Here is a 57,671-nt window from a genome sequence, read left to right as displayed (position 1 = left end):
CTGTCGAATAGAATCGGCAGTTCGTCTTTGAGTGCGCTGCGGATGTCGCGCAGCGCACTCAGGCTGTCGATGCAGCCGTCCAGCACCCGGCCGCCGTGGTTGGACACCACCAGGCCGTCAAATCCCAGTTTTTGTGCGTGCAAGGCATCGTCACGATGCAATATGCCTTTGATTAACAGCGGTTTATTCAACGTATCGCGCAGCCAGGCCATATCTTCCCAGGTGGGTGCTTGGCGCATCCAGCCGTCAAACACCTCGCTTTGGTGAGGGTGTTTTGCTGCAGGAGCGGCAGGCACCTCCAGATTCACCGCGTAAATTTCCGGCGGCAGTTCAAAATGCGCCTGTTTGACGGGGGCGTCCACGGTGATCATAAAGGTGTGGTAGCCTGCCGCCAAAGCGCGGTCGATGAGTCGCGAGGTGCGTTCGCGACTGCCTTGCCAGTAGATTTGAAACCACGGCGGTGTGTCGGAAGCGGCGGCAATTTGTTCCAGTGTCTGGCTGGCCAGGCTGCTCACCACCAGCGTCGAGCCCTGCGCGCTGGCCGCGGCGGCGGAAGCCTGCTCGCCGTGGGCGTGAAACAACATCTGATAGGCGATGGGAGCGAGCAGAATCGGGTGTTCAAAACACTGGCCAAACAGTTCACAACGGGTATGGCCACCGCCGACATTCACCAGGGGTCTGGGCACCAGGCGCTGTTCGGCAAAAGCCTGCAGATTGGCCTGATGGGTGCGTCCCAAACCGGCGCAATCTTGCAGATAATCCCACGCCTGCGGATGACGGATATGCGCTTGTGCCTCGGCTTCAAAGCGTTTTAGGCTGGGCAGATCAAAGGATGCGGTCATCAGGTTTCCGCCCACATACGCAGCAGGTTATGGTAAGTGCTGGTGAGGTTGACGATTTCGGCGGTCTCATTGTATTGTTCGCGCAGCGCCATAATGTTGAGATCCAGATCGTAAAGCAGACGGCGGCGTTCGTCTTCGCGGATCATGCTCTGCGTCCAGAAAAACGAAGCGGTGCGGGCGCCTTTGGTCACCGGTTCAACGCGATGCACACTGGACGACGGATAGAGAATCATGTCGCCCGCCGGCAGTTTGACGCGTTTTTCGCCAAAGGTGTCTTCCACGACCAGTTCGCCGCCGTCGTATTCGTGCGGGTGCGAAAAGAACAGGGTGCAGGAGACGTCGGCACGCACGCGGAATTGGCCGTTGGCAGCGGTGCGAATGGCGTTATCGACATGGTTGCCGAAGGTGTTCATCTCGCCGGTGTAGCAGTTGAAATAGGGCGGCAGAATTTTTTTGGGCAGGGCGGCGCTGAAAAACAACGGGTGGCGGTTGAGCGCACCGAGCACGATTTGCTGTAACTGCTGTGTGATGTCGCCGTTTTCGGGAAGCTGAAAGTTGCGTTTGACCTGGGCGGCCTGTGCGCCGGCGGTTTCACGCCCGTCAATCCAGCCGGCTTCGGCCAGCAGGCGGCGGCAGGTATTGAGTTCGTCGGCTGTTAGCACCTCGGGAATATGTAACATCATAGGACTGTTCTCCTTTTGGCTGGGTTCTGTTGCGGGTGATGGCAACAGTGGCAAGGCACAACGCGCCTGATTGCAAAGGTAGACGCGCTGTGCCTTACCACCGTCTTGCGGAAAGGGTTCCGCAAGCGATGATAAGTCGATTAGACAAACTTAAAACTTATACTCGCCGGTTAGCATATAGGCCTGATCCGAACCGGGCACTACAAAACCGCCGTTGTCGTAAACCGATTCATACCAGTCGGTATTGAAAAGGTTCACTACATTCAAACGCAGGGTGTAATCCTTCTGTTCGTAAGCCACCATCGCGTCCCAACGCACATAGGACGGGGCCGTATTGGGGTCGAATGCGTCCGTGCCGCCGCTGGTCGGGCTGTAGGCGTAGCGGTCGCCTTTGCCATCCAGGCCACCGCCGATTTTCCAGCCGCCCGGCAACTTGTAGGTTGTCCACAGGTTGTAGGTATATTCCGGCGTATTGCGGGCGCGTTGTCCTTCAAAGTTAGGGTTGGGTGCGACAATCGTTCCTGATCGATTCGCTTGTGGCGGGGCGACTTCCAGAATTTTGGCATCCATCAGCGCGGCGCCGGCAAACACTTCCCAGTTAGGCGTAACGCGACCGGCCAGTTCCACTTCCAGACCGTCGGTGCGGCGTTTTTTGGTCAGTACCGAGGCGGTCGCTTCCAAATCGGTATTGCGTTCCCACTGTTTATCGGCACGGTAAAGCGCGGTGCGCAGGGTCAAATCGCCGTCCAGCAGGAACCATTTGGCCCCCAGTTCCATGACCTGACTGCGCTCCGGCGGGAATTCACCGCCGTCCAGCTGGTAGAGATCGGCCGTCGGGCTAAAGGAGTCGCTGTAGCTCAGATAGTAGTGCGAGGCTTCGTCCGGCTGCCAGGAAAGGGCCGAGCGGTAACTCTGTTCGCCAAAGTCCAGTTTTGGCGAGTTGGTGCTGGAGTATTTGGCGTTCAACTGATCGTGGCGTACGCCCAGCAGCAGTTTCCAGTCGGGGATGAACTCAAACTGATCCTGCACAAAAATCGAGTAGGAATCGCCTTTGTAGGTGGTTGGCGTGCCGGTGGTGACGCCCGGACTGTAAGTCTTGGGATCGCCGCTGGCCGACAGATTCAACAGGCTGGCACGTTTGCTGTCTTCGTGCAGGTATTCGATGCCGGCCATCATTTCGTGCGGAACGCCGCCGATCATGCGTTTATGGGTAATATCGGACTGCAGGGCCAGATTGTGTACATCCAGATGACGGGTGGCAAAACTATCGCTGGTCAAATCAGAAGCACTGGGTTTGGCGGCCGCATAGTCGCGCAGATAGTGGGCGTTGCGAATCACGGTGCGCAAATCGGTGTTTTTGTCGATTTTGTAGTTATGCGTCAGGGTGGTGATATCGGTTTCGCTCTTGTCGAAACTGCGCGGACTGCCGTAGAAGTGGTCGATCATCTCATCCTGCGGTTTTTTATCGGCGAAGCGGATGCCGTAATCGGGGTTGTCGTCGGTCACCGTGTGGATATGGCTGATAACGACTTCGTTGTCGGTATTCAAACCAAAGCCCAGGCTCGCCGAGATGCCGCCGCGTTCGATGTCGGCTTCCGCGCCGTTTTCAGGGTTGCTGCGGAAGCTGCCCTGGCTGCGTTTCATGAGATTGACGCGCGCCGCCGTGGTGTCGCCGAGTTTTTTGTTGAAATCGCCGGTGATTTCGCTGTAGTCGTGACTGCCGGTACTCAGACTGATTTTATTGGCATCTTGCAGTTTCGGTGTTTTGCTGACCTGATTGATGACGCCGCCGGCCTGACCGCGGCCAAACAGCATGGAGCCGGAACCGCGCAGTACGTCGACCTGCTCCAGGTTGAAGGTTTCGCGGTTGTATTGGGCGGTGTCGCGTACGCCGTCCAGATACATGTCGCCAAAGGTATAGAAGCCGCGCAGCATCATGTTGTCGCCGGCACGGCCGCCCTCGGCGGCGTTAAATGTGAGGCCGGAAACATTGCGCAGCGCCTCTTTGAGCGAGGAGACCTGTTGGTCTTCCATCAGCTGCTGGGTGACGGTGGTGAGGGCTTGCGGAACGTCATGCGGATCCTGCTGCATTTTACCCACGCGGGTGGTGGTGCCCTGATAGCCGTTGTTTTCGCTGATATCGGCTTTTTCCGCCGCATCGCGCACCTCGACGGTGCTCAAGGTTGGTGCCGGATCGGCCGCCACTGCCAACGGGCTGATAAGCCCCATGCCGCAGACCATCGCGCCCAAAGTAGAGATGGGGGTAGCGATGGCTTTCTTTTTGAGGGGGTGATCGTTTTTAGGCTGTGCCATAGGATTTTCCTTTTCTTTTTCTTGTTGAGAAAAACCTGGCTGGCTGGGCAGTCGCTTGGCTGGCTGGGTTGGTGGATGTTCACTTACGTGTTTTAGGAGTTGAATTTCATTGCAATGACTCGGTTTTTGCGCTGTTGGCAGCCGGTGCTGTTCCAGCCGCGCCGGCCGGTTGGGTAATAAACCCGACCTTGTTTAAACCGGCTGCGCGCAACATCGACAATACCTCGGTCAGGCGCTGATAGGGCAGCGTTTTGTCGGCCTCGATACGGATGGCCGGCGGTGAAGTCGCCAAAGCCGCTTCGCTCATGATCTGTTTGGCCTGCTCGTCATCGCTGATGGCGATATCGTTCCAGTGCAGTTCGCCGCCCGCCGCGATTGAGAGGGTCACGGCTTGCGGATCGTCTTGCAGTGCCTGCGCATTGGCTTTAGGCAAGTCCACCTTCAAGGCCTGCGTCATCAAAGGTGCGGTGACAATGAAGATAATCAGCAAGACCAGCATCACGTCCACCAGCGGCGTGGTGTTGATGTCGGCCATCGGGCGTTGCGAGCCGCCGTCCAATCCGCCAAACGCCATCTTAGTGCTGCTCCTGTTGAGTGGACTGCTTGGCCATGAAGTACAGATGCAAATCGTGGGCAAAGCCGTCCAGTTCGGCCGAAACCAAGCGCAGCTGACGGTTAAAGGCGTTGTAGGCGAGTACCGCGGGAATGGCGACAAACAGGCCCAGTGCGGTCATAATCAGCGCTTCACCGACCGGGCCGGAAACCTGGTCCAGTCCCAACTGACCGCTGGAACCGATATTCATCAGCGCATGGTAGATGCCCCAAACGGTGCCGAACAGGCCGACAAACGGCGCGGTGGAACCGATAGACGCCAACAGCGTCTGGCCGTTTTCCAGTCGGCTGTTGGCGTGGTTCAGGGCGCCGCGCAGGGCTTGTACCATGACTTCACTGGATGGCAGGGCATCGGCCAACAAGGCGGGGTGCTGTTTGTTCAGCCAGACGCGGCCTTTGTCGCCGGCCTCTGCCAAGGCGTGATAGGCCGGTAATTTTTGGAGTCGATCAATGCCCGACTGCCAGTTGGCGGCATGCCAAAATTGTTCGGTTATGCCCGGTGTCAGCAGACGGTAACGCGAAAATTGCCAGAATTTGAACAAAATCACGCTCCAGCTCAATAGCGACATGAGCAGCAGTATCCAAAATACCGAATGGGTCACGGCGTCCCCGGCCTGCCAAAAACTTTCAAACTGTGACTGCATGGTTGTTTCTCCGAATATTAAGATTGCAAAACAAATTTGACCGGTACCAGCACCGAACTTTCGATGGTGACCGAACCTTGTTTGGCCGGTCTGAACTGCCAGTGTTTAACGGCCTCCAGTGCGGCCTGGTCCAGGCGCGCGTAGCCGGAGGTGGTATGCAGTTCCACCTGTCTGGCCTGACCTGCGGCGCCGACCAGCACTTTCAAGACCACGGTGCCTTCTTCACCCGCCCGCTTTGACAGGCGTGGATAATGCGGCAGCGGATTATTCAGGTAATCGGCCGTGGCTTCAATCAAGGGCTCCTCCGGCGGAGCGGAGACCGGCAATGCCTCCGGCGTCATTTCTTTAAGCGGGCTGTCTACCGGCGGCAAATCGGTGTCGTTGGGCTGTAACGGCTCAGACGCTTCAACCGGTTCTTCTACGACTTTCTCCAGCGGTTTTTCAACCGGCTTTTTCGGTTTCGGCTTGGGTTGCGGCTTGGGTTGTGGCTCTTGGGTTTTTTCCGGTTTCTTTGGCTCTTCAATTTCCGGTTTTTTAATGGTCTCTTCCGCCAGAGGGTCGTTTTCAATGACCTCTTCGACCGGTTGAACCGTCTGTGGCAGCGGTTGCGGCATCGCCGCCGGCGGGGAGACCTGCGTCAATTCCACCCACGTGACCTGCTCCGTCTGTTCCTGCGCATGCAGTTCGGGCGTGGCGATTTGCCAGAACCAGGCGATCAAAAGCGCGTGCAACAGCAGTGCGCCGAGAAACGAGGTGAATGTAGCCGTGCGTTTAAAGTTGAACATAGGTCTGTATCGGTTAATGACTCGTCTTGTTTTTCTGTGAGGCGTAGGGCCGACGTTTAAAAATGGCCGCTTTTTAAAACAGTTTGCAAATCTTAATGTAAAGCGTTCTTATTATCAATGCTGTGAGTAATAAAATAATAAATAAAAATTATTCGTATTAGTATTTGAAAACGGGCCTCGGCTTATCTATCATAATGAGAATTATTTTTAATAAAGTGGCAAGGCCGTTGTCACAACCGTCAAGAGAAAGGTTGGTTTGAATATGGCAGAAAATAAAGAGAAGGCGGCGCTGCGACCCGCAGAAGAGGTCTCCCGCGCGAGGTCTGGTGCACAGGAGACGAGGATTTTAGAGAGCGAGCAGCTGTTGCAGGACGATTCACAGGTGTTGATCAAGCATGGTGAAACGCTCTACCGCCTGCAGCGTACCAAAGAGAATAAATTGATTCTGACTAAATAAATGTTTGGGACGGAATGCTTGGGACGGAATGCTTGGAGCGTGCCGCATGGCCCGCGGCAAAGCAATGAAACTAATGCTTTTGTAAATGATAACAATTCTTTTTTGTATTGATATTCGGGTTGTTTGAGTGTAGGATGAGGCCACTTGAATATTGAAATTAACAGGGAGTGCGACCGTGCTGGCAGTGAAAGATCTCACTATTGCATTGGGTGAACGTCAAGTGTTACGCAATTTTGTCATGGACATGCCGCAAGGCGAGATAGTCGCGATTCTGGGGCAGAGCGGCAGCGGCAAGACGACCATGCTGCGCGCGATTGCCGGCTTGCAGTGTGCGCAGGCCGGTGAAGTGCATCTCAACCGCACCTGTGTGTTGTGCGGCGACAAGTGTCTGGTGCCGCCGCAAAAGCGCGGCATCGGCATGGTTTTTCAGGATTACGCGCTGTTTCCGCATATGACGGTAGAGCAGAACATTCTGTTTGGCATCGCCTCCTGGAGCAAGAAAGAACGCCAGCAACGGTTGCAGGAGTTGATGGCGCTGGTGCGTTTGCCGGTTGAGATGGTGAAGCGTTATCCGCACGAGTTGTCCGGCGGCCAGCAGCAGCGCGTCGCCTTGGCGCGTGCCTTGGCGCCGCGTCCCGGACTGGTGTTGCTGGATGAACCCTTTTCGAGCCTGGATAGCCAGACCCGCTATCCGTTGGTGGATGAGGTCAAGCGTGTCCTCAAGGCCGAAGGGGTGTCGGCGATTTTGGTGACGCACGATTTGGCGGAGGCACAGCGCCTGGCCGATCGCATTGGCGAGCTAAAAGAAGGGCTGGTCGAGACCTGGCAGACAGTGCATTAAACCTTGGTAAGCATGAGGAGAGAGACAAAAAATGACGTTCAAAAAAACTCAACAGGCCGGGTATGCGGCGACCATTGTGGCAGCGGCTTTGTCGTTCATGGCACCAATCTTTGCCTATGCGCAGGAAGTGGTGGTGTACAGTTCGCGCACCGAGCATCTCATTAAGCCGGTATTTGAGGCGTTTACTCAGGATACCGGTATTAAGGTTTCCTATTTGACCGGCAAGGATAATGCGCTGATCGAGCGTGTTAAGGCCGAGGGGGAGCGGACGCCGGCGGATGTGCTGATGACGGTGGATGCGGGGAATCTTTGGTATGCCGCGTCGCAAGGGTTGTTTCAGCCGATGAACGCGCCGCAGGTGGAAAAAGCCGTGCCCGCGCATTTGCGCGATCCCAAGGGGCTGTGGAGCGGTTTGTCGATCCGTGCGCGTACCATCGTCTATAGCACCGAGCGCGTCCGCCCGGAGGAGCTGTCTACTTACGAAGCTCTGGCGGAGCCGCAGTGGAAGGATCGTTTGTGCTTGAGAACCTCCAAAAAGGTTTACAACAAATCGCTGGTAGCGGCTTTGCTGGCGCACAACGGCGAAGCGGCCACCGCCAAAATGCTGGCAGGCTGGGTGGATAATCTGGCGGCTGCGCCCATGGCGAAGGATTCGCAGGTAATGGAAGCGATTCTGGCGGGGCAGTGCGATGTCGGGATTGTAAACACTTACTATTTCGGCCGTTTGCAGCAGGAAAAGCCGGATGCGCCCTTGAAACTCTTCTGGGCCAATCAAAATACCACCGGCGCGCATGTCAATGTTTCCGGAGCGGGGGTGCTGAAGCACGCCAAGCATGTTGAGGCCGCCAACCGTCTGCTGGACTGGCTCGCCAGTGACCGTGCCCAGGAGCTGTTTGCCGCGCTGAATAAGGAGTTCTCGGTCAATCCGCAGGTGCCGGTCGACGCGATTGTTTATTCGTGGGGCGATTTTAAACAGGATCAGCTCGGTCTGGAAAGAATCGGCGCCTTGCAGAACGAGGCGGTGACGCTGATGCAGCGCGCCAACTACCGTTAAGCGTCTGCCCGATTTGTTCGCGTAATGAATAGAGGATTGGCTCTTCTGATTGCTGTCGCCGCCATTTTGGCGGCGCCTGTTTTTATCGTTGCCTTGTCGTGGCTGGCTCCGCAGTCGGATCTATGGGCGCACTTTGCCGATACGCTGCTGGCGCCGATGCTGCTCAATACGTTGGTGTTACTGCTGGGCGTGACGATTGGCGCCGGCCTGCTCGGCACCGCGCTGGCGTGGCTGGTGACGCTGTGCGACTATCCCGGAAGGCGCTGGTTCGAGTGGCTGTTTTTCCTGCCGTTTGTGTTGCCCGCTTATGTCGTGGCATTTGTCTATTTGGGGCTGTTTGATTTTGCCGGCCCGGTGCAGTCCTTTCTCCATGCGCAGTTTGCGTTTGAGCGCATTGATATCCGTTCCGGCCATCTTGCCGTCATCGTCGTCTTCACGGCGGTGTTTTATCCCTATGTCTATATGCTTGCCAAAGTCGGCTTCCAGTCGCAGCGTCATAGCCTGTTGGAAGCGGCGCAAACCTTGGGGGCGAGTAATGCCGGAATTTTCTGGCGGGTCAGTCTGCCGTTGGCGCGGCCGGCGATTGTCGCCGGTATTACGCTGGTGCTGATGGAGACGTTGGCGGATTTCGGCGTGGTGTCGATGTTTAACTACGACACTTTCACCACGGTGATTTACTCGGCATGGGAGGATTACCGCAGTGTCGAGATGGCGGCGCAGGTCGCCAGTCTGCTGGTGCTGCTGAGTGTGTTGCTGATCGTGGTGGAGCGTTACAACCGCGGCCGCGCGCGTTTTTATACCGATCAGTCTTTGATGACACCGCCTTTTAAACTGAAAGGCGGCAAGGCTTGGGCGGCAACGGGGTTCAGCGGGCTGGTGGTGGCGCTGACCTTTGTCTTGCCGGTCGGGCAGTTGCTGGTCTGGGCATGGCAGATGTTCGAGCAGGAATGGGATGCGCATTACTGGACGCTGATGGCCAATTCCCTGATGTTGGGGATTACCGCAGGAATGCTGGCGGTGGGGGTGGCGTTACTGTTGCTGACCTTGAAATACCGTCAGGGGCGGCGCCATGCGGCCAGCAGTTTTTGGGTGGGTCTGTCGAGCATGGGTTATGCCTTGCCCGGTTCGGTGATGGCGATCGGTTTGCTGTTTGTGTTCTGGGTGCTGGATAAGACGTTGCTGGATTGGTTGCAGAACAGCTTTGGAATTGAGCGCGTGCTGCTGGTTTCCGGCGGTTTGGGGGTGCTGCTCTACGCCTATTTGAGCCGTTTCATTGCGGTGGCAATCGGCCCGATGGAAGGGGCGTTTGAGAGCATCCGTCCGAGCTATGTCGAAGCCGCGCAAACCATGGGAGCGGGACGTTTCACGGTATTCAGACGGGTCTATCTGCCGCTGGTGATGCCCGGTATTGCGGTGGCGTTTCTGCTGGTGTCGGTGGATGTGATGAAAGAGCTGCCGGCCACCTATCTGCTGCGTCCTTACGGTTGGGATACGCTGGCCATCAAGGTCTATGAATTGGGAGCGGAAGGCCTGTATGAACGCGCTTCACTTCCCGCGCTGGGTCTGATTCTGATCAGCCTGGTGGTTTTATGGGGCGTGAAGCGCCTGGAACGCAAACGTTAGATGCGTTACCGGATAGCCTAATTTCCCTGATTGAATTTGAGGGTGGCGATCACTTCGTCGTATTGTTCGGCCGTCAGCAGACTTTTCAGGCCGAACGCGCATTCCACCGTTAATGTCATGCGCTGTTTGTCGAGCTCGCCGAGTTCGTTCACCAGCTGTAATGCGCGGCTTTTGTCGCCGTCCACATCCAGTGTGATCTCTTTCAGTTCGCTTTTAATCTCGTGGTATTGCGCGTTGATGTATTCGACCTTGGCGAAATTGTCGCGCGAGATGGCGCGAACCTTATCGAGCTGGGCGGGCGTCAGATGAAGGCGGTCGAGGTTGTCCATCACAATCGGCATGAGCGCCGTAATGGGCGAAGAGGGTTTGAAATCGTCCGCTTGAACCGCCGGGGTGAGTGCCATGATGCCGATGAAAAGCCATTTTTTTAACATGGTTTGGATTCCTTTTACCGCTTGTTTGCAAACAGGTGGATAACATAGCACGAAACCCGGTTATTGCAAATCCACCTTGTAATTTGCCGTTAATTGGTCTATTTTTGCCAGCCTTTTTATGGAATGCCCAAGACCTGTGATGACCCGGCCTGTTGAGAATTTAAATGCGTCAGATTTGCGCCAAGCCGCTTTGGGCGTATTGCAGCGCGTGTACGGTTACGATGCGTTTAGGCCGTTGCAGGCGGCGATTATCGAGGATGTGGCGGCCGGACGCGACTGTTTTGTGCTGATGCCGACCGGCGGCGGCAAGTCGTTGTGTTATCAGATTCCGGCGTTGATGCGTGCGGGCACGGCGATTGTGGTGTCGCCGCTGATTGCGCTGATGCAGGATCAGGTCTCGGCGTTGCAGGCCAACGGCGTGTCGGCCGCTTATTATAATTCGGCGATGGATCGCGAGCAGTCGGTTGAGGTGTTGGCCAAACTGCACCGCGGCGAGTTGGATCTGCTGTATGTGTCGCCCGAACGGTTGCTGAACGCCAACTTTATGCAACGTTTGCAAAGCCTGCCGATTGCCCTGTTTGCGATTGACGAGGCGCACTGTATTTCGCAGTGGGGTCATGATTTCCGTCCGGAATACAGTCAGATTGGCCAGTTGCGCCAGCATTTTCCGCAGGTGCCGTTTATTGCACTGACGGCGACCGCCGACCGGGTGACGCGCGAGGATATTCTGCAGCGTCTGGGCTTGCAACAGGCGCGGGTGCATATCAGCAGTTTCGACCGCCCCAATATCCGCTATACGGTGCTGGAAAAACGCCAGCCGATGAAGCAGCTGCTGCAGTTTCTGGAGGCGCGCGGACTCGGACAGACGGCGGAATGCGGGGTGGTCTACGCCTTGAGCCGCAAACGCGTCGAGGAGGTGGCCGAGGCGTTGAAGGCCGAAGGCTACCGCGCCGCCGCCTACCATGCCGGCTTGCCCGCACAGATTCGCGATGCGGTGCATCAGCGTTTTCTGCGCGATGAGATCGATATAGTAGTGGCCACGGTGGCGTTCGGCATGGGCATCGACAAGCCCAATGTGCGTTTTGTGGTGCATTACGATCTGCCCAAAAACATCGAAGGCTATTATCAGGAAACCGGCCGCGCCGGGCGCGATGGGCTGGAAAGCGAGGCGTTGCTGCTGTTTTCGATGCAGGATGTGGCCACCGCGCAGTATTTTGTCGAGCAGATCGGCAATGAGGAGCAGCGCCGCATCGAGCAGTTCAAACTCTCCAGCATGGTGGCCTTTGCCGAATCGCAGACCTGCCGGCGCAATGTATTGCTGAACTATTTTGCCGAACCGAGCCAGAAGCCTTGCGGCAATTGCGATGTCTGCCTGAATCCGCCGCAGCTGTTTGACGGCAAGGTGGCGGCGCAGAAGGTGTTGTCGTGCGTTTACCGTTTGAATCAGGGATTCGGCGCGCGTCATGTGGTGGAGGTGCTGCGCGGCCAGAACACCGAGCGCATCCGCGATCTCAAGCATGATCAGTTGAGCACCTACGGCATCGGCAAGGAGTTCAGCGGCGAGGCATGGCTGAGCATTATCCGCCAGCTGGTGCATCTGGGGTATCTGTATCAGGATATCCAGCACTATTCGGTGCTGCGTCTCACGCCGTCGGCCAAAGCGGTTTTAAGAGGCGAGGTGGACTTACAGTTGGCGTTGCCGAAAAAGGCGGCGCCAAAAGTGGGCAGGCCGGGTGGTGCGCGCGCCGATCTGGCACCGGAGGAGCTGGCGCTGTTTGAGCAGCTGCGTGCGCTACGCCGCGAGATTGCCCAAAGCGAGGATATTCCGGCCTATCAGGTATTCAACGATGCGGTGTTGCGCGAGATGGCGCAACACAAACCGCAAACCGACGGCGAATTGCTGGCGATCAACGGCGTAGGGCAGAGCAAGCTGGCACGCTTTGGTTTTGAGTTTTTGAATCTGTTGCGAAAAGCGGATTTTGATTAATCGTTGCGATTAAAACTTAGCACATCACGACAAAGATTTAATTGGTTAAACTCAAATGTGCATCTGCTGCAGCCACATCAAGTAAACCCTGCCCATACTTTTCAGGCGAGTAATCAGAAATATCCTTGCTGGCCGTATTCAACATAGCCTTCACGATTTCATGGGTTTCGATATCAGGATGCTTCGCTTTTAGCAACGCAATCGCCCCTGTGACTACAGGCGCGGCAAATGAAGTACCGTTGTCATAAGAGTAGCTATCCAAGCCGTATGAATCCGCAGAATTAAAATCCCCCGGAGCCACAATGAAACGAGCCTGTGCCTCTGGGGAAGACCCCGGATAGTTTGAGTACCACGCAAGACGGCCCGAACTATTTAAAGACCCTACATACAAAATCCCATCCGTAATACCCCGCTCTTCGGCTTCAATGATGCCATCGTGATTGTCATCGCTTGTCGGGTCAAACAGGTGATGAACCACTGTGGCCTTATATTCATAATCCGAGGTCGCCATCTTATCTTGCCAAGGCAAAACCGAATCCTGGGTCAAGCTTTCAGCATAGTTACCCGCGGCCACAACAAACACGGTTTCACCGTTGTTCATAGCTTCCAACAACGCATTGTATTCAGTGTTTACATCATAGGTTCCCCAAGAATCTTGAGGTCTTGCCTTGTTGTAAAACTCATCTACCCAACTACCGTCTTCCCATTTAGCTAAATCAAACGATACATCAATACCTGTTTGATAGACGCCAAACGGCGTGGAGAAGCTGTAATTAACGGCAACAAGAGGCTGTGTGGACGCTTCTTTCATTTTAAGAGCGTGATATGTCGAGTCGTCAATACACCAAGGGTAGTAATTAACCTGCTTGAAACAGCGGCTCTCACCCTCGATAAAACCATATTCATCCGTTGTAAACGAGTTCGTGTAGTTGGTTGTATTGAAAGAATCCCACAAGTAATTATGCATAGAGGTTTGCAACCCAGCTTGTGGCGCCATACCCATGCCGCCGCCGGCCGCGATAGAGGCTACGCGGGTGCCATGTTCAGCCCACTCCCAAGGATCACCATCGCCATAGCTAGGATATTCGCCCGCCACAATCGCGTCATGCAAAGCGTATTCATCGTAATTCTGACGATTCAAACGCCCCGCGTCGAACTCTTGATGATCGGCCAAAAAACCAGAGTCATAGATACCAACCGCTACGCTTGAGGTATCGACCGATTGAATAAGTTCCGCTGAATTGGTTGAGCTCTTGAAATTGGAATAGTCAACTTGTGGAATTGGAGGAATATAAACATAATCATAATCGCCACTTGAGTTATCCACCGCACCCGAGTCGGAACCGCCCCCTCCGCCACCACAGGCTGTTAACAAAAAGGTAATGAAAACTAAATATGAGTACTTGAAAAACATAAAAGCCCTTTGATAAAAAATATATTTGTTATTCATTATTCTGAAATTAATCTTTATGAATAATGAGTAAGACTTATTTTATAAGCATATTTTTAGTAATAGAAGGTGTTGATAAGGGGATTTAATGCTTTTTAGTGGGATGTTATTTAAAGCTTCCCGGCGGCTTTGAGGGCCTTGATGGAATAGAGGTCGTAACGGGTGTTGGGGCTTTCGACCTGCGCATTGGGTTGGATGGCCTGCGGATGCTCGAGGGTCGGTGCCTTGGCGGGGCGCTTGACGACGACGCGCTGTGATGCGGTTTGCAGGGCGGCGGCGAGCAGGCGGCTGCTGTCCATGTCGGGGCCGAGCAATTGCTGCAACGCCTTCATCTCTTTTTTGACTGAAGCGCTTTTTTTCTTTTCCGGATACATCGGGTCGAGATAGATGACGTCGGCTGGCGGTTGCTGTTGCAAAAGATAGTCGGCGGCATCGGCATTGACTAAGTGCAGACGCTGGATTGTGGCGGCCAGTTCGGGGTCGCAATCGGCGTGCTGCACAGCGTGGTGCGCACGATTCAAAGCGTCTTGCAGCAGCGCGGCGACAATTGGCGAGCGTTCGATCATCAGCACCTCGCAACCCAGGCTGGCAAATACAAAGGCGTCATTGCCCATGCCGGCGGTGGTGTCGATCACCCGTGGCGTGTCATCGCCCTGAAACAGGCTGCCGAAGCCGACGGCGCGTGCCAGCGGCTGGCCTTTGCCGCCGCCGAACTGGCGGCGATGCTGTTTTTTGCCGCCGATAAAATCAACAAACACCGGCCCGCTGTGGGCGCTGAACAGTCCGAGTTGGGCGGGATCGTTTTCATCCTGGTTTTTTTCGTGGAACCAGGCCAGTACCCACTGTTCCTGCCATTCGGCTGCCTGCCACTGTTTTGCGGTGGGCAATGCATCCAGCAGCGGCAAGCCGAGTTGTTGGCCCAGTGCCAGGGCTTTGTGCGGGTAAAGTTGTTGGCAGACGCTGATCATAAAACCGGAACGCTTACAGACAGGTGGATAAGTTGGCGCTATTATAACGGTTTGGTTTGCGTCGGGTTTGAAAAAGGCCGACGACCCGGCCTGTTGGGTTTTTTCAGGCGAATTTAAAGCGGTTTTGGGTGGATGACGTTGGCAATGACTAAGCGGTTTGTGCAATTCAGGCGTGTTTGCAGACAGGGGCTATTGGTTGGCGCGTTGCTTGGCGTTGTGACGACTCTCCCGGTTGCGCCGGCACAGGCGGCGTCGGAGGCTGCCGTTTGGCAGGCGTTGCCGGAATTATCGCAGATGCAGCAGGCCGGTTTGCTGGTGCTGGACAGTCACAAGACGCCGCTGGTCAGCAAAGCGGCCGGTGAAGCCTTTGTGCCGGCCTCAACCACCAAATTGGTGACGGCGTTTATCGCCTTGTCGCACTGGGGCGCGGAGCACCGCTTTAAAACCGATTTCTTTTTGCAGACCCATCAGGATAAGCGCTATTTACGGGTGAAAGGCTACGGCGATCCGTTTTTGACGTCCGAAGAGTTGCAGCGCGTGGCCGCCAATTTGCAGACGCGTTTTCAACAGGCCGGGGTGGGGCGGTTGGATGGCATTGTCTTGGATGTGAGTTATTTCGATAGCGATCTGACGCTGCCCGGCAGCGGCAGCAGCGATAATCCGTATGATGCGGTGCCCTCGGCGCTGGCGGCGAATTTCAATACGCTCTATCTCGCCAAAATCGGCGGCAAAGTGGTGTCGGCCGAACCGCAAACGCCGCTGACGCCGTTGGCGCAAGCCTTGGGGCGGGATTTAAAGCCGGGCAAGCAGCGCATCAATAACGGTACGGATGCCCAGGTCGGGCAGCGCTATTTTGCTGAGCTGCTGGCGGCGTTTCTGCGGCAGCAGGGGACAGTCATGGGTGACGAGGTGCGCTGGGCAAAAGTGGCGAATGATGCCCAACCGTTCTACCGCCATTGGAATGCGATGACGTTGGCGGAGGTGGTCAAGCCGATGATGAAGTATTCCACCAACTTTATTGCCAATCAGCTGGCGTTGAAATTGAGCGCTGAACTCTACGGCGCGCCGGCCAGTGCCGACAAGGTCAGACGCCTGTTTGCCGAACAGCTGGCCGCTCACTTTGACTGGCAGGGAGCCTATATCGAAGAGGGGGCGGGGTTGTCGCGCAATAACCGTTTGAGTCCGCAGCAATTGGTGGCGTTGCTGGAGGCGTTTCGCCCCTGGAAGGCGTTGTTGCCGGAAGTTGAGCAGGGAGTGTTTGCCAAGTCCGGCTCACTGATCGGCGTCAGCGCACTGGCCGGTTATATCCAACAGCAGCAGGACTGGTTGCCGTTTGTGTTGATGATTAACGAGCAGGTGCCCTATTACCTCTATCGCAATGAGGTCGCCAAGGTGCTGGCACGCGAGTTGCGTGCCGAAAAACCGCGCGGTCCGGTCATGCAGGCCGCGCCCTAGGTTGTTTATACTTTGATATTGATGTTCTGACCGAGCGCTCCGACAGGCGCCGGCGGCGGTGTCGGCAAAGAGGCGATTAACTGCAAAGCGCCCTGTGATTGGGTGTCGATCGCCTTTTTGAGCATGCTGACCTGCACTTCGCCCTGCGAGTAGACTTGCTGCTGTGCCAATGCGGCCGAAACGGCGCCGTTTGCTGAAATTTCCATGGAAGATTCCTTTTAAAAATGCCCAGGATGAGAAACCCGGCCTGTTCAAAAGGTATCGGCGGATTTAGAGAAAACTTTAGCGCGGCATGTTTAGGTGGTATTTTGTGGCGATTTGCAGTATGCTTCGCCCCGCAAAAGTGGATTGGACAGTCGCGCGGAATCGGGTTTCGGCTTGGTTTCTCGAGGAAAGTCCGGGCACCATAGAGCGGGATGCCAGTTAACGGCTGGGCGGTGAGAGCCGACGGAAAGTGCAGCAGAAAATATACCGCCGATGGCCCTTCGGGGATCAGGTAAGGTTGAAATGGTGCGGTAAGAGCGCACCGCGCTTCTGGCAACAGAAGTGGCAGTGAAAACCCCATCCGGTGCAAGACCAAATAGGAAAACGGGTCGTCGGCTTGCCGGCGCGCCGCGTGGCTCGCGCGGGTTTTCGGGTAGGTTGCTCGAGGAAAGCAGTGATGCTTTCCCTAGATGAATGATTGTCGCTCTTCGGAGTACAGAACCCGGCTTATAGATTCGCTTTTGCCTCTTTTTATCTCCCTTCTTTTCGCGTTTTAAAGCGCGCGTTTTCTTCCTTCTTTGAACCTGTGTATGTCCATCCGGCTTGTCGCATTTTGTGTGTGGCGAAAACAGAGTTTCGTCTTATTAAATAAAAAAATCGAAATTTTTAGGGAAAAAACTCCACCGGATTTTTTCTGCCTGAATTTGGCCGTTATTTTGTCGTTACCAAATCCTTATGTTGTGTGTGTGGTTTATATTGACACTATATGTTGTAGACAAGTCCCCGCTAACAGGTGTGTGATTGCGCTTCATTGCGTATTCAGTATATTGTGATGCTTAGTTAAAAAACAGCTTTTTGTTATTGACATAACCCTATGAAATAAAAGTTTTATTAGGTGTTTCTAATGTGTTTGTTGCGGGGTAATTGAGGTTTCTAAGTTGTTGTCCTGTAATGAAATTTTTGTCTTAAACGCCAGGTTGCGGGGTTGACAGTGGGTATTAAGAGCAATATAGTGGCGACAAGTGGGGAAAGGTGGCGAAAAGTGGATTTTTAAATGTTGTTCTTTCGTGGAATCAATTCGATTAACTTGGACGTTAAGGGGCGTTTGGCGATCCCTAAGCGTTATCGTGAGTCGATTGCCGATGCGAGTGACAACCAGTTGGTCGCCACCATTGATTTGCACAGCCCGTGTTTGCTGATCTACACCCTCGATGAATGGGAAGTGATCGAACGCAATTTGATGTCTTTGCCGAACGTCGACCCGCAAGCGCGTTTGTATCAGCGCCTGTTGCTGGGTCACGCCAGCGAGATGGAGATGGACTCGCAAGGCCGTGTGTTGTTGCCGAGTTTGCTGCGGGATCACGCCAAGCTGGACAAAAACGCCATTCTGCTCGGTCAGGGCAATAAATTTGAATTGTGGTCGCAAGAGGCGTGGGATGCGCAGCGGCCTGATATGTTGGATTCGGCTGCGTCGAATCAAATTTCCGAATCTTTAGCGAGTTTGACGCTGTAATGCCCGAAACCATCCTAAATCCGAATGAAGACAGTCAGCAGGTGCATTTTTCGGTATTGCTGAACGAGTCGCTTGAAGGTCTTCATATCCGCCCGGATGGTGTCTATATCGACGGCACCTTCGGGCGTGGCGGGCATAGTCGCGCTATCTTGCAACAGCTTGGCGAAAAGGGTCGGCTGCTGGCAATCGATCAGGATCCGCAGGCGATCGAGTATGCCAACATACATATTCAGGACGCACGCTTTGAAATTCAGCACGGCAGTTTTGAACAGGTGGCGGAGTTTTGCGCCGCACGTGGCCTGACCGGCAAGGTTGACGGATTGCTGTTGGATTTGGGGGTGTCGTCGCCGCAGTTGGACGATGCCGAGCGCGGTTTCAGTTTTATGCGTGAAGGGCCGTTGGACATGCGCATGAATCCGCAAGCCGGTCTGAGCGCACGTGAGTGGCTGCAGCAGGTGGAAGAGGCGACGCTGGTCAAGGTGCTGAAGCAGTATGGCGAAGAGCGTTTTGCCGGGCGCATCGCCCGCGCCATCAAGGAAGCCAGTGTCCAGGACGCGTTGAAAACTACCTTGGATTTGGCGGAGCTGGTCAGACGCGTCTCGCCGAAAACCGAAAAGAACAAGCATCCGGCAACCCGCACCTTTCAGGCGATTCGTATCGCGGTGAATCGTGAATTGGATGTGTTGAAAAATGTATTGGAAGCGGCGCTGGAGGTGCTGGCGCCGGGCGGACGTCTGGTGGTCATCAGTTTCCACTCGCTGGAAGACCGCATTGTGAAGCAGTTTATGCGTGACCAATCCACGATGAAAGACTTGTTTCCCGATTCGCCGGTGCAGATCGAGGTGATTGAGCCGGTGCTGAAGCGCGTCGGCAAGCCGGTGTTTCCAAGTGAAGAAGAGTGCCGTCTCAATAGCCGTTCGCGCAGCGCGGTGTTGCGGATTGCCGAGCGTTTGTAAGAGTTTTTGAAGAGGGTTTTGCACGAGTGTGTTCATCTCGTTCAAAGCGCTCCTAAAGTGTAAAGTTTGTTTGGAATGGGTTCGGGCAGGCATTACACGGTTTTTTTAAATGTCATGCTGATTAAGGGGAATCGTCGTCATGAAATTTGTAGGGAAAGAAACGACACCAGTGCGTACGCCTGGTATGCCGGTTATCAAGGTCATCGGTCTCGGCGGTGGCGGCGGTAACGCGGTGGATTATATGGTGCGCTCCAATGTAGAGGGCGTGCAATTCATGTGCGCCAATACGGATGCGCAGGCCTTGGCAAATTCGAGAGTGCCGGTCTGTATCCAGTTGGGTTCAGGTGGTTTGGGTGCGGGTGCCGATCCGGACCGCGGTGCGCAAGCCGCCAAAGAAGATATCGATAAGGTCAAAGAGCAGCTACGCGATGCGGATATGGTCTTTATCACCGCCGGTATGGGCGGCGGTACCGGTACCGGTTCGGCGCCGGTGGTGGCGCAGGCGGCACGCGAAATGGGTATTTTGACGGTTGGTGTCGTCAGCCGCCCATTCAGCTTCGAGCGCCGCAACAAGGTAGCGGATGCCGGTATCGATGCATTGGCTGAACATGTGGATTCCCTGATCACCGTGCCTAACGACAAATTGTTGAAAGTGTTGGGTCGCGACTTCGTGCTAGCCAAGGCATTCGACTATGCCAACGAAGTGCTGCACGGTGCGGTACAGGGGATTTCCGAGTTGGTGACGCGTCCGGGTATGATCAACGTCGACTTTGAAGACTTGCGTACCGTGATGACGGAACGCGGTATGGCGATGATGGGGGTGGGTCATGCCACTGGTGAAGACCGTGCGGTCAAAGCCGCCGAGAAGGCGATTGCCAACCCGTTGCTTGAAGACATTTGTGTATCCGGTGCCAGAGGTCTGCTGGTCAATATCACCAGTGGTCTGGATTTCACTCTGGGTGAGTTCAACGAAGTGGGTGACGTGATCGACAAGGTCGCCGCAGCGGACGCCAAGGTGATTATCGGGACGTCGATTGATGAATCGATGCAGGATGAAATCCGTGTTACCGTGGTGGCTACCGGCCTGGCGGAAGCGGGGGCGGTTGCAAAAAAGCCGGAGATGGTGAAGCCTAACCTGACAGCGGTACAGGCCAATAAGGAACCGGTTGAAACCAGCGCAACCGTTGAAGCTTCACAGCCTGTTCAGGCGGCACCGCAACCGGTTCAGCAGCCGTTGCAGCCTGCGATGAAGGTGGAAACCGTCAAGGAGACGCCTAAGGTTGAAGTGGAGCGTCCGAAGATGGTGGCTAACGGTGGTTTGACAGGTAGTTTGCCGAACTCGAACTATCTGGACATTCCCGCCTTCTTGCGCCGTCAGGCTGACTAAGCAAGCCGATCGGTCGATTGAGTGATGAGGAGTGGTTGATCCGGTTTTCATAAACTCAATGGACTGAAAGGTTTGACATAGGTATGACGCCAACATGTTGAAAAGATTCCCCAAACCCACACACTTAACTCCGTTTAAGTGGCGTGGGTTTTTTATTTTCAGCTTGGGGGTGACGGTGTTGATCTGCTTGGTTGCGATTATCCAGATACAGCACCAGATACGGCATACCGAAACCGAATATTACCGCGCGCTGCAGAAAAATATTCAGGCGCGTGAAGAGTGGGGGCGCCTGATGCTGGAGAAGATGCATCTGAGTTCGCCTGCCCGAGTGGAGCGCATTGCCCAGTCCAGACTGCATATGACGCTGGATAAATCGCAATCGCGCCACAATTTACAAACCCTGTATCTGCAAGTAGCACCGCATGAGTCTGAAGTTTCGCCGCGATAAAGTGGTCTTTTTCCTGATCGCACTCGGATTTATCGCGGTGCTCGGCCGTGCTTTCTATGTACAGGTGTTGCGTGCCGACTTTTTACAGGAAGAGGGCACCAAACGTCAGGTGCGTACCCTGGAGATTCCGGCGCCGCGCGGCACGGTTTACGACCGCAATGGTGACGTGCTGGCGTTGAGCACGCCGATGGCGTCGGTCTGGGTCGACGCCAAACAGGTGATGGGCTTTCAGAGAGATTACCGTCAGTTTCTGAGTCTGCTCGGCTTGAGTGAGACGCAGCTGCTGCAGCTGGCCAAACGTCAGCAGCATAAGCGCCTGAGTTTTATCCGTCAGGAAACCGACGCCAAAATCATCGAAGCGATCGAACAGCTGGAGTTGCCGGGCATCTATCTGAAAAAGGTCGGGATGACCTTTGCGCCGCAAGGTCGCGACCAGACGCAGATAGTCGTGCATAAAGACCAGCCTTCCATCTGGATCGATCCGGAGCAGATGCAGGGCTTTCAGAATCTGTATGTCAAGTTGGGCAAGGCGTTGCGTCTGACGCCGGCAGAGATTGAGCAGAAGCTCAAGACCTTTTCCAAACGGCGTTTTGTTTACCTGAAGCGTTCGATTGAACCCTATGTGGCCGAACAGGTGGAAAAACTCGATCTTTACGGCGTGTATGTGCAGGACGAGTACAAGCGTTACTATCCGGCCGGCGAGATCAGCGCGCATCTGGTGGGCTTCACCAATATCGACGACAAAGGGCAGGAAGGCTTGGAGCTGGCGTATAACGACTGGCTCAAAGGCGTGCCGGGCAGAAAGCAGGTGATTAAGGACCGGGCAGGCCGGGTCATCGATTTTGTCAAGGATGTCAAACCCGCCAGGCCGGGTAAGGACATTACCCTGAGCATCGACAAGCAGATCCAGTTTTTTGCCTATCGCGCACTCAAGGCGGTGATGATCGAGCATCAGGCCAAATCGGCCAGTGCGGTGGTGCTGGATGCCAAAAAGGGCGAGGTGCTGGCGATGGTCAGTCTGCCGGGCTACAACCCCAATGACCGCGCCAAACTGAGCGGTGAGGGGATTAAAAACCGGGTGGTGACCGACCTGCTGGAGCCGGGTTCGACGGTCAAACCGTTTGTGATCGCCAAAGCACTGGATTTGGGTGTGCTCAAGCCGGATGAAGAAATTGACACACGCCCCGGCGCGATCCGTATCGACGGTTACCGCATTACCGATACGCATGACAACGGCTGGCTGACGCCCGAGGGCATTATCCAGAAATCGAGCAACGTCGGCCAGTCCAAGGTGGCGCTGCGCCTCAAGGCGGAACAGCAGTGGGGTTTGTGGAAGACGATCGGTTTCGGGCGTGACAGCGGACTCTACCTGCCGGGCGAGGCGAGCGGTTATGTGAAGCAGGTGGAGCAGTGGACGCCGCTCTACCAGGTGTCGTCTTCCTTCGGTTACGGTTTCAACATCAATCTGCTGAATCTGGCACACGCCTATCTGATGCTGGCCAATCAGGGGAATATCATGCCCTTGAGCCTCTTCAAGCAAACCGAACCGCCGGCGCTGGAGCGGGTGGTCGGTGAGAAAGCCGCCCAAGAGGTGCTGCTGATGATGGAAAAAGTGGTGGCCCGTGGCGGTACCGCGCCGAAAGCGCAGATTGCCGGCTACCGTGTGGCGGGCAAGACCGGTACGGTGCATAAAACCAAAAACGGCGGTTACGAGCAGAATACCTATATGTCGTTGTTTGCCGGCATCGTGCCGGTATCCAATCCGGATATGGTGATGGTGGTGGCGGTGGACGAGCCGAGCCGCGGGATTTATTACGGCGGCGCGGTAGCCGCGCCGGTGTTCAAAGAGGTCATGGAGCATGCCTTGCGTTTGCGCAACGTGCCGCATGACCAGCCGCTCGATGAAGTGGTTTCGACCTATGTACACTGAACTGTCGATAAGAGGTGGCCAAAGATGAAGACGCTGGCGGAACTGTTTGCCCATCTGCAACCGGCGGGTGAATTGGATGAGGGGCTCGCCGCGCAGCGCGTGGGGGATTTGCACCTCGACTCCCGCGCCTTGCAGGAAAACGACGTCTTTATTGCGATTCAGGGCGGCCAGAAGCACGGTTTGGATTTTTTAGCGCAAGCCGGCCGGCAGGGAGCCTCCGTGATTTTGACGGATCGGCCGCTCACAGAAACTGAACAGGCCGGGTATGCGACGCTGCCGTCAGCGCCGCTTGTCTGGGTGGTGACGGATTTACAGACACGCCTCGCCGCGCTGGCCAACTGGTTTTATGATGCGCCGAGCCGCCGCCTGAAGGTGGTCGGCATTACCGGCACCAACGGCAAAACCTCCACCGCGCACTATCTGGCGCAGAGTCTGGCGGTGCTCGGACAGACGCCCGCCCTGATCGGCACGCTCGGCCACGGCTTGATGCGCGCCAGTGGCGAAACCCGCCTGAGCGACACGCAAAACACCACGCCGGATGTGGTCAGCGTGCAGCGCTTACTGCATGATTTTGCAAAGGCCGGTGCCAACTGGGTGGTGATGGAGGTTTCGTCCCACGCCTTGCGTCTGGGACGGGTAGCGGGCGTGGCGTTTGAATGTGTTGCGCTGACACAGGTGACGCGCGACCATCTCGATTTTCATGCCGACGAAGCCGACTACCGCGATGCCAAGCGCAGCTTGTTCAGCGATTATGAAAGCCGCTTTAGGGTGTTGAATGCCTGCGACAGTCTGGGCCAGCAGTTGCTGGCAAACTGTCCGCAGGCTCTTGCCTACAGCGTGCAGCCGTGTCATGAGGCTTGCGGCTGCGGCAGAGGGGTGAATCTTTGCTGTCAGAGCGCCACGCTGGATGTAACCGGCATGCACTTGGCGCTGCAGTTTGCCGAAGCGCCCTGCGAGGTCCGCTTGAATCTGATGGGCCGTTTCAATCTCGAAAACGTCCTCTGTGCATTGGGTATCCTGATGGCGTGCCGTTTTGACTGGGCGGCGGCCTGCGCGGTCTTGCCGGCGTTGAAGGCAGTCAAGGGGCGGATGCACAAGGTGGCCGAGCGCCCCACCGTGCTGGTGGACTTTGCCCATACGCCGGACGCTTTGCAAAATGTGTTGCAGGCGGTAAAAGCGCATTTTCCGGCGGAATCCTCCGGGCGGTTGTGGGTGGTGTTCGGTTGCGGCGGCGACCGCGATCGCGGCAAGCGCCCGTTGATGGCCGCGGTTGCCGAGGCTCTAGCGGATAAGGTGGTGCTGACCAGCGATAATCCGCGCCATGAGTCGCCACAGCAGATTTTTAATGACACGCTGGCCGGTTTTGCCGATGTCGACCAAGTCATCGTGATCGAGGATCGCCATGCGGCGATTGAGTATGCGCTGCAACATGCCGTCGTTGACGATGTGGTGGTGATTGCGGGCAAAGGGCATGAAGCCTATCAGGAGATTGCCGGCGTGCGCCATTCTTTCAGCGACCAGCAGGTCGTCGAGGCGTGGTTTGCAGCGCGCTCTTGAGCGGGACGAGGGTATGAACAAGATGCAGGACGGTCTGACGCCGCAACAGCAGGTTAATAGAATGGAACAGCAACTCAAGGTGCAGGAAAGTATTCAGGATGCGGCTTTCAGCTGGGAGCTGACGCAGCTGCAGGAGAGCGTGCAGGGCGAGTGGCTTGGCCCTTGCAGCGAAATCCCCGTGCGTTTTGGTGGTGTGAGTACCGACAGCCGCAACATCAAGCCGGGTGATCTGTATGCCGCCATCAAGGGCGAGCGCTTTGACGGCCACGCGTTTATTGAGGATGCCGTCAAGCAGGGCGCGGCGGCGGTACTGGTTTCTGAGGTGGTCGACTGTGCCGTACCGGCGATTCTGGTCGAGGATACCCGTTTGGCGTTGGGGCAGTTTGCCCGTTGGCACCGGCGTCAGATGCCGGTGAAGAAGCTTATCGCCGTAACCGGCAGCAACGGCAAAACCACCACCAAGGCGATGCTGTTGAATCTGTTCTCCAATGTCGGCAAGACTTTGGCGACCGAAGGCAATCTGAATAACGATTTCGGCGTGCCGCGGACGCTGCTGAATTTGCGTCCGGAACATGAGTTTGCGATTATCGAGATGGGCGCGAACCATCGCAAAGAGATTGAGTATTTGACCTTGTTGGCCGAGCCGGATATCGCGTTGCTCAACAACGCGTCGGGCGCCCATCTGGAGGGGTTCGGTTCGCTGCAGGGCGTGATCGAGACCAAGGGCGAGATTTTTCTGGGTTTGAACCGCCTGCATGGCAACGGCTTTGCGATTTTGAATACCGATTCGCCCGGTTTTGATTACTGGCAGGCTGAAATCGCCCGTTTGGGGGTGGAGAATAGCCTGTGTTTTGGCGAGGCGGAAAGCGCCGATGTGCGTTTACTGAGTTATGCCGCCGACAGCGAAACGAGTCGTTTTGAATTGTCAGTGAAAGGGCAGTTGCAAACGGTTACAATGCCGCTTTTGGGTAAGCATAATGCGCTTAATGCCGCCGCCTGTGTCGCAGTCTGTATGGCGGCCGGACTGGAATGGCCGCAGATACTACCCGGCCTGTTGAGTTTTGGCGGGGTTGCCGGAAGACTGCAAAAAACGCGTCTGCCCAAGGGCTGGTTGATTGACGACAGCTATAATGCCAATCCGGCGTCGGTCAAGGCGGGGATTGACACCTTGGTGAGTTTGCCGGGGCGCTGCGTTTTATGTCTGGGCGCGATGGGCGAACTGGGTGCCGGCAGTGAGGCTGCGCACCGGGAAGTTGCCGCCTATGCGCGTGAAAAAGGCGTGGATTATCTGCTAGTGTACGGTGAGGCGGCCTCGGCCATGCCGCAGGCATTTGGCGAGCAGGCGGCTTTTTATGCGTCGCACGAGTTGATGGCGGCGCGTGTATTGCAGCTGCTCGCGGAAGGCCAGGTCGATAACGTTCTGGTGAAAGGCTCCCGCAGCGCGCGTATGGAAAAGGTGGTGGAGCCGATTAAAGCGGCACATGCTATTTGACTTGAGAGCGCGCTATAAGAAATACAGAACATTGAATATATAAAACAGATAAAACAGATAAAACAGATAAAACAGATAAAAACCATAAAAAACTATATAGAAATATAGAGCAGAGGACAGCATGCTTATCTATTTAACCGAATACTTGCAACAGTACATTTCCGGTTTCGGGGTGTTCAAGTACATCACCATGCGGGTGATTATGAGTGTGCTTACCGCGCTGATCATCTCCTTTTTGGTGGGGCCGACTATGATCCGCTGGCTGACGCGCCTCAAGGTGGGGCAGAGCATCCGTCTGGACGGCCCGCAAACCCATCTGGTCAAATCGGGCACGCCGACCATGGGCGGCACCATGATTCTGTTTTCGATCGCGGTGTCGGTGTTTTTGTGGGGCGACCTGACCAACCACTATCTGCTGGTGGTCACCTTGTCGATGCTGGCATTCGGCGTGGTGGGCTTTGTGGATGACTACAAAAAGGTGGTTTACAAAGACCCCAACGGCATGCGTGCGCGCACCAAATACCTGTGGCAGTCGATCATCGGCCTGGTGACCGCCTACACGCTGTATGCGCTGGCGAATGTGCCGGCGGAGACGCAGTTGTTGATCCCGTATATGAAAGACACCGTGCTTGAACTGGGTGCCTGGACGATTGTGCTGAGCTATCTGGTGATTGTGGGCACCTCCAATGCGGTGAATCTGACCGACGGTCTGGACGGTCTGGCGATTATGCCGACGGTGATGATCTCCGGCGCTCTGGGGGTGTTTGCCTATCTGTCCGGCCACGTCTATTTTGCCGATTATCTGAATATCCCCTACATTCCCGGCGTGGGTGAGATGACCATTCTCGCCGCCGCACTGGTGGGCGCCGGTTTGGGGTTTCTGTGGTTCAATGCCCATCCCGCCCAGGTGTTTATGGGTGATGTCGGTTCGCTGGCGATCGGTGCGGCCTTGGGCGGCATGGCGGTGGCGGTCAAGCAGGAACTGGTGCTGTTTATTATGGGCGGGATTTTTGTGGCCGAAACCCTTTCGGTGATTCTGCAGGTCGGCTCCTACAAGTTGCGCAAGAAGCGTATTTTCCTGATGGCGCCTTTGCATCACCATTTCGAACAGAAGGGTTGGCATGAGTCGCAGGTGATTGTGCGTTTCTGGGTGATTACGATTATTCTGGTATTGATTGGTCTGGCGAGTTTGAAACTGCGCTAGAGCAGGTTGGATTGGCCCATAGTTAGGATGGTAGCGTGTATTTAGTAGCAGGTTTAGGAATTACCGGTCAATCGGTGTTACGTTATTTTGAAGCGCAGGGTGAGCATTGTTTTGCTTACGATACTCGCGAGGAGCTGGATGTGTCGGCCTTGGCACAGCGGTTTCCGGGGGTGGAGTTCGCCACCGGCCATCTGCCGACGGCGTGGATCGCTCAGTTTGAAACCATTGTGCTGAGTCCGGGGATCGCCCAGTCGGAGCCTTGGGTGATGAACCTGCGCAAACTCGGCAAACAGGTGATCGGTGATATCGAACTGTTTGCCCGTGCGGTGGGCGTGCCGGTGATTGGCATTACCGGTTCCAACGGCAAGAGCACGGTGACCACCCTGACCGGGCTTGCGCTGCAGACGGCGGGCTACAAGGCGGCCATGGGCGGCAACCTGGGGCAGCCGGCGCTTGACCTGCTGTTGGACGAAACCGATTACGACGTCTATGTGCTGGAGCTTTCCAGTTTTCAGCTGGAAACGACCTATTCGCTGCAGACCATCTCTTCGACGGTACTGAATGTGTCGGAAGACCATATGGACCGTTACGAGGATTTGGAGGACTATATCCAAGCCAAAACCAAAGTGTTCGAGCAGACAGACCTGGCGGTGTTGCCGGAAGATTTCAGCGAACACGGCATGATCCACCACTGTCCGGTGGTGCGTTTCGGACTGTCGGAAAGCTTTGAACGCGGCCCTGACGATTACGGGGTGATGGAACAGGAGGGGCAGCTTTGGCTGGCGCGCGGGCAGCAGGCGTTGGTCACGGTGAGTGACATGGTATTGCAGGGCAAGCACCATCGTTTGAATGCCTTGGCGATGATGGCGCTATGCCAGCCGTTTAATATTGCGCCCGAGATTTTCCAGAAAGTATTGAGCGAATTCAAAGGCTTGCCGCACCGCACCCAGCTGGTCGTCAACTACAAGGATGTGGAGTGGATCAACGATTCCAAGGGCACCAATGTGGGCGCGACCTTGACGGCGATTGAAAGTATGGGGCAGCAGGCCAGACATCGTAACGCTCAACTTATTCTTTTGGCAGGCGGGGTGGGCAAGGATGCCGACTTCAGTCCGTTGCAGCCGGCGGTACACGAGTATTGCCGGCAAACCATCGTCTTCGGTCGTGACCGCGAGCAGATCGCGGCGGCCTTGCCACACGAAGCGGTGGCCAGGGTGGACACCCTGGCGCAGGCGATTACGCTTGCGGCACAAACGGCGCAGGCCGGGGATTGTGTACTGTTTTCACCGGCCTGTGCGAGTTTTGACCAGTTTGACAACTATGCGCACCGCGGCAAGGTGTTCGAGCAACTGGTGGGTGAGATGGTGGCCGCCGAGGAGGCGCGCTGATCATGTTGGCGCGTTGGCGTCAGCAGAGCCAGCAATGGCCGATTGATTTCTGGCTGGTGGGGCTGATCAGCCTGTTGCTGGTGATCGGCTTGATGATGGTGGCGTCCAGCTCCATCGCCATCAGCGAAAAACGTTTTGGCGACAGCACGCACTATTTTATGCGCCAGCTCTTTTCGGTAGGACTCGGGTTTGCCGCCGCCTATATCCTCTTTCAAATCCCGCTCTCCTTCTGGGAAAAGCATCGCGGCAAACTCTTCCTGTTTGCGCTGTTTCTGTTGGTGCTGGTGTTGATCGTCGGCCGAGAAATCAACGGCAGTAAACGCTGGTTGCCGCTGCTGGTAATGAATTTCCAACCCTCCGAATTTATGAAACTGGTCATCGTCGTCTTTATGGCGGGTTACCTGAACCGCCACGCGAATGCCGTCAAGGAGAGTTTCGAGGCGGTTATCCGTCTGGCGTTGCCGTTCGGGGTCATGGCGATTCTGCTGCTGATGGAGCCGGACTACGGCTCCACTTTTGTGATTGCGGTGATGATTACCGGCATGCTGCTGATTGCCGGCGCGCCCTGGCGCTATTTTGTGCTGACGGTGCTGCCGATGGCGAGCCTGCTGGCGATTCTGGTGGTCATATCGCCCTATCGGATGGCGCGCGTCAGCAGTTTCCTGGACCCGTGGCAGGACCCGTTCGGCAGCGGTTATCAGCTGACGCAGGCGCTGATTGCGCTCGGCTCGGGCGAGTGGTTTGGCGCCGGCATTGGCGGCAGCGTGCAGAAACTGCTCTATCTGCCCGATGCGCATACCGACTTCCTGTTTTCCATCTACGGTGAAGAGTTCGGCTTTATCGGCGTGCTTTTCCTTGTTCTGTTGTATCTGGCCATTCTGTATCGCCTGTTCCGCATCGGCCGCAAGGCACTCGACAAGGAGTATTTCTTTGGCGGTATGATCGCCTACGGCATCGGCATCTGGATTATCTTGCAGGCCATGATCAATATGGGTGTGAATCTCGGTGCTTTCCCGACCAAAGGGCTGACCTTGCCGTTGATGAGTTACGGCGGTAGTAGCGTGCTGCTGTTGCTTTCGGCCTTGGCGCTGGTCTTTCGCGTGGATTACGAAACGCGCCGCGGATTGCCGCCGAAAACTGAACAGGCCGGGTCTGAAACAGGAGAAACAGCGTGAGCCAGAAGACTACGCAACTGAAAGTCATGATCATGGCCGGCGGTACCGGCGGTCATGTGTTTCCGGGGATTGCCATTGCCGAGGCGTTATATCAACAGCAGGTGAACGTGGTTTGGCTGGGCACGCAGGGCGGCATGGAGAAAGAGTGGGTGGAAAAGGCAGGCTTGCCGTTTCATGCCATCTCCATCAAGGGATTGCGCGGCAACGGCCTGTTGGGTTGGCTCAAGGCGCCTGTCAATGTCACGCGCGCCTGGTGGCAGGCCAGAAAAATCATGCGTGCCGAGCGCCCCGATCTGGTGTTGGGCATGGGCGGATTCGTGTGCGGGCCGGGCGGCTTGGCGGCTAAAACGCTGGGGATTCCATTGGTCATTCACGAACAGAACGCCATTCCGGGGTTGACTAACAAGTTGTTGGCGCCCTTGGCGCGCGAAGTGATTTGCGCCTTTCCGCAAACGGTTTTGCAGGGGAACAATGTGGTTACCTTAGGCAATCCGGTGCGCGCAGGACTGGAGGATGTTGCGCTGTTGCAGCCACAAACGGGTTGCCATGTGTTGGTGCTGGGCGGCAGCCGCGGGGCCTTGGCGTTGAATGAAACCGTGCCCAAGGCGTTGGCTTTGTTGCCGCCGGAACAGCGTCCGAGCGTGACCCATCAGACCGGCGTCAAAACCCTGCAGCAGGCGCAGCAGGCGTATGCGCAGGCCGGTGTTGCCGCCGAGGTGGTGGCGTTTATCGACGATATGCGCAGTGCTTATGAAAAGGCGGATATGGTTGTCAGCCGTGCCGGTGCGCTGACCGTCAGCGAACTGATGGCGACGGCGCGTCCGGCGATTATGGTGCCTTATCCACAGGCGGTGGACGATCACCAGACGGCCAATGCCCAGGCGTTGGTAACGCTGGGCGGCGGCGAGGTCATTCAGCAATCCGACTTGACGCCGCAGAGGTTGGCGGCAGCGTTAGGTGGCTGGTGCGCCGACCCGCAGCGCAGGGTGGCGGCTTCACATCGCATTCGGCAGGGCGCGCCCAAGGACGTGACCGGCGAGATCGCCGCGCGGCTGCTGGCGCTAATGCCTTCTAAGCAGTGTGAGCAGTGAGGTAAGGTCCGTATGATGGCAAGATTTCCCGAGTTGAAAGGCAGACGCATTCTGATTACCGGCGCCTCCAGTGGCATCGGTGCAGGCATGGCCAAGGTGCTGGCGCGTGAAGGTTGCCGCTTGGTGCTGCATTACAACCGCAATGCAAACGGCATTGAAAATACGTTGCAGCAGGTCACGCAGCTGGGTGCGCAGGCGCAGGTATTGCGTTGCGACTTCAGTCGGCTGGAAAATCTGCCCGATTTTTTTGAACAGGCCGGGTCATGCTTTGATGGGCTGGACGGTTTGGTCAATAACGCGGGGATCGTCACCAAGTCCACCTCGCTTAAGGACCCGTTAGGGGACAAATTTGCCGCTACCTTGGCGGTGAATCTGCAGGCGCCCTATCTGTTGAGCGCCGCGTTTGCCAAGGCTTGTATCGAGGCGAAACAGGGCGGTGTCATCGTCAATAACACCAGTATCCACGGTCAGGCGACGTGCGAATGGTTTTCGGCGTATGCCGCTTCCAAGGCCGGACTGGACGCCATCACCAAGGTGCAGGCGGTGGAATGGGGGCAGTACGGCATCCGTGTCAACGGATTGGCACCCGGTGTGGTGCCGGTGGAGCGCACTTTGGCGATTTTGTCGCAACCGCAGATCGAAGCCCAGTGGTGCGAGCGTATGCCGCTGGGGCGTTACGGCAAGACCGAGGAGATGGGCGAAGCCACGGCTTATCTGCTGTCCGACGCCGCTGCCTGGATGACGGGCTCGATTCTGACGATTGACGGCGGACTGATCGCGCGCGGCAATTATCCGCAACGCTAGTGCCTTCATTTGCAGGCTTCTGTGGTGTTTGGCAGTAACTCTTTATTATTCATTATAATTTCCTGGTTAAAAGTCGGTATTGGCATTTACCTTGCTTGATGGAAGTGCAGTAAAATTCTTTGTCAAAAAAATGTGAAGTGAACGAATATGCACGCATTTCTACAAAAACTCACGATTAAACAAAAAATGCGCTTTGGTTTTGGCGTCATTTGGACCGTTCTGGCGATCATTACGTTGCAGGCGGTGATTAATCTATACCTGGTGCGCCAGAGCGTTTCCGAGGTGGTGAACGAAAGGCAGCCGGTCGCCATTGAAGCGTCTGACCTGGCGTTGGATCTGGAAAAGAGCATGAATGCTCTGAGTCTGTATATGTCCACCAACGACAAGACGCTGTTGGAAACCTACCAGAAAGGCTATGCCAGTTTGGTCGAGCGTGTGAACAGAAACATTGCCGCCATTCAAACCAATGGCCAGGGCGAAACTGAAAAACAGCTGCTGCTGGAGCAGTATGCCGCCGTACAGGAAAATCTTGCCATGTTGCCGAATCTGGTGGAGCAGTTGGAAGATTTGCAGTCCAACCGCAGCAAAAAGTTCCCGGCGTTCGAGTACATGAATGAGAACATGCTGTCGCTGGCCAACGAGATGCAGAATCAGATCAATCTGATGCTGGCGTCCGAGCTGGAGGCGATTGAGCCGTCTCGCAAACCGTTATTGATGGATTTGCTGAGCCTGCAGAAGAACTGGTTGACCATGGTGTCGAATCTGCGCGGTTATGTGGCTTTCAGAACCGATGTGATGTATGAGTTGACCGAGTCCTATCTGGATTCAAGCGAGCAGTTGCTGACCCGCATGGCGACACAAAAAGCGATTGAGCTGACGCTGGAAGAGGAAGAAGGTCTGGCGAAGGCAATGGCCGTTTACCAAACTTATCGCGAGCATTTCATGCAGTTGAGAGGGATTCATCAGGGCGAGAAATGGCGCATGGACACCTGGCTGATGAAGCACGAAATTGAACCTCTGTTCATGGCGCTGGACAGCGAGTTGGTGGGCATCTCCAAGGCGGCGACGTCAGAAATGGTGGCGGTCAGCGAGTCGGTCATGGACACCAGCATCTACAATATTATCTGGGTGCTGTCGGTGTCGATTATCGGGCAGATTATGGGGATGCTGGTGTCGCGCAGAGTCACGCAGTCGGTGGTCGAGCCGGTACAGTATGCCTCCGGCGCCATGAAAGCGATCGCCGAGGAAGATGGCGATCTGACCCAGCGCCTGGATATTAAGGGCAAAGATGAATTGGCGGACTTGTCGCGCTACTTCAACCAGTTTATCGAGAAAATTCAGTTGATGCTCAAAGAGGTTTCGTTGACGGTTGACGAATTGGAGGTCTCTTCCAAAGGTCTGCTGGAAATCACCCACGAAACCAAAGCGGGTACCCAGCAGCAGCTGACCTCGTCGCGTGAACTGTCGAATGCGATGGTGGATATGACCACCAAAGCGAAGAGTGTCGAAGATCACTCGCACAACACCTCGCGTGCAACACAGGAAGCTGCCTCTAAAGTCAAAGAGGGCGGCGATCTGGTCAAAGGCACCGCCAGCGAGATTAAGGAGCTGTCGGACGGCATGCACGCCATGACCAAAGCGGTGTCGCAATTGCGTGAAGACAGCGAGCAGATCGGTACGGTGGTCAATGTAATCCGCGAGATCGCCGAGCAGACCAACCTGCTGTCGTTGAACGCAGCCATCGAGGCGGCGCGTGCCGGCGAGCACGGACGCGGTTTTGCGGTGGTGGCCGACGAGGTGCGCAGTCTGGCACAGCGCACGCAGGAATCGACCTTGCAGATCGAACGCATTATCGACAAGATCCGCAAGGCGACCCTTTCGACCGTGGATATGGTGCAGAAGAGCCTGGAAGCGACCGAATCGAGCTGTAATGCGGTCTATACCTCGGAGCGCGCCTTGAATCCGGTGATGATTCTGATGGATGACATCAATAAGATGAGCGAACAGATGTTCAGTGCGGCCCACTCGCAAAGTCAGCTGGCACAGGAAATCAACCGCAATATCAACGAGATCTATTCGGTGACCGAACGCTCGGCAGCCGGCACGGAAAATACCGAAAAGGCCGGCCACAAGATGCAGAACCTCGCCAACAAGCTCGAAAGACTGCTGCATCAGTTCAAAATCTAGGCGTAAAAACCGCCTCAAAAAAACTCAACAGGCCGGGTATTCCCCGGCTTTTTTGTGGGCGCGTTCCAAGATTGCACGCTTACTGAGGGCAGGCTGCAGTTTTTTTTGTTATTATGCTAGCTCCTTTTTATTTAACAGAAATAGCAAGAGCGTATGTGGCACTATCCTGAGCTTGATCCGATTGCATTAGACTTGGGTTTCTTCCAGATTCACTGGTACGGTCTGATGTACCTGATTGCCTTTGTCCTCGGTTGGGGATATACCGTCTGGCGCGCCAGAAAGATGGCGGATTGGAATAGCGAGATGGTTGGCGACCTGCTGTTCTATATCGCCATGGGGGTGATTCTCGGCGGGCGCATCGGCTATATTCTCTTCTACGACCTGGCTTATTACCTGCAACACCCTTTGGCCGTTTTCCAGGTGTGGCAGGGCGGCATGTCTTTCCACGGCGGGCTGTTGGGCGTGACGCTGGCCATGTGGCTGTATGCCCGCAAGGCCGGATTCTCGATTTTTCAAGTGGCCGATCTGGTCGCGCCGAGTGTGCCTATCGGCCTGTTGACGGGACGCATCGGCAACTTCATTAATGGTGAGCTCTGGGGTAAGGTGACCGATTCGCCGCTGGGCATGGCGGTCTATGATCCGGCGTTGCAGCAGGTGGTGCATAAATATCCGACGCAGTTGTTGGAGGCTTTGCTGGAAGGCGTGGTGCTGTTCGTCTTGTTGGCGTGGTATGCGCGTAAACCGCGTCCGGCCGGCAGTGTCGCCGGCTTGTTCCTGCTGGGGTATGGCGCCTTCCGTTTCTTTGTGGAGTTCTATCGCATGCCGGATGTGCAGTTAGGCTATCTGGCCTGGGGCTGGCTGACCATGGGACAGGTCTTGTCGATGCCGATGGTTGCGATGGGGTTAGGACTGATGCTCTGGGCCTACAAACGTGCCGATTCACCTAAAAGCGCTTAAGTTTATCGATCAGGAAACCTATGAAACAGTATTTAGACCTTCTTCAGCACATTATTGACCACGGCACCGATAAGGGCGATCGCACCGGAACCGGCACACGTTCGGTATTCGGTTATCAGATGCGTTTCGATCTGCAGCAGGGTTTTCCGCTGCTGACCACCAAAAAACTGCATCTGCGCTCCATTATTCACGAGTTGCTGTGGTTTTTAACCGGCGATACCAATATCCGCTATCTGAAAGAGAACGGCGTGCGCATCTGGGACGAATGGGCCGATGAAAACGGCGATCTTGGGCCTTTGTACGGCAAGCAGTGGGTCGCGTGGCAGACCCCGGGCGGGGAAACCATCAATCAGATTGCCGAGGTTATCGACACCTTGAAGCACAATCCGAACAGCCGACGCATGATTGTGTCGGCGTGGAATCCGGCCGATCTGCCGGACGAAACCGTCAGTCCGCAGCAGAATGTCGCCAACGGCAAAATGGCCTTGGCGGCGTGTCACGCCTTTTTCCAGTTTTATGTGGCCAACGGGCGGGTTTCCTGCCAGCTCTACCAGCGCAGTGCCGATACCTTCCTGGGCGTGCCCTTCAATATCGCCAGCTATGCGTTGCTGCTGCATATGGTGGCTCAGCAAACCGGTTATGAGGTGGGGGAGTTTGTTTGGACCGGCGGCGATGTCCATCTCTACAACAACACCATGGAGCAGGCCAAAATCCAGTTGCAGCGCGAGCCTTATCCGTTGCCGAAGCTGGTGATTCACCGCCAGCCGGAGAGTATTTTCGATTACCGCTTCGAGGACTTTGAAATCACCGACTATCAATCGCATCCGCATATCAAGGCGGAGGTATCGGTGTGAAAATAGCCATGATCGCCGCCATGACAAAAGATCGCGTGATCGGCCGGGATAACGATATGCCGTGGCATCTGCCGGACGATTTACGCCATTTCAAGGCAAAGACCCTCGGCAAGCCGGTGATTATGGGGCGCAAAACCTTTGAATCGATTGGTTCGCGTCCGCTGCCCAACCGCCAGAATATCGTCATCAGCCGCAATCCCGCGCTGCAACTGGATGGCGTCATGGTTTTCGATACGGTCGACAAAGCGCTTGCGGCAGTCCAGTCGGCGGACGAGGTGATTATTATGGGCGGCGGCCAGCTTTATGAGCAAATGTTGCCGCGCGCCGAGCGTTTATACCTGACCTTAATCGATGCGCAAATAGAGGGGGATACGTATTTCCCGGATTGGACGCGGTATCAATGGGTTAAATCCGAATCGGAATTCCATCCAAGCGATGCGCATCATGCTTTTGCGTTTGAGTTTATAACGCTGGATAAAGTCTGACTAAAAATATTTGATTATCCGGCCTCTCTTTTTCTATAGAATCACTCTTTGTTCAGGTATTTTCGGGGCGGATGCTATCTTTGTCCCGAAGCCCTTAATCCATAAAAATATAAAATATAAAAGATAAAAATACAGAGAGAGTGAGTTTTTCATGACGATTAAAGTTCGTATGATTATCGGCATTGCCGGTGCTATTTTTTTCCTATTGGCCAGTAATCTGGTTACCCAATTCCTCATCAACGAAAGCAGTCGCACCATGGACCAGATTATCAAGGTCAATGGGGTCAAAGTGACTTTATTGAACGAACTCAAGAATGCGACCGAGGCGCGTGCCATCTTGCAGCGCGATTATGTGCTGTTGAGCGAACCTGAACAACGTGAGCAAATTAAACAGGCCTTGCAGGCTTCGCGGGATAAGATTTCGGAGGTGTTCAACGGCTTGAGAGAGATTTCGCTGGATGCCAAGGAAACGGAATTCAGAGAGCAGCTGATGAGCAATGTCGCTAGCGCCAATACCTCTTATTCGAGCTTCATGTTGGCGATGGATGAGGACTTTACCGAAGAAGCGATTGTAATTCTGACGACCGAGTTCAAGGAGAAATATGAGGCTTTCCTGAAAATCGTCGAGGCTTTCCGTCAGTATGAGCTTGAGCAGAACGATTTGGCGGTTAAGAGGTTGTATGAGGGGCAGGAGCAGGGTGAAGTATTGATCTGGTCGTGGTTGGCCATCAGTGTGGTGCTTTTCAGCCTGATCGGCTGGGTGGTGGCCAAAAGTTTCCTCAAGCCGATTCACGCAATGTGTGAGACGATGCAGAAAATCACCGAAACCGGTGATTTGAGTCACCGTATTCCGATGATGGGTAAAGACGAGCTGGCAAAAGTCTCCGAGCAGGTCAATTTCCTGTTTGATCGCATGGAACGGATTGTAACGGATGTGGTTGCGGTTATGCAGGAGGCGGCACAGGGGCGTTTCAGCAAACGGGTTGAAGAGGGTCAGCGCGGACAATTTCTGGCACTTAAAAGCGGGGTCAATGAGTCGCTGGATCAGATTGAAGGGGTGGTTGGACTGTTGCAGCAAACCTCGCAGAATTTCAGTAATTGTCAGCTGCAGACCGCGCAAAATGACAATCTGGTGTTAAGAGGCGCATTCGCAGAGGTGATCCAGAATTTAGACCAGTCTGCTGAATTTATGCGCTCCATCGTCGATTCCATCGGCAAGACATTGATTGCCCTGTCTCATGGCAATTTCTCGGTACGTTCCACCGCTGAAGTCAACGGCGATTTTAAACCGCTTAATGTGAGTCTTAACAGAACGCTCGAGGATCTGGAGCGCTTTGTGGATGAAGTGGCGTTTGTGCAGGCCAAGATCAGCGAAGGCGATCTGACCCATCACGTGGAAGGGGTTTATAAAGGCAAAATGGCGGCTTTGAAGGATTCATTGAACAGTTCCGTTGCCAATATGGCGGTTATGGTCGGCAAGGTAGGGGCGATTGCCGGCTGCGTGGCCGATGGTTCCGATGATCTGGCCAAGGGTAATGAAACCATCTCCCAGAGTATTCAGAAGCAGGCCGCGGCACTGGAAGAGACCTCTTCAAGCATGGAAGAGATGACCTCAACCGTTCGTCACAATGCAGAAAATGCCCAGCAAGCCAACCACATGGTATCAAGCGCGCAATCGCAGTTGCAGGACGGTTTAAGAACCATGGACGATGCCTTGGATTCGATGCACAAGATGGTCGATGCGAGCCGCAAGATCAACGACATCATTTCCCTGATTGATGGCATTGCTTTCCAGACCAACCTTCTGGCGCTGAATGCGGCGGTTGAAGCGGCCAGAGCCGGTGAGCATGGACGAGGCTTTGCCGTGGTGGCGGGTGAGGTGCGTAATCTGGCCGCCAAATCCGCCGAGGCGGCGGGCGAGATCAAAACCCTGATTGAGAACAGCGTCAGAATCAGTGAGTCCACCGGTTCTTACGTGCAGCAGACCAGCGAGGTGATGTCGCAGATCAATGGCAGTATCCAGACAATGGGGCAGATGATTTCGGAAATCAGTCAGGCCAGCAGCGAGCAGGCCAAAGGCATCGAGCAGGTTAACCGTACCATTGGCGAAATGGACCGCATGACGCAGCAAAATGCGCTGATTGTGCAGCAGGCTGCCGAGGCGAGCGGTGCGTTGCAGCAGGATGCCATGCAGTTGCGCACGCAGGTCAACAGTTTTAATGTCAATGCGACGGTGCAGCAGCGTATGCAGAAGCTGGTGCATTCCGAAACCGGCGTCCAATTCGAGAAAATGATCGAGGCGCATCTGGCGTGGAAGTCGAAAATCCGTGCCTTTGTTGAGGGAATGGATATCGGCGTCACCTACGAGGCGGCGACCGATCATACCTCCTGTGTGCTCGGCAAATGGTATTACGGCGAAGGGCAGCAGTATATGCACCTGCCGTTAATGCAGACGCTGGGCGACGAGCATATGCAGATGCATCAAAGCATCAAACAGGTCATGGATGCCAAATCGGTGGGTGATATCGAGGCGGTTGAAGAAGGTCTGGGCAAAGTGGACGACTACAGCAACAAGGTTGTGGCGATTCTCAATCAGATGATCGATGAGATCGTCTGATCCGAGATTGTCCGAGCGATTCAAGCCCCATTAATTTGGGGCTTTTTTGTTTAAGAGCATCAGAAAAATCAGCGTGGCGGCCAATACAATCGCCGGGCCGGTCGGGATGTCCCAGACAAACGAAGCGGCCAGGCCGCCAATTACTGAAACGACACCTAAAATCAGGCTGAAAAACAGCATGGTTTGCGGGGTGGTTGCAAGCCTTCTGGCCGCCGCCGCAGGAATGATCAGCAGAGAGGTGACCAGCAAGACGCCGACGATTTTCATCGACAGCGCAATCATCAGCGCCAGCAGCAGAACATATTGCAGTTGAATGCGTTTTACGGCTATGCCTTCAACCTGCGCCAGCTCTCTGTTTAGCGTGATATTCAACAGGTCGCGCCAGTGCTTTAAATAGAACAGCAGGGTGATCAATCCGACGGCGGCAATCAGCAGCAGGTCGGTTGGGGTGATGCTCAAGATGTCGCCGAACAGATAGCTCATAATGTCGATTTGCACGTTGTTCTGCAGGCTCAAAAGTACCAGGCCCAAGGCCAGGCTGCTGTGCGCGAGTATGCCGAGCAGGGTGTCCGACGAGAGTTGGGTCTTGCGTGCCAGTTGATGGATGCCGAACGCAATTAAAAGTGACAGGGCGATGACGCTCAGGCTCAGGTCGATATTCCAGAACAACCCAAGGCTGACGCCTAGCAGGGCGGAATGGGCGAGGGTGGCGCCAAAGTAGGATTGGCGCTGCCACACCATAAACACGCCCAAAGGTGCGGCAATCAGCGCAATGCCGAGTCCGCCGAGCAGGGCAAGTACCAGAAATTCAGGCATCCATGCCATAAGTGACTCCTTTAGGGGGTGTGAAGGTGGTTGTGATGACCATGCGTCGCCTCACAGGTATGTTCGTTGTGATGGTGTTCGTATATCGCCAGCTCTTCCGCACCCTGTCCGAAAATGGCAATGAATTCCGGCGTCTGACTGACGCTTTGCGGGGTGCCCGAACAGCACAGATGTTGGTTCAGGCAGAGCACTTGGTCGGTGTTTTTCATGACGATGTGCAGGTCGTGGCTGACCATTAAAATGCCCAGATGACGTCGGTGGCGCAATTCATTAATATAGTGATAGAGTTCGGTCTGCCCCTGCAGGTCGACGCCCTGCACGGGTTCGTCCAGTACCAGCAGCTCGGGGTCGCGCAGCAGTGCGCGCGCCAGCAGGACGCGTTGCATTTCGCCGCCGGAAACGTTCTGGATCGGTTGCTTCAACAGATGGCCGATATTGAGTTCCTCCACCACGGCATGTGTCTCTATGGTATGATGCGCGCTAAAAAAAAGACCGCTTTGTGATCGCGGCTGACCGAGATCGAGAAAATACTCGACCGTCATCGGCAGGGTCGGATCGATATGGATTTTTTGCGGCATATAGCCGATCTTGAGGTTGGTCTTTTGCGTCACGCTACCGGCTGTGGGTTCAATCAGTTTCAACAGGATTTTTAACAGAGTCGATTTGCCGGCGCCGTTGGGGCCGATCAGCGTCACGATTTCACCGGCATGAATCTGCAGCGAGATGTTGTGCAGCACTTCGGTTTGTGCGAAAGAGTGGTAGATGCGGTCGGCTTTGAGCAGTAAAGACATGGTTAAATCCGGATTCCGGCTATAAAGGGCGTATTTTATAGCGAATTGCGTAAGCGCGGGAGAGTTTAGATGGCAAAGTGGATGAAAATACAGCGTAATCTTGCAAAGGTCGTTTCGCTATGGTTCTGCGCCGCAGTAATGCCGGCGCACGCCGTTAACGTTAGCGTCAGCATTCCGCCGCTGGCAGGCATGATTGCGCCCTTGCTGGATAAGGATGACCGCTTGACGGTGCTTCTGGAGCCCGGCGTGTCCCCGCATGGCTTTCAGCTTAAACCTTCACATCTTTTCACCTTGCAGAATAGCGATCTGATTGTCTCCGTGGGAACGCCGGTGGATAGCTGGCTGCACAAGGCGGCGCAGCGTTATCCCGAGGCGAATGTGGCGATGGCGCAACTGCAAGCGGTGGAAAAACTGCCGGTGCGGGAGGGCGGTGTTTGGCAGCATAAACATCATGAGCGCCACGAGGATGAGGGCGCCGGCAATCATGCCGATGCACACGATCACGCCGGACACGGCCATGCCGTCTTGCACTTTGATGGCCATTTATGGATGTCGCCCAATAATGCCCGTGCCTTGATTCTGGCGGTCAGTGAAAAATTGCAGCGTTTGAAAACTCAACAGGCCGGGTCGATTCAAGCGCGTACCCAGGCATGGCTGGCGCATCTGGAGCAGACCGATGTGCAGCTGATGCAGCAACTTCAGCCCTATCGGCAAGCTCCCTATTTGGTGTTGCACGACGCCTACCAATACTTCGAAAAACATTATCATCTCAACGGGGTCGGTTCGATCACCTTGAATCCCGAAATCACGCCGAGTCTGAAACGTGTTCAGAATCTGCGTCGGGCGATGACCGAAGGTGAGGTGCGGTGTGTTTTCAAAGAACCGCAATTTCCGGAAAAAAGGGTCAGTGCGGTGGTGTCCGGTTTGAATGTCAGAATCGGCAATCTCGACCCGATGGGGGTTTACGATGCGGCAGGTCAGCGCGTTGAAGTGGTTTATCGCCCGTATGACGAATGGCTGTTGCAGCTGGGTGCCGCCTTTGAGAGTTGTTTAAAGCCTGAATAGGTCAATAGGGTGGGTATGGCAAAGACAGCGCAGATTCTTTTGGTCGGCCTGCCGGGGAGCGGCAAAAGCCGCGTTCAACAGGCGATACGGGAGCAGCTCGATCTCGAGTGCGTGGAGCTTGGCACGCTGCCTGATCTTGGCGAACCAAAACAGCCGCATCAGCAGGTGTGGTGTGTCATCGATGCGCGTCCGGCGTTTGATGAGATGCAGGATGCCCATGCGCTGAGTCACCTGGCTGAATTGTTGCAGTTGGCGGATGGTGTCCTGCTCAATTTTATTGAGGCGGCTGATCTCACGCTTCAGTCGCACTGGATCAAGTGGATTAAGGCACAGCGCCCGTTGCCTGTGGTGCGCCTGACCTACGGGCGTTTTCCGCAGGGATGGGTGGGGTTTGAGCGTGACACCCTGCCAGATGCGTTGCAGCAAACTGCCGCGATGCCAACTCTGCCGGGTTTGCAAACCTGCCGTTATGAAGTGAAGAAGCTTTACCTCGAGCATCTTTTAATGGGATTGGATGCTTTGAGGCGCAACTGGGGGGTGAGAATCTGGCGCGTTACCGGGGTGTTCTATACATTTGAATATGTCAATCCGGTGCAGCTAGAGGGCACGCCTTTTGGGTTGGATACCTTTGCTGCGGCCGGTGAGGTCCCTGGTGATGTCCCCGATGGCTGGTTGCAAATCCAAGGGGTTGATTTGCCGCAAGCACAGCTGCAAGAGCTGGTGGATGCTTGCCAGTTGTCTTTTTAAGTGATTGAAATAATTAATGAAACGGCTTGATTATATAATTTGTTAATGGCACGGCTGTAGACATTTATATAATAACCAACTAAAATAGTATGAAATAAGTTTTTTAAGTGAAGAGTCCGATGTCGCAAGCACATGAATTAACGTCTTCAACTCAGTACGAAGAAATCAATGAGTTGTTGAGTAAAAACAAACACTACAAAGAAGGTTTTGTGACCACAACGACCGTGGAAACCTTTGAAAAGGGTTTGAATGAAGCGGTGGTGCGCGCTATTTCCGCGAAGAAGAACGAACCGGAATGGATGCTTGAGTTTCGTTTGAAGGCCTTCGCGCATTGGCAGAAGATGGCTGAACCGCACTGGGGCAAGGCCAAATACACGCCGATCGATTATCAGGATTACAGCTATTATTCGGCGCCGGAATGCGGTGCCTGCGGCGGCGCCTGCAGCACCGAAAGCGAGAACGCCGAAGAGGTCATCGATCCGGAAGTGGCCAAGGCCTTTGCGGCGCTGGGAGTGCCGATTTACGACGATCAGGCCAATATCGCGGTGGACGCGATTTTCGATTCGGTGTCGATTTCGACCACCAAGCGTGAAGAGCTGGAAAAGTTCGGCATTATCTTCTGTTCGTTCTCCGAGGCCGTGCAGGATCACCCCGAACTGGTACAGCAATATCTGGGCACGGTCGTACCATATCACGACAACTATTTTGCAGCTTTGAACTCGGCGGTGGCCTCCGACGGCACCTTTGTCTATGTGCCGCCGGGCGTGCGTTGCCCGATCGACCTGTCGACCTATTTCCGCATCAATGAGGCCAAAACCGGCCAGTTTGAGCGCACCATTCTGGTGGCCGACAAAGGCAGTTATGTGAGTTATATCGAAGGCTGCTCGGCGCCGATCCGCGATACCTATCAGCTGCATGCGGCGGTGGTGGAGGTGATTGTGCATGAAGATGCCGAGGTCAAGTACTCCACCGTGCAGAACTGGTATCCGGGGGATGACGATTGCGAAGGCGGTATTTTGAACTTTGTGACCAAGCGCGGCATCTGCGAAGGCAAGAATGCCAAGTTGTCCTGGACGCAGGCGGAAACCGGTTCGGCGATCACCTGGAAATACCCGAGCTGCATTTTGAAAGGCGACAACTCCATCGGTGAGTTCTATTCGGTGGCGCTGACCAACCGTCGCCAGCAGGCGGATACGGGTACCAAAATGATCCATATCGGCAAGAACACCCGCAGTACGATTATCTCCAAAGGGCTGTCGGCGGGCAAAAGTGATAACACCTACCGCGGCATGGTGAAGATTCTGCCTTCGGCGGAAGGCGCGCGCAACTTCACCCAGTGTGATTCGATGCTGATCGGCAACCAGTGCGGCGCGCATACCTTCCCGTATATCGAGGTGGAGAACCCGACGGCGCAGGTCGAGCACGAAGCGACCACGTCGCGCATCGGTGAAGACCAGTTGTTCTATTGCCAGCAACGCGGCATCAGCGAACAGGATGCGATTTCGATGATTGTCAACGGCTTCTGTAAAGAGGTGTTCAGCGAGTTGCCGCTGGAATTCGCGCAGGAAGCCGAAGAGTTGCTGGCGATCAGCCTTGAAGGCTCGGTGGGTTAATCCCTTAGTTACCATTTTACGAATAAAAAAGAATTTAAATCATGTTGTTGAAAGTCGAAAATCTGCAAGCACAAGTTGAAGAGAAACAGATTCTGAAAGGGTTGAATCTGGAGGTTAAGCCGGGTGAGGTTCATGCCATTATGGGGCCGAACGGTTCCGGTAAAAGCACCTTTGCCAGCGTGCTGGCGGGGCGTGAAGATTACGAGGTGACCGCCGGTTCGGTTGCGTTCAACGGCGAAGACCTGTTGGAGATGGATCCTGAAGAACGCGCCCGCAAGGGGCTGTTTTTGGCGTTCCAGTATCCGGTGGAAATTCCGGGGGTCAGCAACAAGCTGTTTATGCAAACGGCGGTGAACGCCGTGCGCGAAGAAAAGGGTTTGCCGCCATTGGATATGTTTGATTTTGACGAATATGCGCGTGAAAAGATCAAACTGCTGGACATGCGTGCCGATCTGCTGGAACGTTCGGTCAATGTCGGCTTCTCCGGTGGCGAGAAGAAGCGTAACGATATTTTCCAGATGGCGTTGCTTGAGCCTAAGTTGTGCATTCTGGATGAAACCGACTCGGGATTGGATATCGACGCACTGCGCATCGTCGCCAATGGCGTCAATGCCTTGCGCTCGCCGGAACGCGGTTTTATCGTGGTGACCCACTACCAGCGTCTGTTGGATTACATTAAGCCGGATCATGTGCATGTGCTGTACAACGGCCGCATCGTCAAGTCGGGCGGTTTTGAGTTGGTGCATGAATTGGAAGAGCACGGTTACGACGACATCATCCAGCAGCACCAAGGGGAGTAAGGCATTGGCTAAGAAATTCACACCGGTAATGCAGTCGGCCATGACGCATTATGCGCAGTTGTCCGATGATCTGAATAAAGCCGAAAGTCCCTATCTAACTGCGTTGCGTCAGAGCGCCAAAGCGCAGTTTCTGGAACAGGGCTTCCCGACGCGCCGCGATGAAGACTGGGGTTATACCAAGCTCACGGATTTTGTGCAGACACATTTCCGTCTGCAAGGTATCAGCCATCTGACGCAGGCGGATATTCTGCCTTTTCTGCCGTCGTTTGGTGCCACGCGCATCGTGCTGGTGGACGGCTGGTTCAGCGAAAGCCTGTCGGACGACCTGTCTGCATTGCCGAAAGGGGTGACCATCGAGTCATTTGAAGATCTGCAGCAGGTGCCGGAATCGGCCGTGCAGCTGCAGGCACATCAGCAGGATGTGGCACAGGAACCGTTTGCGGTTATGAATACCATGCTGTTGAACGACGGTGTGGTGATTCAGATCGACAAGCACGCCGTGCTGGAAATGCCGCTGTTTGTGTTGCATGTGCAGACGCAGCCGAATCATCTTTCGAACCTGCGCAACCGCATCACGGTCGGCGAATATGCCGACGTGACCTTGGTGGAAGCCTACGTTTCCCTGTCGGACGACTTATGCGCCCTGACCAATGTGGTCAGTGAAATCGACATCGCTTCCCATGCGCGAGTCAAGCAGGTGGTGTTGCAGCAGCAGAATAAGCAGAGCTATTACTTCAATAACCAGTTCGTTTATCAGGCTGAACACAGCGGTTTCAATACGCTGTATGCCGGCTTGGGCTGTGTCACTTCGCGTCATCAGAACCATGTGTATATGAACGGCGAACACATCGAAACCATTCAGAACAGTGCCTGTTATGCAACAGGGGCGCAGACGGTCGATTCGCGCAGTTATACCGAACACAATCAGGAGCACGGCTTTAGCCAGCAGCTGCATAAATATGTGCTGGACGGCGAGGCGGTCGGCGTGTTCAACGGCATGATCAAGGTGGCGCGGGCGGCACAGAAAACCGACGGGCAGATGGATAACAAAAACTTGCTTTTGTCTGACAGTGCGCAGATGGACACCAAGCCGCAATTGGAAATCTATGCGGATGACGTCAAATGTTCGCACGGTTCGGCGACCGGTCAGATTAATAAAGAGCAGATTTTCTATCTGCAGGCTCGCGGTATTCCGCGCCCGCAAGCGGTGCGCATGATCACCGAGGCGTTCCTGTTGGAGCCGGTCGAGGTGGTCAGTCATGGCGCGATTCGCGAATGGGTGGCTCAAATTTTGTCGCAAACGTTGCGTGGGTAAGATAATGGACGGCAGTGTGTTGGATTTTGCACAGGTACGGGCGCAGTTCCCGATTTTGCAGCTACGTGAAAACGGGCAGCCGTTGGTCTATCTGGATAATGGTGCGACCTCCCAGAAACCGCAGATGGTCATCGACACCATCGAGCGCTACTATCGTGAACAAAACGCCAATGTGCATCGCGGCGTGTACGGTCTGAGCGAACGTGCCACCGAACTCTATGAAGGCGCACGTGAAACCAGCCGCCAGTTTTTGAACGCGCGCTCCACCAAGGAGATTGTGTTTGTTCGCGGCACCACCGAGGCGATTAACCTGGTGGCGCATAGCTGGGGTCGCGCCAATCTTCAGGCCGGAGATGAAGTGATCGTCACTGAGATGGAGCACCACTCCAATATCGTGCCGTGGCAGCTGTTGCGTGACCAGATGGGGATTCGTCTGACGGTGCTGCGCATGAACAACCGTGGTGAAGTCTGTCTGAACGCGCTGAAAGGCCTGGTGTCCGAAAAGACCAAATTGTTGGCCATTACCCATATGTCCAACGCCTTGGGGACCATTAACCCGGTCAAAGAGATGGTCGAAATCGCGCGTTCCGTGGGCGCCAAAATCCTGGTGGACGGTGCGCAGGCCACGCCGCATATGCGTGTGGATGTGCAGGACCTGGATTGCGATTTTTATGCGCTGTCCGGCCATAAAATGTACGGCCCGACCGGCATCGGTGTGCTTTACGCCAAAGAGGCTTTGTTGGAAGCGATGCCGCCCTATCAGGGCGGTGGCGATATGATCTATTCGGTGACCTTTGAGAAAACCGAATACAACGTGTTGCCCTATAAGTTCGAGGCGGGCACGCCGAATATCGCCGGCGCCATCGGGCTGGCCGCCGCGATGCGCTTTATGGTATCGATTGGTTTGGAGCGCATTGCCGCTTATGAAGCCGGCCTGTTGAGTTATGCGACCGAGCGCCTCAAGCAGATTGATGGGGTGCGTATTATCGGTGAAGCCGAGCATAAAGGTGGCGTGGTGTCGTTTATTTTGGACGGTGCCCATCCGCACGATCTGGCGACGTTGATGGATCAGGACGGCATTGCGGTGCGTGCCAGCCACCACTGCGCCATGCCGGTGATGCAGCATTTCAATGTGCCGGCCACGGTGCGCGCCTCTTTCGGTGTCTATAACAACCGCGATGATATCGACCGCTTGGTGGCGGCGATTGAAGAGGCCAAGGAGATGCTGCTGTAACTTTGCGGGGTGCTTTTAGAGGTGTTTAGGAGTAAAGTAGGAACCTACGCTTTTCCTCTTTATTACGACCTAGGCACTCTATGACCTCTTCAACTCCTCTACAGTGGATTCGGCTCGAGCTGATTCCGCTGGTGTCCCATCAAACTGAATTTTCCGAAATGCTCCTGTGGTGGAATCCCGAAGCCGGGGTGTTGCAAGGGGAGTCGGCGGAGCTCGTTTTGCGTCTGATAGACGAGGCGCTTGAAAAGGGCGTGCTGCAAGGCGCCATGCTCAATCATTTTGAAATCACCGATCCTTTGCATAAACCCTCCGAGTTGGCCGCGATTCTCGCCCAGTATTTCTGGGTGATTCCCGAACCCGTCGAGGCACCCGGCCTGTCCACTTTTGATTCCGCCTCTGCGGACACCTCAAAATTGCAATAAGATTGCCCCCGATTTGCTCCAATCCAAGGTATCATATTGCCAAAATATACTAAGCGGCGTGGCGGGCTATTGGAGCGCAGGCCGCGATGAATGTTAAAGGCGGATTATGAAAGAAAAGGTTAAACAGATTCACTTTATCGGTATTGGCGGTGTCGGTATGGCCGGCATCGCAGAGGTCTGTTTAAACTTGGGGTATACCGTCAGCGGTTCGGATTTGAAACATAATCCGACGGTTGCCCGTTTGCAGGAGCAGGGTGCCTTGATTCAGTTGGGGCACGAAGCGGAGCATGTCAAAAACGCCGATGTCGTTGTGGTTTCCACCGCCATTCCCAAAAACAATTCCGAAATTGCCTGGGCCAAAGAGATGCGCATTCCGGTGATTCCGCGCGCCGAAATGCTGGCCGAACTGATGCGCATGCGTTTCGGTATCGCCATTGCCGGCACCCACGGCAAAACCACCACCACCAGCCTGACGGCCGCGGTGCTGACGCAGGGTGGTTTGGACCCGACGTTCGTGATCGGCGGCAAACTCAATCAGGTCGGTTCCAATGCACGTTTGGGGTCGAGCAATTATCTGGTGGCCGAGGCAGACGAATCGGATGCCTCTTTCCTGCATCTGTCGCCGATGGTGTCCGTCGTCACCAATATCGACGAAGACCATATGGAAACCTATCAGGGTGACTACCAGAATCTGGAAAACACCTTTGTCGAATTCATTCACCGTCTGCCGTTCTACGGGCTGGCGATTCTCTGCCTGGACGATGCCAATATCCGCAAAATGCTGCCGCGCTTGACGCGCAAGCTCATGACCTACGGTTTTGATGAAGCCGCGGACGTGCGCGCCATCAATGTGCAGTCAATGGGTTTGCAGACCCGCTTTCAGGTGTTGGTGGGGCGCGAGCAGAGTTTCGAGGTGACCTTGAATCTGCCGGGCCGCCACAATGTGCAGAATGCCTTGGCGGCGATTGCCATCGGTTTGGAATTGAATGTTCCGGTGGAGGCGATTCAGCAGGCCCTGGCCGGTTTCGGCGGCGTGGGGCGTCGTTTTGAGGTCTATCCGCAGCGTCTGGTCGGCGGCCGCAATGTGACCTTGGTGGATGATTACGGCCACCATCCGACCGAGTTGGCGGCCACGATTTCGACCGCACGCGACGCTTTTCCGGGCAAACGTCTGGTGCTGGTGTTTCAGCCGCACCGTTATTCGCGTACCCGCGATCTGTTCGACGAGTTTGTGCAGGCGTTATTGGAGCCCGATGTGGTCATTCTGACCGAGGTTTACGCGGCGGGTGAAACGCCGATTCCCGGGTTTGACGCCAAGGCGCTGCTGCAATCCATGCGTCTGCGTGGCGCGCATCAGGGGGTTTATGCGGAAGATTTGGAACAACTGGAAACCGTGGCCGAAGAGGTGTTGCAGGACGACGATGTTTTGCTGGTCATGGGCGCGGGCAGTATCGGTCAATTGGCCAAGCAGTGGCAGCAGAATGAAGGAGACAAGGCGTGAAGGCGTTCGGTAAAGTCGCCGTGCTGATGGGCGGTAAAGCGGCGGAAAGAGAAATTTCACTGAAAAGCGGACGTGCGGTGACGCAGGCCCTGCAAAACGCCGGTGTGGATGCCATTGGCTGCGATGTCGCGACTCTGGCGGATTTGCAAGCCGTTGCCCGAGAATACGACCGCGCCTTTATCGCCTTGCACGGCCGCTGGGGCGAGGATGGTACCGTGCAGGCGGTTCTGGAGGATTTGGGCCTGCCCTATACCGGCAGCGGTATGGCGGCCTCGGCGATTGCCATGGATAAGTTGCGCACCAAATGGTTGTGGCGCGGCGCGGGTCTGCCGACCCCGGATTTTGTGCAGGTTTCGGCCAACCGTCCGTTTGACAAGGCGGCGTTTTCAATCCCCTTTCCGGTGATTGTCAAACCGTGCCATGAAGGCTCCAGTATCGGCATGCGCAAGGTGGATAATCTGGCCGACCTGGCTGACGCGGTGGCGTTTGCCGAGCAATATGACAGCGAAGTGCTGATCGAGCGCTGGATTACCGGTTCGGAATATACCGCCGGGGTCTTGAACGGTGAGGCTTTGCCGCTGATTCAGCTGAAAACCTCGCACGCCTTCTACGATTTTGAAGCCAAATACCAGTCCAACGACACCCAATACATCTGCCCTTGCGGTTTGCCGGCCGAGGTCGAGCAGAAAATCCAAGCACTTGCGCTGCAGGCTTTTGAAGTGGTCGGTGCGCGCACCTGGGGACGCATCGATGTGATGCTTGATGAACAGCAGAACCCTTGGTTGATTGAGCTGAACTCCGTGCCGGGCATGACCGACCACAGTCTGGTGCCGATGGCCGCCAAGGTAGCGGGGCGCTCATTCGAGCAGTTGGTGGTGGATATTCTTTCCACCACGCTTTAAGGCAGCCTGATTATATGACGCAAAAAGTGGGTTTTAAAAACTCAACAGGCCGGGTCTATGACGTTGCGTAAACCGGCATTGCTTCTCTTGGTTTTGCTCTCAATCGGCGTCTTGGGCTGGCTGGGCTATAAATGGGAAACCAGCAGCCAGCGCCCGATTGACGACTACCGCTTGATGCAGCCGCTCAAGCAGTTGACGCAGGCCGAGATAGATGCCGTGATGCAGCCTTATCTTGGCGCCTCTTTCTGGGGAGTGGAGCTCAACAAGATTCAGGCCGATCTGCAACGCCTGGATTGGGTCAGTCAGGCGGTGGTCAAACGCAGCTGGCCCGACCAGCTGAAGATCACGCTGATCGAGCAGCAACCCGTGGCGCGCTGGGGTGAAGACGGTCTGGTCAATCAGCACGGGGAAGTCTTTTTTCCGCGCAGCATCAAGGGCTTCGAGCAGTTTGTCCGGTTGGATGGCCGCTTGGAAAACGCCGCGGTTCTGTTGCTTAAACTGGCGCAGTTTCAGCAGGCGCTCAAACCGCTCGATTGGACGGTCGCCCGGCTGCGCGAAGCGGCCAACGGCGTTTGGGAGGTCGACATGGCCAACGGCATACGCCTCATTTTGGATCGCCGCGATGAGGCGCACAAGTTGCAGCGCTTTATCGCCAGTTACGGCCAACTTCAGGATTCGCTTAGAAATTCAGCGCAGGTTTTTGATTTACGCTATAGTAATGGTTTTTCCGTAAAACGCGGCAGCGCAGCCGCCGTCAAGCAATAAAATTTAGCAATCGTTCCGTTCAGAGAACGTTTAAGTGGTAAGGGTAAAGTAAAACATGGCTCGTAAACAGCAAGCTTCAAATACAGTCGTAGGTTTGGATATCGGCACGTCGAAAATCGCGGCCATTATCGGCAAAATCAAACCGGATGGTGAAATTGAAGTGGTGGGCATGGGCACTTACCCGTCACGCGGCTTGAAGAAAGGCGTGGTGGTCAATATCGACGCCACGGTGGAGTCGATTCAGCGCGCCATCGACGAGGCTGAACGCATGTCCGGCTTTACCGCCGAATCGGTCTATGTGGGCATTGCCGGCAGCCATATCAAAAGTTTCAACTCGATGGGCATGGTCGCGATCCGCAATCAGGATGTGCAGCCGGACGATATCGAACGCGTCATGGACGCGGCCAAGACGATCGCCATTCCGGGCGACCAGCGCGTCCTGCATATTCTCGCTCAGGAATATATGATCGATAATCAGGGCGGTATCCGCGAGCCGATCGGCATGTCCGGCGTGCGTCTCGAAGCCAAAGTGCATATGGTCACCGCGTCGGTCAGTGCGGCGCAGAATATCATCAAATGTGTGGAGCGCTGCAATCTGGGTGTGGCCGACATCATTCTCGAACAGCTCGCCTCCAGCGAAGCGGTATTGTCCGAAGACGAAAAAGAACTCGGCGTCTGCCTGGTGGATATCGGCGGCGGCACGACGGATATCGCCATTTTCCACAACGGTGCGATTCGCCACACGGCGGTGATTTCGGTGGCCGGCGATCAGGTCACCAACGATATTGCGGTAGCCTTGCGCACGCCGACTCAGGCGGCGGAAAACATTAAACGTCAGTATGCCTGCGCCTTGCCGCAGCTGATCAATCAGGACGAAGAGATCGAGGTGCCGAGTGTCGGCGACCGTCCGGCGCGTTGTCTGTCACGCCGCACTTTGGTGGAAGTCATCGAACCGCGTTATGAGGAGCTTTTCCAGCTGATTCAGGCGGAATTGCGCCGTTCCGGTTTTGAGGATGTGTTGGCAGCCGGCGTGGTGCTGACCGGCGGCAGCTCCCTGGTGGAAGGCGCGGTGGAGTTGGCCGAAGAGGTCTTCCATATGCCGGTGCGTCTGGGCTATCCGCAAGGCGTGACCGGACTGACCGATGAGGTGGGCAGCCCGTCCTATGCGACCACCGTGGGTTTGTTGATGTACGCCAAGGAGCATATCGGCGAAGCGGCCTTTGAAGAGAAGGGCGCGCGCGGTTCGGTCGGCGCCGAGGATATTTTCAACCGCATGAAGAACTGGTTTAAAAAGAGTTTTTAATCCTTCTGTATTCTTGGTTGATGCGTAAAGATGCCTAGGTTGCTCGCCACGGCGGTGAGCACGTTGAATTCGTTGGCTAATTTCATGATGGCGCGAATGACAATTGTGTTAAAATTTTGAAAATTTTTTTGCGCTGCATTCCGTTTTGCCGAATGAAGCCTTATGTATCAGAGTTGTCAGTGAATCAAAGAACCCTCGCGAACCCTATCAAAGCCAAAGGCATCGGCCTGCATACCGGGCATGAATCGATTATGACCTTGCGTCCGGCACCGGTCGATACCGGTATCGTCTTCCGCCGCATCGATGTCGAGCCGGTGGTCGAATTCAAAGTCACCCCGGAAATCGTCGGCGAAACCACGCTGTGTACCACGATTGTCAACGAAGAACGCGGCGAGCGCATCAAAATCGCCACGATCGAACATTTGATGTCGGCCTTGGCCGGCGTGGGGATCGACAACCTCTATATCGATATCACTTCGGATGAGGTGCCGATCATGGACGGCAGTTCGTCGCATTTTATCTTCCTGTTGCAATCCGCTGGCATCCAGATTCAGGACAAACCGAAAGCGTTTATCCGCATTCTGGAGAACGTCCGCGTCGAGAACGACAAGGGCGGCTGGGCGGAGTTCCATCCCTACAACGGTTTCAGATTGAATTTCTCGATCGATTTCGACCATCCGGCTTTTAACGCCACGGCGGAAAAAATGACCCTGGAATTCTCCTCGACCTCTTATTTCAAAGAGGTCAGCCGCGCGCGTACCTTTGGTTTTATGAAAGACATGGAGATGCTGCGTCAGAAGAATCTGGCCTTGGGTGCGAGCCTTGACAACGCCATCGGTTTGGATGAGAAAGGGGTCATGAACGCCGGGGGCTTGCGCAACAAGGATGAGTTTGTGCGCCACAAGATTCTCGACGCGGTGGGGGATTTGTATATGATCGGCCATCCGATTATCGGTGAGTTCACCGCGCACAAGTCCGGCCATGCGTTGAACAACCAGTTGTTACGTGCCTTGCAGGCGCATCCTGAAGCGTTTGAGATTGTGACCTTCGACAAGGCGCCGGCGCCGATTCAATACGGCAGCAGCAAGATCGTTTCCTGAGGTTTTCGGAAAACGCCCAGAAAAAACTGAACAGGCCGGGTAGGTTCGCTTACCCGGCCTGTTGAGTTTTTACGGCCTGAAAATGAGCACTTATTCCGAAGCGGGTTCGGCGCGCTGACTAAGACGTTCCAAGGCTTTTTTCAGTCCCGGCGATTTGATTTCGCTGGCAATCGCCTGCATCTGTTCGGCGTCCTGCGCCGAAGGGGTGGTGGCCACGGCGCGTTTGGGTCTGGGCGGTTCGCTGATCGGCAGCACCCGTATCTGCGTGCGCTGTAACCGCAAGTGCGGAAAATGCTGCTGATAGATCGCCAGCACGTTCGGTTCAAAAAAGCGCAGCTGGGTGCTCCACAGATTATCGTCGATCTGCAGGATCAGAGTGTTCTGCTCGAACCCCACGCCAACCAGATGCGGCTTGAGAACCTCGGGCAAGGCTTCCTGGCCGACCTGCAAAAGCGCCTGGTAGAGTTGGGCTTCTTCGATTAAATTTGCTAACGTCGCGCTTTGTTTATTTAATAAGGCTTTCATAATATGACATCAAACAGATGTGGTAGAATGGCTCCCATTTTACAGCATTATTACCCATGCCAGGCAGCCTTTAACGTTGTATCTGGCCGTAGTTTAGAGCGGAACCTGTGCACATGGCCTTAAACATTTTCAAGAAGATATTTGGTAGCCGTAACGATCGTATTTTAAAGCGTTACCAAAAAACCGTTCAAAAAATCAATCAGTTAGAAGAATCTTTGTCGCAGCTCAGCGACGAGCAGATCAAACTCAAGACCGAGGAGTTCAAGGCCTCGCTGGCGAATGGGGCGTCGTTGGACGACCTGCTGCCGGAAGCGTTTGCGGTGGTGCGCGAAGCCGGCAAACGTGTCTTCGGCATGCGTCACTACGACGTGCAGATGATTGGCGGCATGACCCTGCATGAAGGCAAGATTCCGGAGATGCGTACCGGTGAGGGCAAGACCCTGGTGGCGACCCTGCCGGTATACCTGAACGCCCTGACCGGCAAGGGCGTGCATGTCGTCACGGTCAACGACTATCTGGCGAAACGCGATGCCGAGTGGATGGGGCAGTTGTTTGAATTCCTGGGCCTGTCAACCGGCGTGATTTTGAGCGGCCAGAGCCAGCAGGAAAAGCAGTTGGCTTACGCCATGGATATCACCTACGGTACCAACAATGAATTCGGCTTTGACTATCTGCGCGACAATATGGCGATTTTTACCGCCGAGAAGGTCATGCGCGGCCAGCATTTTGCGGTGGTGGACGAGGTCGATTCGATTCTGATTGACGAAGCGCGTACCCCGCTGATTATTTCCGGCCCTTCCGAAGACAAGTCGGCGCTTTACCGTCAGATCAACCCGATTGTCGCCAAGCTGGAACAGGGCGAAGAGGACACTGAAAACAAAACCAGTACCGGCGACTACACCATCGACGAGAAGGCGCGTCAGATCTATCTGACCGATCAGGGGCACGAGAAGGTCGAGCAGATGCTGAGCGAACTGGGGCTGATCGGCGAAGACGAGAGTCTTTACGATGCGGCGCATATCGGTTTGATGATTCACGTCAATGCGGCCTTGCGCGCCAACCTGCTGTTCGAGAAAGACCGTGATTACATCGTCGAGAACGGCGAGGTGGTGATTATCGACGAATTCACCGGACGCAAGATGCAGGGGCGCCGCTGGGGCGACGGCCTGCATCAGGCGGTCGAGGCCAAAGAAGGCGTCAAGATTCAGGTGGAAAGCCAGACCTTCGCGTCGATTACCTTCCAGAACTATTTCCGTCAGTACGAGAAGCTTTCCGGTATGACCGGTACCGCCGACACCGAAGCGGGCGAGTTTATGGCCACCTACGGGCTGGAAGTGGTGGTGATTCCGCCAAACAAAACGCCGCAGCGTAAAGACTTGCCGGATTTGGTCTTCCTGGATATGGAAGCCAAGTTTGCCGCGATTGTCGAGGATGTGCGTCAGACGCATGAAACCAAGCAGCCGGTGCTGGTGGGGACCGCATCGATTGAAATGTCGGAGCTGCTGTCGCGTCTGTTTCAACAGGCCGGTATTCCGCACAATGTACTGAACGCCAAACAGCACGAACGCGAAGCGCATATCATCGCCATGGCCGGCTTACCGGGCGCGGTGACCATCGCCACCAATATGGCCGGTCGCGGGACGGATATCGTGCTCGGCGGTAATCTGGATCTGGAACTGCAGCAGCTGCAGGACCCCACGCCTGAGAAGATTGCTGAGATCAAAGCCGCATGGCAAGCGCGCCATGATCTGGTATTGCAGCTCGGCGGTTTGAAGGTGATTGGCTCGGAACGTCACGAATCGCGCCGTATCGACAACCAGCTGCGCGGCCGTTCAGGCCGTCAGGGTGATGTGGGCCTGACGCGTTTCTATCTGTCGCTGGACGACGATCTGATGCGCCGTTTCGCCTCCGATAAGGTCAAGGGGATGATGAAACGTCTTGGCATGAAATCGGACGAAGCGATCGAGCACGGCATGGTCACCAAGTCGATCGAACGCGCGCAGAAGCAGGTCGAGCGCATGCATCAGGACGAGCGTGCCAATCTGTTGAAATTTGACGATATCGCCAACCAGCAGCGTAAAGTGGTGTATGCGCAACGCAACGAGCTGATGGAAAGCGACGATGTGACCGAAACCATCGAATCCCTGCGTGAAGAGGTGATCAACAACATCGTCGACATGTATGTGCCGCAAGGCTCTTTGGAAGAGCAGTGGGATATTCCTGGATTGGAAAAGGCCGTGCATGAAGAGCTGGGTGCGCAACTCGATATTCAGGCCTGGCTGGCGGCGGATAAAGACCTCTACGAAGAGAAACTGCGCGACAAGCTGGTAAACGAATTGACGGAAGCTTACAACACCAAAATGCAGGTGGTGGATCCGCAAACGCGTCATCATTTCGAAAAAGAGGTGCTGTTGCGCACCATCGACAAGCAGTGGCGCGAGCATTTGGCGGAGATGGATTATCTGCGCCGCGGCATCCACTTGCGCGGTTATGCCCAGAAAGACCCATTCCAGGAGTACCGTCGTGAATCGGCCGAGTTGTTTAAAGGCTTCCTGAATGCGGTGATGCTGGAAACCGTCAAGGTGTTGTCATGGGTGCAGATTGAAGGCGCGCGTGATGTGGACGAATACGAGCAGCAGCAGATTGCCGAGCGTCCGACACAACTGGAAGCGACCCATCCCGCTGCGGCTGGCATTGCCGATGCGGTTCAGCATGCCGAAGAGGGTGAGGGTGGCGAATCTGAGCAGGCCGGTACTTACCGTCGTGAAGAACCCAAGGTGGGGCGTAACGATCCTTGCCCGTGCGGTTCGGGTAAAAAATACAAGCAGTGTTGCGGTAAATTGAGTTAAGTAAACTTTAGGTGCCGTTAATGCTTCCAAGCCCACATTTTTGTGGGCTTTGTATTTTCTGGCGTTGCAATTCGCGATATGATGCGCAAAAACAATCTAATCAAACTCACCCTTTAATTAAGGAATAATGATGTCACAGCAAAGCTCTATGCATCCGATTGCCGGTTTCTATTTGGGTTCCACCCAGGCCAAAATCAAAAAGAACGGCAAGACCGATCTGGTGGTGATTGAAATGGTGCCGGAAGCCGTTACCGCCGCTACGTTTACGTTGAACGCCTTTTGTGCGGCACCGGTCACGGTCGCCAAGCAGCATCTGCAAAAACAGATGCCGCGTGCTTTGCTGATCAATAGCGGTAACGCCAACGCCGGTACCGGTGAGCAGGGGTTGAAGGATGCCTTGCAGACCTGCCAGTGGGTGGCGGATGAGCTGGGCTGCAGCGCCCAGGAAGTCCTGCCGTTTTCGACCGGCGTGATTGGCCAGAACCTGCCGATGGAAAAAATGCAGCTGGGGATTGCCGAAGCCTCTGCCGGTTTGAGCATTACCGGTTGGGAGGGGGCCTGTGCGGGGATTATGACCACTGATACCGTGCCTAAAACCTACAGCAAAACCGTGCAGATCGGCAACAGCAGTATTACGCTGACCGGCATTGCCAAGGGGTCGGGGATGATTCACCCGAATATGGCGACCATGCTTGGCTTTGCGGCAACCGATGCCAAGATCACCCAGGCCTGTCTGCAGCAGTGTTTGAGCGACGCGGTCAAGGTCTCCTTTAACCGTATTACGGTGGATGGCGACACCTCCACCAACGATGCCTGTACCTTGACCGCCACGCAACAGGCGGACATGCCGGTGATCGATTCGGTCGACTCTGCCGAGTACCAGCAATTCGCCGCGGAAGTCACCGAGATGATGATCGCCTTGGCGCAGATGATTGTGCGTGACGGTGAAGGTGCGACCAAGTTTGTGAGTGTCATCGTCGAGGGTGGCAACAACGAGAAAGAGTGTTTGCAGGTAGCGCATGCGGTGGCGTTGTCGCCGCTGGTTAAGACCGCGCTATTCGCGTCGGATGCCAACTGGGGGCGTATTCTGGCGGCGGTAGGTCGTGCAGGCTTGGAAAACTTGGATATCAACGCGATTGAAATCTATCTGGACGATGTCTGTATCGTTGAAAAAGGCGGGCGTGCGGCTTCTTATACCGAAGAGCAGGGCGCGGCGGTGATGAAGCAAACGGATATTAATATCCTGATCAAGTTGCACCGCGGTGAGGCCAAAGAGACGGTCTGGACCACGGATTTCTCGTTTGACTATGTGAAGATTAATGCCGAATATCGTAGTTGATTGACCGCAGTTAATTGGCGCAGTTACGCAAAGATAAAAAAAACCGGATTTTGAAGTGACCCCAAAAACTTGGACATTTTAGTTAAGCGGTACCCAAGGCCTGATTTCGATACTCTATCGGACTCAGGCCTTTGAGTTTCTGCTTGATGCGTTTGTGATTATAGTACTCAATATAGTC

The 57,671-nt window shown here is 55.2% G+C and carries 51 protein-coding genes and 1 other RNA gene (1 of these 52 running past the window's edge); 38 read left to right on the top strand and 14 right to left on the bottom strand.

Annotated features, from left to right (window positions below; genetic code table 11):
- From HZ297_RS09655 to HZ297_RS09630, 6 genes are all read right to left on the bottom strand, one after another.
- Positions 1-842 carry the 5' portion of an alpha-hydroxy acid oxidase gene (locus tag HZ297_RS09655; protein ID WP_178863230.1) on the bottom strand. The gene continues 211 nt to the left of window position 1, outside the view, so only the first 842 of its 1,053 coding nucleotides appear in the window; it begins with the start codon at positions 840-842; its stop codon lies off the left edge, out of view.
- Complete coding sequence (locus tag HZ297_RS09650; RefSeq protein ID WP_178863228.1) at positions 842-1,525, bottom strand: Fe2+-dependent dioxygenase; 684 nt, start codon at positions 1,523-1,525, stop codon at positions 842-844. The genes HZ297_RS09655 and HZ297_RS09650 overlap by 1 nt, the downstream gene beginning before the upstream one ends.
- A 150-nt stretch (positions 1,526-1,675) precedes the next feature.
- A complete protein-coding gene (locus HZ297_RS09645; RefSeq protein WP_178863226.1) occupies positions 1,676-3,838 on the bottom strand; it encodes a TonB-dependent receptor in 2,163 nt (720 codons plus the stop codon).
- Between the two features lie 106 nt (positions 3,839-3,944).
- Positions 3,945-4,412 carry an ExbD/TolR family protein gene (locus HZ297_RS09640; protein WP_178863224.1) on the bottom strand — a complete coding sequence of 156 codons (468 nt, stop codon included), beginning with the start codon at positions 4,410-4,412 and terminating at the stop codon, positions 3,945-3,947.
- Position 4,413: 1 nt separating this feature from the next.
- Complete coding sequence (locus tag HZ297_RS09635) at positions 4,414-5,094, bottom strand: MotA/TolQ/ExbB proton channel family protein (protein WP_178863222.1); 681 nt, start codon at positions 5,092-5,094, stop codon at positions 4,414-4,416.
- 17 nt (positions 5,095-5,111) lie between these two features.
- Complete coding sequence (locus HZ297_RS09630; RefSeq protein ID WP_178863220.1) at positions 5,112-5,879, bottom strand: energy transducer TonB; 768 nt, start codon at positions 5,877-5,879, stop codon at positions 5,112-5,114.
- A gap of 262 nt (positions 5,880-6,141) precedes the next feature.
- Between HZ297_RS09630 and hemP the strand changes: the two genes are divergently transcribed.
- From hemP to HZ297_RS09610, 4 genes are all read left to right on the top strand, one after another.
- Positions 6,142-6,336: a hemin uptake protein HemP gene (gene hemP, locus HZ297_RS09625; RefSeq protein ID WP_178863218.1), complete on the top strand. Its 195-nt coding sequence runs from the start codon at positions 6,142-6,144 to the stop codon at positions 6,334-6,336.
- 175 nt (positions 6,337-6,511) lie between these two features.
- Complete coding sequence (locus tag HZ297_RS09620; protein WP_343034807.1) at positions 6,512-7,177, top strand: ABC transporter ATP-binding protein; 666 nt, start codon at positions 6,512-6,514, stop codon at positions 7,175-7,177.
- A 31-nt stretch (positions 7,178-7,208) separates the two neighbouring features.
- On the top strand, positions 7,209-8,231 hold the full coding sequence (locus HZ297_RS09615) for an extracellular solute-binding protein (protein ID WP_178863216.1): 1,023 nt from the start codon (positions 7,209-7,211) through the stop codon (positions 8,229-8,231).
- A gap of 24 nt (positions 8,232-8,255) precedes the next feature.
- Positions 8,256-9,854, top strand: coding sequence for an ABC transporter permease (locus tag HZ297_RS09610; protein ID WP_178863206.1), 1,599 nt, complete (start codon positions 8,256-8,258; stop codon positions 9,852-9,854).
- A 17-nt stretch (positions 9,855-9,871) separates the two neighbouring features.
- Here HZ297_RS09610 and HZ297_RS09605 read toward each other — a convergent pair whose 3' ends face one another.
- Positions 9,872-10,288, bottom strand: a complete 417-nt coding sequence (locus HZ297_RS09605) for a Spy/CpxP family protein refolding chaperone (protein WP_178863204.1) — start codon at positions 10,286-10,288, stop codon at positions 9,872-9,874.
- Between the two features lie 139 nt (positions 10,289-10,427).
- Here HZ297_RS09605 and recQ point away from each other — a divergent pair, with 139 nt between their 5' ends.
- The gene (recQ, locus tag HZ297_RS09600) at positions 10,428-12,275 is read left to right on the top strand and encodes a DNA helicase RecQ (protein WP_178863202.1); all 1,848 of its coding nucleotides are present in this window, start codon (positions 10,428-10,430) and stop codon (positions 12,273-12,275) included.
- Positions 12,276-12,312: 37 nt separating this feature from the next.
- Here recQ and HZ297_RS09595 read toward each other — a convergent pair whose 3' ends face one another.
- Together HZ297_RS09595 and HZ297_RS09590 are read right to left on the bottom strand one after the other, a co-directional pair.
- Positions 12,313-13,725, bottom strand: coding sequence for a S8 family serine peptidase (locus HZ297_RS09595; protein ID WP_178863200.1), 1,413 nt, complete (start codon positions 13,723-13,725; stop codon positions 12,313-12,315).
- A gap of 110 nt (positions 13,726-13,835) precedes the next feature.
- Positions 13,836-14,693, bottom strand: coding sequence for a class I SAM-dependent methyltransferase (locus HZ297_RS09590; protein ID WP_178863198.1), 858 nt, complete (start codon positions 14,691-14,693; stop codon positions 13,836-13,838).
- A gap of 144 nt (positions 14,694-14,837) precedes the next feature.
- Between HZ297_RS09590 and HZ297_RS09585 the strand changes: the two genes are divergently transcribed.
- Positions 14,838-16,148 (top strand): D-alanyl-D-alanine carboxypeptidase/D-alanyl-D-alanine-endopeptidase, encoded by a 1,311-nt coding sequence (locus HZ297_RS09585; protein WP_178863196.1) that lies wholly within the window; start codon positions 14,838-14,840, stop codon positions 16,146-16,148.
- A 5-nt stretch (positions 16,149-16,153) separates the two neighbouring features.
- On the opposite strand, the gene HZ297_RS09580 is transcribed toward HZ297_RS09585, so the two are convergent.
- Complete coding sequence (locus HZ297_RS09580; protein WP_178863194.1) at positions 16,154-16,354, bottom strand: YjfB family protein; 201 nt, start codon at positions 16,352-16,354, stop codon at positions 16,154-16,156.
- Between the two features lie 134 nt (positions 16,355-16,488).
- On the opposite strand from HZ297_RS09580, the gene rnpB reads away from it, so the two are divergent.
- The 18 genes from rnpB (at position 16,489) to HZ297_RS09490 (ending at position 38,397) form a co-directional block, all read left to right on the top strand.
- Positions 16,489-16,878, top strand: an RNA gene (rnpB, locus tag HZ297_RS09575) — RNase P RNA component class A.
- Between the two features lie 528 nt (positions 16,879-17,406).
- A complete protein-coding gene (gene mraZ / locus HZ297_RS09570) occupies positions 17,407-17,865 on the top strand; it encodes a division/cell wall cluster transcriptional repressor MraZ (RefSeq protein WP_178863192.1) in 459 nt (152 codons plus the stop codon).
- Positions 17,865-18,821, top strand: a complete 957-nt coding sequence (gene rsmH / locus HZ297_RS09565; protein ID WP_178863190.1) for a 16S rRNA (cytosine(1402)-N(4))-methyltransferase RsmH — start codon at positions 17,865-17,867, stop codon at positions 18,819-18,821. Before mraZ ends, rsmH begins: the two co-directional genes overlap by 1 nt.
- Positions 18,822-18,960: 139 nt before the next feature.
- Positions 18,961-20,208 (top strand): cell division protein FtsZ, encoded by a 1,248-nt coding sequence (ftsZ, locus tag HZ297_RS09560; RefSeq protein WP_178863189.1) that lies wholly within the window; start codon positions 18,961-18,963, stop codon positions 20,206-20,208.
- A gap of 94 nt (positions 20,209-20,302) precedes the next feature.
- Positions 20,303-20,656: a cell division protein FtsL gene (gene ftsL, locus HZ297_RS09555; protein WP_178863186.1), complete on the top strand. Its 354-nt coding sequence runs from the start codon at positions 20,303-20,305 to the stop codon at positions 20,654-20,656.
- A complete protein-coding gene (locus tag HZ297_RS09550) occupies positions 20,631-22,586 on the top strand; it encodes a peptidoglycan D,D-transpeptidase FtsI family protein (protein ID WP_178863184.1) in 1,956 nt (651 codons plus the stop codon). Before ftsL ends, HZ297_RS09550 begins: the two co-directional genes overlap by 26 nt.
- A gap of 24 nt (positions 22,587-22,610) precedes the next feature.
- Entirely contained in the window at positions 22,611-24,143 is a 1,533-nt protein-coding gene (locus HZ297_RS09545; protein ID WP_178863182.1) for a UDP-N-acetylmuramoyl-L-alanyl-D-glutamate--2,6-diaminopimelate ligase, read from the top strand.
- A 13-nt stretch (positions 24,144-24,156) separates the two neighbouring features.
- Positions 24,157-25,635: a UDP-N-acetylmuramoyl-tripeptide--D-alanyl-D-alanine ligase gene (locus HZ297_RS09540; protein ID WP_178863180.1), complete on the top strand. Its 1,479-nt coding sequence runs from the start codon at positions 24,157-24,159 to the stop codon at positions 25,633-25,635.
- Between the two features lie 121 nt (positions 25,636-25,756).
- Complete coding sequence (gene mraY / locus HZ297_RS09535) at positions 25,757-26,839, top strand: phospho-N-acetylmuramoyl-pentapeptide-transferase (protein ID WP_178863178.1); 1,083 nt, start codon at positions 25,757-25,759, stop codon at positions 26,837-26,839.
- A gap of 35 nt (positions 26,840-26,874) precedes the next feature.
- Positions 26,875-28,227: a UDP-N-acetylmuramoyl-L-alanine--D-glutamate ligase gene (gene murD / locus HZ297_RS09530; RefSeq protein WP_178863176.1), complete on the top strand. Its 1,353-nt coding sequence runs from the start codon at positions 26,875-26,877 to the stop codon at positions 28,225-28,227.
- Between the two features lie 2 nt (positions 28,228-28,229).
- Positions 28,230-29,402, top strand: a complete 1,173-nt coding sequence (ftsW, locus tag HZ297_RS09525; RefSeq protein WP_178863174.1) for a putative lipid II flippase FtsW — start codon at positions 28,230-28,232, stop codon at positions 29,400-29,402.
- Positions 29,399-30,493 carry an undecaprenyldiphospho-muramoylpentapeptide beta-N-acetylglucosaminyltransferase gene (gene murG, locus HZ297_RS09520; protein WP_343034806.1) on the top strand — a complete coding sequence of 365 codons (1,095 nt, stop codon included), beginning with the start codon at positions 29,399-29,401 and terminating at the stop codon, positions 30,491-30,493. The genes ftsW and murG overlap by 4 nt, the downstream gene beginning before the upstream one ends.
- A gap of 12 nt (positions 30,494-30,505) precedes the next feature.
- Positions 30,506-31,297, top strand: a complete 792-nt coding sequence (locus HZ297_RS09515; RefSeq protein ID WP_178863172.1) for an SDR family NAD(P)-dependent oxidoreductase — start codon at positions 30,506-30,508, stop codon at positions 31,295-31,297.
- Positions 31,298-31,444: 147 nt separating this feature from the next.
- Positions 31,445-33,484 (top strand): methyl-accepting chemotaxis protein, encoded by a 2,040-nt coding sequence (locus HZ297_RS09510; RefSeq protein ID WP_178863170.1) that lies wholly within the window; start codon positions 31,445-31,447, stop codon positions 33,482-33,484.
- Between the two features lie 153 nt (positions 33,485-33,637).
- Positions 33,638-34,441 (top strand): prolipoprotein diacylglyceryl transferase, encoded by an 804-nt coding sequence (lgt, locus tag HZ297_RS09505; RefSeq protein ID WP_178863168.1) that lies wholly within the window; start codon positions 33,638-33,640, stop codon positions 34,439-34,441.
- Positions 34,442-34,461: 20 nt separating this feature from the next.
- Positions 34,462-35,295 (top strand): thymidylate synthase, encoded by an 834-nt coding sequence (locus tag HZ297_RS09500; RefSeq protein WP_178863166.1) that lies wholly within the window; start codon positions 34,462-34,464, stop codon positions 35,293-35,295.
- The gene (gene folA / locus HZ297_RS09495; RefSeq protein WP_178863164.1) at positions 35,292-35,780 is read left to right on the top strand and encodes a type 3 dihydrofolate reductase; all 489 of its coding nucleotides are present in this window, start codon (positions 35,292-35,294) and stop codon (positions 35,778-35,780) included. The genes HZ297_RS09500 and folA overlap by 4 nt, the downstream gene beginning before the upstream one ends.
- A 151-nt stretch (positions 35,781-35,931) precedes the next feature.
- The gene (locus HZ297_RS09490; protein ID WP_178863162.1) at positions 35,932-38,397 is read left to right on the top strand and encodes a methyl-accepting chemotaxis protein; all 2,466 of its coding nucleotides are present in this window, start codon (positions 35,932-35,934) and stop codon (positions 38,395-38,397) included.
- A 30-nt stretch (positions 38,398-38,427) separates the two neighbouring features.
- Here HZ297_RS09490 and HZ297_RS09485 read toward each other — a convergent pair whose 3' ends face one another.
- Both HZ297_RS09485 and znuC read right to left on the bottom strand, forming a co-directional pair.
- Complete coding sequence (locus HZ297_RS09485) at positions 38,428-39,222, bottom strand: iron chelate uptake ABC transporter family permease subunit (protein ID WP_218644603.1); 795 nt, start codon at positions 39,220-39,222, stop codon at positions 38,428-38,430.
- An 11-nt stretch (positions 39,223-39,233) separates the two neighbouring features.
- The gene (gene znuC / locus HZ297_RS09480) at positions 39,234-40,013 is read right to left on the bottom strand and encodes a zinc ABC transporter ATP-binding protein ZnuC (protein ID WP_178863160.1); all 780 of its coding nucleotides are present in this window, start codon (positions 40,011-40,013) and stop codon (positions 39,234-39,236) included.
- A gap of 69 nt (positions 40,014-40,082) precedes the next feature.
- On the opposite strand from znuC, the gene HZ297_RS09475 reads away from it, so the two are divergent.
- The 12 genes from HZ297_RS09475 (at position 40,083) to lpxC (ending at position 52,780) form a co-directional block, all read left to right on the top strand.
- Positions 40,083-41,078, top strand: coding sequence for a zinc ABC transporter substrate-binding protein (locus tag HZ297_RS09475; protein WP_178863158.1), 996 nt, complete (start codon positions 40,083-40,085; stop codon positions 41,076-41,078).
- 15 nt (positions 41,079-41,093) lie between these two features.
- A complete protein-coding gene (locus HZ297_RS09470) occupies positions 41,094-41,825 on the top strand; it encodes a P-loop NTPase family protein (protein ID WP_178863154.1) in 732 nt (243 codons plus the stop codon).
- Between the two features lie 119 nt (positions 41,826-41,944).
- Positions 41,945-43,438, top strand: a complete 1,494-nt coding sequence (gene sufB / locus HZ297_RS09465) for a Fe-S cluster assembly protein SufB (protein ID WP_178863152.1) — start codon at positions 41,945-41,947, stop codon at positions 43,436-43,438.
- A 41-nt stretch (positions 43,439-43,479) separates the two neighbouring features.
- Positions 43,480-44,238 (top strand): Fe-S cluster assembly ATPase SufC, encoded by a 759-nt coding sequence (sufC, locus tag HZ297_RS09460; protein WP_218644602.1) that lies wholly within the window; start codon positions 43,480-43,482, stop codon positions 44,236-44,238.
- A 4-nt stretch (positions 44,239-44,242) separates the two neighbouring features.
- Positions 44,243-45,553 carry a Fe-S cluster assembly protein SufD gene (sufD, locus tag HZ297_RS09455; RefSeq protein WP_246261865.1) on the top strand — a complete coding sequence of 437 codons (1,311 nt, stop codon included), beginning with the start codon at positions 44,243-44,245 and terminating at the stop codon, positions 45,551-45,553.
- Between the two features lie 4 nt (positions 45,554-45,557).
- On the top strand, positions 45,558-46,787 hold the full coding sequence (locus HZ297_RS09450; protein ID WP_281357434.1) for an aminotransferase class V-fold PLP-dependent enzyme: 1,230 nt from the start codon (positions 45,558-45,560) through the stop codon (positions 46,785-46,787).
- Positions 46,788-46,867: 80 nt separating this feature from the next.
- On the top strand, positions 46,868-47,209 hold the full coding sequence (locus HZ297_RS09445) for a hypothetical protein (protein ID WP_178863148.1): 342 nt from the start codon (positions 46,868-46,870) through the stop codon (positions 47,207-47,209).
- A gap of 106 nt (positions 47,210-47,315) precedes the next feature.
- Complete coding sequence (murC, locus tag HZ297_RS09440; RefSeq protein WP_178863146.1) at positions 47,316-48,710, top strand: UDP-N-acetylmuramate--L-alanine ligase; 1,395 nt, start codon at positions 47,316-47,318, stop codon at positions 48,708-48,710.
- Positions 48,707-49,612, top strand: coding sequence for a D-alanine--D-alanine ligase (locus HZ297_RS09435; RefSeq protein ID WP_178863144.1), 906 nt, complete (start codon positions 48,707-48,709; stop codon positions 49,610-49,612). The genes murC and HZ297_RS09435 overlap by 4 nt, the downstream gene beginning before the upstream one ends.
- A gap of 57 nt (positions 49,613-49,669) precedes the next feature.
- On the top strand, positions 49,670-50,377 hold the full coding sequence (locus tag HZ297_RS09430) for a cell division protein FtsQ/DivIB (protein ID WP_178863142.1): 708 nt from the start codon (positions 49,670-49,672) through the stop codon (positions 50,375-50,377).
- 55 nt (positions 50,378-50,432) lie between these two features.
- Positions 50,433-51,680: a cell division protein FtsA gene (gene ftsA, locus HZ297_RS09425; RefSeq protein WP_178863140.1), complete on the top strand. Its 1,248-nt coding sequence runs from the start codon at positions 50,433-50,435 to the stop codon at positions 51,678-51,680.
- Positions 51,681-51,859: 179 nt separating this feature from the next.
- The gene (gene lpxC, locus HZ297_RS09420; RefSeq protein ID WP_178863138.1) at positions 51,860-52,780 is read left to right on the top strand and encodes a UDP-3-O-acyl-N-acetylglucosamine deacetylase; all 921 of its coding nucleotides are present in this window, start codon (positions 51,860-51,862) and stop codon (positions 52,778-52,780) included.
- 90 nt (positions 52,781-52,870) lie between these two features.
- Here the strand turns inward: lpxC and HZ297_RS09415 are convergent, their stop codons facing one another.
- Positions 52,871-53,305, bottom strand: coding sequence for a DciA family protein (locus HZ297_RS09415; RefSeq protein ID WP_178863136.1), 435 nt, complete (start codon positions 53,303-53,305; stop codon positions 52,871-52,873).
- Positions 53,306-53,418: 113 nt separating this feature from the next.
- On the opposite strand from HZ297_RS09415, the gene secA reads away from it, so the two are divergent.
- Complete coding sequence (gene secA / locus HZ297_RS09410) at positions 53,419-56,154, top strand: preprotein translocase subunit SecA (protein ID WP_178863134.1); 2,736 nt, start codon at positions 53,419-53,421, stop codon at positions 56,152-56,154.
- Positions 56,155-56,284: 130 nt separating this feature from the next.
- Positions 56,285-57,493 (top strand): bifunctional glutamate N-acetyltransferase/amino-acid acetyltransferase ArgJ, encoded by a 1,209-nt coding sequence (gene argJ, locus HZ297_RS09405; RefSeq protein ID WP_178863125.1) that lies wholly within the window; start codon positions 56,285-56,287, stop codon positions 57,491-57,493.
- A gap of 82 nt (positions 57,494-57,575) precedes the next feature.
- Here the strand turns inward: argJ and HZ297_RS09400 are convergent.
- Positions 57,576-57,671: IS3 family transposase (locus tag HZ297_RS09400; protein WP_178862039.1), on the bottom strand; the 96-nt coding region annotated here is incomplete at its 5' end.

Source organism: Thiomicrorhabdus cannonii (assembly GCF_013391695.1).
GTDB lineage: Bacteria > Pseudomonadota > Gammaproteobacteria > Thiomicrospirales > Thiomicrospiraceae > Thiomicrorhabdus > Thiomicrorhabdus cannonii.
Note: the sequence above shows the minus strand (reverse complement) of the source record. Positions and strands in the feature narration are given on the sequence as shown.

Coding starts and splice junctions, on each gene's coding strand:
- HZ297_RS09490 (WP_178863162.1), top strand. CDS start 35,932: ATGACGATTAAAGTTCGTATGATTATCGGCATTGCCGGTGCTATTTTT.
- mraZ (WP_178863192.1), top strand. CDS start 17,407: ATGTTGTTCTTTCGTGGAATCAATTCGATTAACTTGGACGTTAAGGGG.
- sufB (WP_178863152.1), top strand. CDS start 41,945: ATGTCGCAAGCACATGAATTAACGTCTTCAACTCAGTACGAAGAAATC.
- sufC (WP_218644602.1), top strand. CDS start 43,480: ATGTTGTTGAAAGTCGAAAATCTGCAAGCACAAGTTGAAGAGAAACAG.
- hemP (WP_178863218.1), top strand. CDS start 6,142: ATGGCAGAAAATAAAGAGAAGGCGGCGCTGCGACCCGCAGAAGAGGTC.
- HZ297_RS09640 (WP_178863224.1), bottom strand. CDS start 4,412: ATGGCGTTTGGCGGATTGGACGGCGGCTCGCAACGCCCGATGGCCGAC.
- HZ297_RS09470 (WP_178863154.1), top strand. CDS start 41,094: ATGGCAAAGACAGCGCAGATTCTTTTGGTCGGCCTGCCGGGGAGCGGC.
- rsmH (WP_178863190.1), top strand. CDS start 17,865: ATGCCCGAAACCATCCTAAATCCGAATGAAGACAGTCAGCAGGTGCAT.
- recQ (WP_178863202.1), top strand. CDS start 10,428: ATGACCCGGCCTGTTGAGAATTTAAATGCGTCAGATTTGCGCCAAGCC.
- HZ297_RS09475 (WP_178863158.1), top strand. CDS start 40,083: ATGGCAAAGTGGATGAAAATACAGCGTAATCTTGCAAAGGTCGTTTCG.
- HZ297_RS09595 (WP_178863200.1), bottom strand. CDS start 13,725: ATGAATAACAAATATATTTTTTATCAAAGGGCTTTTATGTTTTTCAAG.
- ftsZ (WP_178863189.1), top strand. CDS start 18,961: ATGAAATTTGTAGGGAAAGAAACGACACCAGTGCGTACGCCTGGTATG.
- HZ297_RS09635 (WP_178863222.1), bottom strand. CDS start 5,094: ATGCAGTCACAGTTTGAAAGTTTTTGGCAGGCCGGGGACGCCGTGACC.
- HZ297_RS09450 (WP_281357434.1), top strand. CDS start 45,558: ATGGACGGCAGTGTGTTGGATTTTGCACAGGTACGGGCGCAGTTCCCG.
- HZ297_RS09485 (WP_218644603.1), bottom strand. CDS start 39,222: ATGGCATGGATGCCTGAATTTCTGGTACTTGCCCTGCTCGGCGGACTC.
- secA (WP_178863134.1), top strand. CDS start 53,419: ATGGCCTTAAACATTTTCAAGAAGATATTTGGTAGCCGTAACGATCGT.
- HZ297_RS09445 (WP_178863148.1), top strand. CDS start 46,868: ATGACCTCTTCAACTCCTCTACAGTGGATTCGGCTCGAGCTGATTCCG.
- HZ297_RS09540 (WP_178863180.1), top strand. CDS start 24,157: ATGAACAAGATGCAGGACGGTCTGACGCCGCAACAGCAGGTTAATAGA.
- HZ297_RS09605 (WP_178863204.1), bottom strand. CDS start 10,288: ATGTTAAAAAAATGGCTTTTCATCGGCATCATGGCACTCACCCCGGCG.
- lgt (WP_178863168.1), top strand. CDS start 33,638: ATGTGGCACTATCCTGAGCTTGATCCGATTGCATTAGACTTGGGTTTC.
- HZ297_RS09585 (WP_178863196.1), top strand. CDS start 14,838: ATGACTAAGCGGTTTGTGCAATTCAGGCGTGTTTGCAGACAGGGGCTA.
- HZ297_RS09515 (WP_178863172.1), top strand. CDS start 30,506: ATGATGGCAAGATTTCCCGAGTTGAAAGGCAGACGCATTCTGATTACC.
- HZ297_RS09650 (WP_178863228.1), bottom strand. CDS start 1,525: ATGATGTTACATATTCCCGAGGTGCTAACAGCCGACGAACTCAATACC.
- HZ297_RS09610 (WP_178863206.1), top strand. CDS start 8,256: ATGAATAGAGGATTGGCTCTTCTGATTGCTGTCGCCGCCATTTTGGCG.
- HZ297_RS09645 (WP_178863226.1), bottom strand. CDS start 3,838: ATGGCACAGCCTAAAAACGATCACCCCCTCAAAAAGAAAGCCATCGCT.
- HZ297_RS09580 (WP_178863194.1), bottom strand. CDS start 16,354: ATGGAAATTTCAGCAAACGGCGCCGTTTCGGCCGCATTGGCACAGCAG.
- murC (WP_178863146.1), top strand. CDS start 47,316: ATGAAAGAAAAGGTTAAACAGATTCACTTTATCGGTATTGGCGGTGTC.
- ftsL (WP_178863186.1), top strand. CDS start 20,303: ATGTTGAAAAGATTCCCCAAACCCACACACTTAACTCCGTTTAAGTGG.
- HZ297_RS09430 (WP_178863142.1), top strand. CDS start 49,670: ATGACGTTGCGTAAACCGGCATTGCTTCTCTTGGTTTTGCTCTCAATC.
- ftsW (WP_178863174.1), top strand. CDS start 28,230: ATGTTGGCGCGTTGGCGTCAGCAGAGCCAGCAATGGCCGATTGATTTC.
- HZ297_RS09415 (WP_178863136.1), bottom strand. CDS start 53,305: ATGAAAGCCTTATTAAATAAACAAAGCGCGACGTTAGCAAATTTAATC.
- HZ297_RS09545 (WP_178863182.1), top strand. CDS start 22,611: ATGAAGACGCTGGCGGAACTGTTTGCCCATCTGCAACCGGCGGGTGAA.
- mraY (WP_178863178.1), top strand. CDS start 25,757: ATGCTTATCTATTTAACCGAATACTTGCAACAGTACATTTCCGGTTTC.
- ftsA (WP_178863140.1), top strand. CDS start 50,433: ATGGCTCGTAAACAGCAAGCTTCAAATACAGTCGTAGGTTTGGATATC.
- HZ297_RS09630 (WP_178863220.1), bottom strand. CDS start 5,879: ATGTTCAACTTTAAACGCACGGCTACATTCACCTCGTTTCTCGGCGCA.
- HZ297_RS09615 (WP_178863216.1), top strand. CDS start 7,209: ATGACGTTCAAAAAAACTCAACAGGCCGGGTATGCGGCGACCATTGTG.
- HZ297_RS09510 (WP_178863170.1), top strand. CDS start 31,445: ATGCACGCATTTCTACAAAAACTCACGATTAAACAAAAAATGCGCTTT.
- HZ297_RS09550 (WP_178863184.1), top strand. CDS start 20,631: ATGAGTCTGAAGTTTCGCCGCGATAAAGTGGTCTTTTTCCTGATCGCA.
- argJ (WP_178863125.1), top strand. CDS start 56,285: ATGTCACAGCAAAGCTCTATGCATCCGATTGCCGGTTTCTATTTGGGT.
- HZ297_RS09500 (WP_178863166.1), top strand. CDS start 34,462: ATGAAACAGTATTTAGACCTTCTTCAGCACATTATTGACCACGGCACC.
- znuC (WP_178863160.1), bottom strand. CDS start 40,013: ATGTCTTTACTGCTCAAAGCCGACCGCATCTACCACTCTTTCGCACAA.
- HZ297_RS09590 (WP_178863198.1), bottom strand. CDS start 14,693: ATGATCAGCGTCTGCCAACAACTTTACCCGCACAAAGCCCTGGCACTG.